This is a genomic window from Arthrobacter sp. P1_D4 (assembly GCF_056406115.1).
Genome location: NZ_JBFUAU010000022.1, coordinates 1 through 54,271, shown reverse-complemented (window position 1 = coordinate 54,271; position 54,271 = coordinate 1). Strand labels below are relative to the sequence as shown.

The window sequence follows — 54,271 nt, the reverse complement described above, 5'->3', positions numbered from 1 at the left end:
CTGGTCTCCCTCGCGGCGACTTAGAAAACAATACACCCACCACGCCCCCACCGCAACTCCACCCCCCACACCCACCCCACCACCCAAAAACCCCGCCACCACAACCCAAAACCACCCAACCAGGCTCGCCGGCGTCGTAAGCCAGCACTGTGTGGTGCGTCACCGCGGCGCGGAACAGTGGGGGCGTGAAACTGCCAAGGCCTTAAACGTAAGAAGGGCCGGCMACCAAATGGTTGCCGGCCCTTCTTCAAGCCACTGGCTTCAGGAGTACTGAATTACCAGGAAGACTTCGTGATGCCCGGGAGCTCACCGCGGTGAGCCATGTCGCGGAAGCGAACACGGGAGATGCCGAACTTCTGGAAGGTACCGCGCGGACGGCCATCGATGATGTCGCGGTTACGCAGACGTACCGGTGAGGCGTTGCGGGGCAGCTTCTGCAGGCCGAGGCGGGCAGCTTCGCGTACTTCATCGGTTGAGTTGGGATCAACCAGAGCCTTCTTCAGTTCGAGGCGCTTTGCAGCGTAACGCTCGACGATGACTTTACGCTGTTCGTTCTTAGCGATCATTGACTTCTTAGCCATGTGTTTAGCGCTCCTCTCGGAATTCGACGTGCTGGCGGATTTTGGGGTCGTACTTCTTCAGGACCAGACGGTCCGGGTCGTTACGACGGTTCTTGCGCGTCACGTAGGTGTAGCCCGTGCCCGCGGTCGACTTCAGCTTGATGATCGGACGTACGTCCTTATCCTTTGCCATTAGAGCTTCACTCCTCGTGCCAGGATGGCGGCGACGACTACGTCAATGCCGCGTACGTCGATGGTCTTGATGCCACGTGCAGAGACCTGCAGGGTGACATTGCGGCGCAGGGACGGAACCCAGTAGCGCTTCTTCTGGATGTTCGGGTCGAACCGGCGCTTGTTGCGACGGTGCGAGTGCGAAATGCTGTGTCCAAAGCCCGGCTCGGCTCCGGTCACCTGGCAGTGTGCTGCCATGACGACTCTCCTCAAAAAATAAATGAAACGGCTAACGGAGTTCCCGTTGACCGTGCGTTGGGCGGCGTCCGCATCCGGCTCCCTCCCCCAACCGTCGTTGTCCGCGGGATTCAGGCAGACGGCACAAACCGTCTGGTTCCTCACTGCGGCGAAGATTGTGGGCCACGGGCACCTGGCGCCAGCGGTCTGTTGGACCGTCATTGCGAAGTGCCGGGATGCTGGGCGAATACAGGAATGCGCGCAACTTGAGCCCCTAACTACCGGCCTCCAGGCCGTCGATTTTTCAGACGGGTCCTGCCAACCGGAGCAATTGCGCACGCTCCGCGCCACCTAGCGCCTACCAAGTCTACGAGTTCGGCGATTTAAAGACCAATCCGTCGCTGAATGGTGTATAGGGCGGTGGCCCCCAGCCAGTGCAGGCGTGGGGGCGGTGCCGTCCCAGGTCATATGCCCGACGAAGGCTTTTCACAGCGAAATGATAGGCAGCGGGGCAATTCTGGATCCATGAACACACAACTTCTGACGAACCGTCCCGGGATTCGCCGCAGCTCCGGCGGCGCTGTGAACCCCTTCAGGGCGCAGTACCGCCGGCGGTTGCTAAGAGCGGATCTGCTGACGGTCCTTTTCTGGGCGTCGCTGGCCGGCGCGGTCGCCTTGTGGCTGGCCGACGGCGGAATGGCCGGCTTCGCGACTCCAGCCGGTTCCTTCACCGCGCTGGGGATTGTGGCCGGCCTCGCCGGCATGGACCTGGTGCTTCTCATGCTGCTGCTGGCGGCCCGAATCCCACTCATCGACCAGACAGTCGGCCACGACCGCGCCCTTGAGTTTCACCGCAAGCTGGGCAAACCGGCCCTGTACCTGCTGCTGGCGCACGGAGTCCTCATTGCTATCGGCTACGGCATGGCGGAAGGACTGGACCCCGTCAGCGAGTCGGTTGCCCTCTGGGTCCTTGTGCCTGACATGTGGCTGGCCTACATTTCCATGCTCTTGTTCATCGCCGTCGTCGTCACCTCCCTGGTAGCCGTCCGACGTCGGTTCCCTTACGAATTCTGGTACGCCGTCCACCTCCTGACGTACGCGGCCGTCCTGACCTCGCTCCCCCACCAGTTCAGTGTGGGCGCTCTCTTTGCCGAGGGAACCTGGCAGCGCTGGTACTGGCTGGCCCTCTGCATCGCGACCGGCGCCGCACTTCTCTACTACCGGGTGGTCCAGCCTGTGGTGGCAACATTCAGGCACCAGTTGACCGTCAAGCGTGTGGTGCGGGTGGCCCCCGGAGTGGTCAGCATTGAAATGTCCGGCCTTCGACTGGACGAGCTGGCGGGCAGTGGCGGCCGGTTCTTTATCTGGCGGTTCCTGGCTCCCGGCCTGTGGTGGCATCCGCATCCGTTCAGCCTGTCCGCCGAACCCGTCCATTTCGACGCCGCCGGCCAGGGCACGCTGAGGATCACTGTCCGCAACCTGGGCAAGGGGTCATCCCAGCTGGCGTCGCTGAAGCCCGGCACCAAAGTGGCAGTGGAGGGACCGTACGGGCTGTTCAGCACGTCCGCGCGGAGCCGCAACCATGTGGTCATGGTGGGAGCCGGAATTGGCATCACGCCGGTTCGTGCCCTGCTGGAGAGCACGCCGTTCCAGCCCGGCAACGCCACTGTCATCCTCCGCGGCCACAGCGAATCCGAGCTCTACCTTGGCGAGGAGATCCTCGATCTCTGCCGGCGCCGCGGCGCCACGCTCTTCCACTTGACCGGCTCCCGCCCGGCCGGCGTCCAGACCTGGCTTCCGGAGCACGCCGCCCGTGCCGGCCACCGGCTTGCCAGTTATGACCCGAAGATCGCCGACGCCGACGTGTACGTCTGCGGCCCCTCCGTCTGGGCACACAACGTGCTTGAAGACGCCCGCGCAGCCGGCGTCAGAGAAGACCAAATCCACTACGAAAGGTTCGACTGGTGAGAACCCGCGCAGCAGTTTCAGCCGCTCTGGCCTCCGCCGGCATCCTCATCGCCGGCTGGCAGTCCGGCGTCCATGTAGCCGATACCGGCAGCTCCGTCGCAAGCGCGGCGGCCGGGACCACCGGGGCCACGGGTTCGTCCGGCTCAAGCGGAACGTCCAGCTCCAGCGGGACGTCCGACTCAACAGCTTCGTCCGGCGCGTCGGGGGCGGGCACCACAGGGGCCTCGGCCAAGGCCGTAGGGACGTACCCTGGCTCGGTCGTCCAGACCCGCTTCGGCTCCGTCCAGGTGCAGATCACCGTGCAGGCCGGGAAGATCACCGACGTCACGGCGCTCCAGCTGACCGATGCTGAACGCAAGTCCGTGCAGATCAGCAACCGGGCGGCCCCGCTCCTGCGCGACGAGGTGCTCCAGGCCCAGTCCGCGGACGTGCAGACCATCAGTGGTGCCACGGTGACTTCCGATGCGTACTTGAACTCCCTGCAAGCGGCCCTCGATGCAGCCAACCTCTGAGCTGGGCGGCTCTGCCCTGCTGGCCAGGACGTTTGGCTCTATGGGCACCGTCATCAGCCTGACCGTTCCAGCGGGGGCCGTCCCGGGAACTGCGGGCGGGGAGGGCGGGCTCGACGCCGCAAGCGCCGCCGTCGAGCGCGTCTTTGACGGGTTGGACGAAACGTTCAGCCTGTACCGTCCCGACTCCGAGGCGAGCCGGCTGGCGCGCGGGGAGCTTTCCCTGCGGGACTCATCCGCCGCGATGCGGGACCGCTACGCGGAGGCGCTCAGCTGGCGGCTCAGGACGGAGGGCGCGTTCTCCCCGGAACGGCCCGACGGCGTGCTGGACCTTTCGGGGCTTATCAAGGGCTACGCCATCGGACAGGCCGGTGAGGCATTGCGGAGCCGCGGGATCACCGACTGGTGCCTGAATGCCGGCGGCGACATACTGGTGATGGGCTCGCCCGTGCCGGGCAGCGGAACCGCGTGGGCGGCCGGCGTCGTTGACCCGATGGACCGCTCGGCGTTGCTTGCCGCCTACGAGCTGGGCGGACCTGGCACCCGGTGCGCCCTTGCGACGTCGGGCTCAGCGGAGCGGGGTGACCATATCTGGGCAGCGGGAGCCGGAAGCCGGACCGCGGGCTTCTCCGGCGCCGGGTTCGCCCAGGTCTCCGTGGCCGCGGCAGACATTGTCACCGCCGATGTGCTCGCGACGGCCATCGTGGCCGGCGGGACCGCGATGCTGCACCGGGCCACGGACGGTTGGGAGATCGATGTCCTCGCCGTCCGCCGCAACGGGGAACTGCTCGCGACGCCGGGGTTCCGCGCCTAGGGTGCCGTTCTAGAGGTGGGTCAGCTGGCCGTACTTCGGCTCCAGGCCGTCGCCGGACGACTTGCCGGTGACGCGCCGGACAACCCACGGGCCAGCGAATTCGCGGACCCACCGGGCATTCGCGCGGAGGGCGTCCACCCGGCTCAGCTCAGGAACCGGCGTCATGGGCGGGACGTCAATCGAGTGCTCGTGTGCCAGCACCGTGAGGACGCGCTTGGCCATGTTCGCGTGGCCGGCGGCAGACATGTGCATCCGGTCCGTGGCCCACATGCCCCAGTCGTAGTACTCGCTGAAACGCCAGTAGTCGACCAGCAGGGCCCCGTGGTCCCCGGCGATGCCGCGAACCAGTTCGTTGTAGATGGCCGTACGGCCGCGCATGGTGCCGAAAATCTTGGAGCCCCGCGCGTCGAAGCCGGTGAACATCACCACGGTGGCGCCGGTGGCCGTGAGCTTGCGGATCCCGGCATCGTATTCGGCCAGCAGGTCATCGATGTCGACCTTGGGCCGGAGGATGTCGTTGGCGCCAGCGTAGATGCTGACCAGGGTGGGATGGAGGGCGACGGCGGCATCGACCTGTTCGGCCAGGATCTGGCGGAGTTTCCGGCCGCGGATGGCAAGATTCGCGTACCCGAAGCCGGGATCGGCGGCGCCAAGCCCCTCTGCCACCCGGTCCGCCCAGCCCCGGACGCCGTTGGGCCGGGTAGGGTCGTCGTCGCCGACGCCTTCCGTAAAGGAGTCTCCAAGAGCTACGTAGCGGGACGTGAAATCCATGGATCCAGTCTGCCAGCAGTTGCCGTGAGCAACAAAGACGGGGATGCCCGACGTCGGACTGCGGCGCCTTCGGCTGTCGCGCTTAGATGCCGCGCAGGATCCAGTGGTCGTCGTCGAGTCGGGCCACGATCTTTTCGCCGATCCGGGCCAGGTCCGCGACGTCCTCGGGGCTCAGGGCGTCGAGGAACAGTGAGCGGACCGCCTCGACATGGCCCGGGGCGAGTTTCACAATCGTCTGCATCCCGGCATCGGTCAGGTGGGCCGTGGTCACGCGGGCGTCGCCGGGGTGCGGCCTGCGCTCCAGCCAGCCGCGGTTCTGCAGCTTGGTGACCACATGCGAGAGCCGGGACAGGGAGGCGCTGGTGCGCGCGGCGAGCTCACTCATGGGCAGGAAGCGCCCTTCGGCCTCGGAAAGCATCGCCAGCACGTTGTAGTCGAACAGGGAAAGCTTGCCCGCGGCGTGGAGCTGGGTGTCCAGGGCGGCCGGCAGCATGGTGTTGATGCTGAGCTGGGCCAGCCAGGCCCGGCGTTCGTCTGCGTTGAGCCAGCGGGGTTCGGTCATGGCTACATTCTAGGAGACTAGAAGCTTGACGATTCAACTTCAGCCGGGCATTTCCGGAAAACTTCCCGCCTGTCCGTGGCCAGCTACCGGTAGGCTGGCCGCATGTACGTAGTCTCCCTGACATACAAAGTCCCCGAGGACATTGTGGAGTTCCATCTTCCGGCGCACGTTACGTGGCTGCAGGCAGCCTTCGACGACGGCGTCTTCATGGTCGCGGGGCGCAAAATCCCCCGCACCGGCGGTCTGTTGCTCTCGAACGCGGACCGGGCCAGCCTTGACGCCGCACTGGCCAAGGACCCCTTCTACGTCAACGGTGTGGCTGAATTCGAGGTCATGGAATTCCACGCCAACCGGGTGGCTCCGGGCTACGAAAACCTGCTGGACAGCTGAGTCCCGGCGGCTACCTGGCGCCGGGCTGGCCGATGGCACGCTGGTCGTGCAGCAGTTTCTTCAAGCCGCCCTTGCGCGGGACCCGCACGGGTTCGGGCCAGCGCGGCCGGAGCTGATCGCCGAGGGTTACGCCGCGGAGCTTCCGCCCGAACAACGGCAATACCCAGTCGCGGACCCAGCGGCGCTGCCGGCGTTCCCACTCCCGCAGGCCCGGTTTCACGGGCGGTTCCCAATCCCTGGGTTTGATCTTGTGCGGCACGCCGAGGTGGTCCAGAACCTGTGAGGCGAGGTATTTGTGGCCTGCCTTGGACATATGCAGCCGGTCCGAATCCCACATCCGCGGGTCATGGAAGGCGTCGAAGCACCAGTAGTCCACCAGCACCGCGCCGTAGCGGCCGGCGATCTCGCGGACGCGCCGGTTATAGACGGCGTTGCGTTTCTTCAGCGGCTCCAGCAGCGCGGAGACCTTGACGTCGAAGCCGGTGAAGAGCACCAGGGTTGCCCCCGTGCCGGCGAGCGCAGCCACCAGGGACTCGTAGTCCCGCATGAGGGCCCCGATGTCCGTGCCGAAATCCAGGATGTCGTTGCCGCCCGCGTAGAGCGTGACGAGGGTCGGCTCCATGGCCACGGCGGGACCGAGCTGTTCGCCGGCGATGTGGCGCAGCCGTTTGCTGCGGATGGCCAAATTGGCGTACTCCCACCCCGGCTGCGCCTTGGCCAGCTTCTCCGCAACCCGGTCCGCCCAGCCCCGCACGCCATTGGGGAAGCGGGAATCGTAGTCCCCCACACCCTCGGTGAAGGAATCCCCCAAGGCAACAAAGACCCGCCGCCCGCCACGATCCGGAAGCAAAGGAATTGAATCCACCCGTCCAAACTAACCCCCGCAAAAAGCGGCCAGGGAAAGGGAGAGTTAACCCAAGGTGAGAACGGCACCGCGTGCAGCAGCGGCCGGCTTGCGTAGGAGCGCACCGAACGTGAGCCGAGCGCAAGGCCCTGCCGCCTCTTTGCAGGGAACGCACCGAACGTGAGCCACCCCCAAGACCGCCAGGCCGACGCCGGTGCTTTGCGAAGGAGCGCATCGCCGACCAGAGCCGAGAGAGGCCGCCCGCGGCGGCGGGAGGAAGGGCGGACCCGAGGGCCCCGAACTGAGCTTGCGAAGTTTGGGAAGGGTCCAACCGCTAAGCGACGGCAAAGCAGCGGTGGCGGGTGAAGCCCGGAAGAACTTGCGGAAGCGTCGCAGCAGGAACCGCAGGACCTGCAGGAGCGTCGGGGTGAGAACCGCAGGACCTGAGGGAGCGTCGGTTAGAGCTCGGCTTTCCCCTGCCGCCAGTACCCCATGAACGCGACCTGTTTCCGGTCAATCCCCACGTCCCGCACCAAGTACCGCCGCAACTCCTTGACGGTGCCCGCTTCGCCGGCGATCCAGGCGTAGAACGGCAGTGCCCCGGCGGGCTTGTCAGGGTTCTTGCCGGCTCCGATCGTCGCGGCGTCCATCCGGGCGGGGGTCTCCCAGAGGATGTCCTGGTCCACGTTCACGTCATCGGGTTCGGGCCCTGCCCCGCCGGCGGCGGCCTTGATGCCCACCCAGCCGGGTTCGGGAACGGCGGTGCGGACGGCTTCCTGCAGGAGTTCGCCGTGCGGACGTGAGCGGCCGATCAAGGAGCCGCGTGCCAGCCAGGTGATTTCGACGTCGGCGTCGGACCTCAGGTCCAGGAAGTCGCCGGGCTCGGGGACCTCCAGGAACGCATGTCCGCTGATGTACGACGGGAGGCTTTCCAGGATGGCGCTGATGGCCGGGACAGCGGTCTCGTCGCCGGCAAGCAGTACGCGCTGGGCCAGGCCCGGCCGCCATTCGATGCCGGAGTAGGTCTCCGCCGTGACACAGTGCGCGGCCCGGTTGTTGGGTCCAATGAGGGTGAGGGCGTCGCCGGGCCTGGCGTTCAGGGCCCAGTTCGCGGCGGGTCCGCCGTTTCCGGCGGCGTCGAAGTGCATGACAAAGTCGACGTCGATCTCCGGATACACGGAGTCGAGGCGTTCCTGCCGCACGGTGTAGGTGCGCATGGAGCCACGGATCGCGGGATCCATGGCCAGCCATTCCTGGTACCAGCCGGACTGCTCCGTGTGGAACACCGGCAGTGGCAGCTGGGTGCCGTCCCCGGCAAGGGACGGGATCATCAGCTTCACGCGCAGGTCCAGGGTTTCGCCGTGGACGCCGAAGCCACGCAGGGAGTACCCGCCGAAGGTGACCCGGCGGAAGTTGGGGCTGAGCTCCTGCACCGCGGCGACCGTCACGTCGAACGCCAGGGTCATTGGTTGGGTGGGCGGCTGGTTGCTTTCGCCAGAGGGCGTATGGCGTACCCGCGACTGGCTGATGTCTGCTGCCGTGCCGCCCGTTGCACTGCTGGCTGTTGCACTGCTGTTAACTGCCCTCATGGGACCAACTCCAGGGTTGCTGTTTCTGATTTTGGGAACTCGGCGTGGTGCCGGCCGAGCGGGATGATCAACGGCGTGCCGGAAATGGGGTCGGGCAGCACCCGCGAGTCCAGGCCGAAGACGTCTCGGACCAGGTCCTCGGTGACGACGTCGGCGGAGGTGCCCTCGGCCACGATCCGTCCGCCTTTCATGGCGATGATGTGGTCCGCATACCGGGCCGCCAGGTTCAGGTCGTGCAGGACGATTGCCACGGTGGTGCCGCGGCGCCGGTTCAGGTCCGTGATCAGGTCCAGGACCTCTACCTGGTGGGCCAGGTCCAGGTAGGTGGTTGGCTCGTCGAGCAGCAGAATGTCGGTCTCCTGGGCAAGCGCCATCGCGATCCAGACGCGCTGACGCTGCCCGCCCGAGAGTTCGTCGACATTGCGTTCGGCGAGCTCCAGGGTTTCGGTGGCTTCCAGCGCACTCTGCACAGCGAGATCGTCACCCGTGCTCCAGCTGCGGAAGAACCCCTGGTGCGGGTAGCGTCCGCGGCCCACGAGATCCCGGACCAGAATGCCGTCGGGGGCGGTGGGGTGCTGCGGGAGCAGGCCGAGGATGCGGGCGAGTTCCTTGGCCGGGCGGGAATGGATGTCCTTGCCGTCGAGGGTCACGGTGCCGCCGGCCGGCTTCAGCAGCCTGGACAGGCCGCGGAGGAGCGTGGATTTGCCGCAGGCGTTGGCGCCCACGATCATTGTCACCTTCCCCTCGGGAATCTCCGCCGTGAGGCCTTCCACCACCCGGCGCTGGTCGTACTGCAGCGTCAGGTCCTTGGCGTTGAGAACTGCCATGTCAGGCGTCCTTTCGGTTGGCCGTGACCAGGAGCCACAGCAGGAACGGTGCTCCCAGCGCGCCGGTGACCACACCGACGGGAAGGACGGTGCCGTCCAGCAGCAGGGGGGCGATGTTGGCGGCGAAGTAGTCGGCGGCCAGGACAATCAGGGCGCCGACGAACGCGCCGGCCGGAAGACTGGCCTTGCCCGTGAAGCGGCGCGCGATGGGGCCGGCCAGGAAGGCGACGAAGGCCACGGGCCCGGCAGCTGCAGTGGCGACGGCGGCGAGGGCGACGGCAACGGCCACCACGCCCAGCCGGGTGATGCTCACCCGGATGCCGAGCCCGGCGGCGGCGTCGTCTCCGAGTTCCAGGATGCGCAGCGGGCCGGCGAGGACGGCGGCGGCGGGCACCAGGACCAGCAGCGCCAGGGCCAGCACTCCGGCACGGTCCCAGCTGGCGGAATTCAGGGATCCGTTCAGCCAGATCAGGGCCTCGGCCGCGGTGCGGATATCGGCCCGCGTCATGAGGAAGTTGACCACGGCGTTAAGTGCCGCGGCAATGCCGATGCCGGCCAGGATGAGCCGGCTTCCGGCTGCGTTGGCGTGATTGCCGCCGCCTGATCCGGGGGAACCGTTCCGCGAGATTGTGTAAATCAGGACGGCTACCGCCATGGCCCCGCACAGTGCCGCGCCGGACACCGCCGCTCCGGAGGCGCCGAAAACGACGATGGCGGTGACGGCGGCCGCGCTGGCCCCGTAACTGATACCGATCACGTCGGGACTGGCCAGTGGATTGCGCAGCATCGTCTGGAACAGGGTGCCCGAGAGCCCGAAGGCAATGCCGATCATGGTGCCGATGACTGCCCGCGGCAGCTTGGTTTCCATCACGATGAAGCTGGCGCCGGGGATCCGCTCGCCACCGGTGAGGCGGGCCGTGAGGATCCTGACGAAGTCCGGGACGGTGACGGGGTAGCTGCCCAGCAGGATGCTGACGGCGAAGAGCACAATGACGGCGAAGGCCAGCAGAGCCGTCCGGCCCATCAACGCACTGCCTATTAACACACTGCGCGGCGGCCCCACATTGGCGCGGACCGGGCCGGCGGGATCGGCCAGTTCGCACTCCGCGGGGGCGTTCTCCCCCAGCTCGCGCCTGACGTTGGCGAGGTCTGCCTTGCTCACAGCCCTGCCCCCTTCCCGCGGCGGACCAGCCACACAAAGACAGGCGCACCCACCAGCGCCGTCATGATGCCCGCCGGGACTTCGCCGGGCAGCAGGATGACACGGCCCACCACGTCCGACAGCAGGAGCAGCACCGGTGCCAGGACCAGCGAGAACGGCAGGATCCAGCGGTAGTCCGGGCCGGTCAGGAAGCGGACGGCGTGCGGAACCACCAGGCCGACGAATCCGATCGGGCCGGCCAGCGCCGTGGCCGAGCCGCAGAGCAGCACAATGCCCAGCGCGGTGATGGCGCGGACCAGTCCGACGCGCTGGCCCAGGCCGCGGGCGATGTCATCCCCGAGGGCCAGGCTGTTAAGGATCCGTCCGGTGAACAGGACAATCAGCGCCCCGGCGGCCAGGAACGGCAGCCCGGGCAGCACGACCGACCAGTCCCGGCCGGCGATCCCGCCGACCTGCCAGAAACGGAACCGGTCCAGGGTGTCCTGGCTGGAGACCAGGACGACGTTCATCAGCGAATACAGCCCCGCGCTCAGGGCCGCGCCTGCCAGTGCCAGTTTGACCGGCGTCGCGCCTTCCCTGCCAAGTGACGCGATCAGGTAGACGACGACGGCGGCTGCCGCGGAGCCGATGAACGCGAACCAGATGTAGCCGGTCAGGGACGAGACGCCGAAGACGTAGATCCCGGTGACGACGGCGAGGGCCGCGCCGGCGTTGACACCGATGATGCCCGGGTCGGCGAGCGGGTTACGGGCCACCCCCTGCATGGCCGCGCCGGCCAGTCCGAGGGCGCCGCCGGCGAGCAGGCCCAGCACGGTGCGGGGGATGCGGGCGTGGATGACGGCGTGGTCGCCGTCAGCGGGGTCGAACTGCGTCAGGGCCTGCCAGACGGTGCCGAGCGGGATTCCGCGGGCACCGACAGCCAGGGACGCCGCGCAGACCAGGACAAGTACGACGACGGCGGCCAGCAGCCAGGCCGCCTGTTTGGCGGGGGCTTTCTTCCCGGGGGCGACAGGTGCGCCGGGCACACTGCCGGCGGGCGCCGTCGCCGTCCTGATTGTCATGGATGCGTGCTATTTCGCTGCAGTGGCGACTTTGTCCGCGGCGCCGGCCAGCTGCGGGAGGAACGTGTCCAGGGACCACGGCAGGCTCAGCGGCGACGAAGCGGAGATGGACAGGGTCAGCGTGTTGTTCGAGTCCGCAACCAGCGCGCCGGTCTTGATGGCCGGGATCTGGCCCAGCAGCGGGTCAGCCGTGATGGAGTCGGTGGTGGCGGCATCCGGCACCCAGGTCACGAAGATGTCCGAAGTGAGTTCGTTGGCTTTTTCGGCGGACCACGGGATGAAGAATTCCTTGGAGCCCTTGGAGTTGTCCTCAACAACGGATGCGAGCTTCATGCCGATTTCGTTGAGGAAGCGGGGACGGTTGTCGTTGGCGGTGTAGACGTTGACGCCGTCGCTCTTGTCCGGTTCCAGGTTGCCGTAGATGAAGGTCTTTCCGGCGATCTGGGGGTACTTGGAGACCTTGTCCTTGATCGTGGCCTCGGTGTCGGAGACCAGCTTGGACGCTTCGGCTTCCTTGCCAAGGGCCTTGCCGATGATGGTGGTGGAGTCCTGCCACGGCGTGCCGTAGGCCAGCTCCGGGTGCGCCACGACGGGGGCGATTTCGCTGAGCTTCTTGTAGTCCTCCTCCGTCAGGCCGGAGTAGGCGCCGAGGATGACGTCCGGGTTCAGCTTGGCGATCTCGGTGAAGTTGATGCCGTCAGCCTCGGAGAACTGGACGGGGGCCTTCGCGGAACCGAAACCGGCGCCGAGCTCTTCCAGTGCGGCGTCCTTCCACGGCGTGGAGCCCTTGTCATTACCGCCCCATTCGTTCTTGGGCACGCCCACGGGAACCACGCCGAGGGCGATCGCGACGTCGTCGTTGACCCAGGAAACGGTGACCACGCGCTTGGGCTGTTCCTTGATGGTGGTCTCGCCGAAGACGTGCTTGATGGTCACCGGGAAGGCTGTGCTGACCGGCTGGGAGGGAGCGTCCGCCGCCGTCGAGCCGGCAGGTCCGGTAGAGCAGGCAGTCAGGGTCAGCGCGACGGCGGCCAGAAGGGCTGCGGCCCGCACTGCGCTCTTGCGGCGGCGGCCGGCGGGGCGGCCGCCTGAACGGGTGAAAAGGGCGGAAGCCACGGAACTCCTTAGGTAAGTGATGCAAACCTAAGTAAGGCTAGCCTACCCTTTGTGCAATTAAGAAAGGTTTGAGTAACTTAATTATCTCAATTGCCCTGTGAAGTGCACCGGAGCATCGATGCGCCCCGCGTTGCACCATTAAAGACGTTGCACCACTCAAGGCGTTGCACCACTCAAGGCACAGCCACCCGGTGCGGGATGCGAACTGGACACGAATCCCGGGCTTTGCAAGGATGGCCTCGCCGGATAATCGGAACCGGCGATGTGTTGGGACGGGGGAAGTGAGCATGGACATCGCGACGATGACTGCTGCCACGGTTAGCGGGGTGGCCGCTGTGGCCTGCTCCGCGCCCTCGCTCCTGCCAGCCCGGCCCGCGCAGGCTTTTCCCGCGGAGTCCCGAACCAACACGGACTAGTCCCGCGAGACGCCTTGCCCCACACCGGAGTCGCAGGCTGGCAGTCTTCTGCCCACAATCCGCCAGGCGCGCCGTGCGCCCGTCTGGCCGGAGCCATCCGATTTTCGAAAGTGTCCGTCATGCAAAAAATCACGGCGCAGCAGATCCGCTCGTCCTTCATCAACACGAGCCGCTCAGAAGCCGCCAAACTCAATCTGCCCAAGAGCTTCGACACCCTGGATTGGGAAGCATTGGACTTCCTGGCCTGGCGGGACGCGAAGATGCCCCTCCGCGGCTATCTCGTGGTGCAGGGACCGAAGGGTCCCACCGGCATCATGCTCCGGGCCCCAGAAGGCGGGGCCAAGAAGAACCGTTCCGTGCTCTGCGAGCTGTGCCGGGACGTGTTCTCCAAGGACGACGTCCTGCTGTGGGTGGCCAAGCGCGCCGGGCAGTCCGGCCGCAACGGCAACACGCTGGGCACCCTGATCTGCGCCGATTTCCTGTGCTGCCGCAATGTCAGGGTGGAGCCTGCGGCCAACGAGATCAACCCGGACCCGGCCGCGGTCGTGCTGCGGCAGATCGAAGGGCTGGTGGCCCGCACAGCCCAGTTCGTGGAGCGCGTCCAAGGCAACTAGCCCCGACACAAGCAACGAGGGGTGAGGTCAGCGCAGGACGATGTCCACGGGGTTTGCCTCGGAGCGCCAAGTGCCCTCCGTGCCCGGACGTGCGGCAATCACCGGAGCCGTCAGGACGCCGGAACGGTTGGTGCGCTTGTCCCGGAGGATCTCCGTCACCGAGCCGAGGTGCCGGGAGAGGTCGATGACGTTCTCCGGCGCGGCCAGCAGGAGCTGGAAGCCGAACTCATGCAGCGCCTTGATGCCCGCGCCGGCGAATTCCTCCGAGGCGAGCACGAACGCCTCGTCCATCATGACCGTGCCGTACGTGGTGAAGCCCTGCTCGGCGATGCCCAGCTGGTAGCTCAGCGCCGCCGCCATGATGAACGCGGTGAAGCGCTGCCGCTCGCCACCGGACATGGAGCCGGTGTCCGCGTGCATGTAGACCTCGGTCTTCTTCGCGCCCTTCGCCGCCCCCTTGGCACCGGCGCCCTTGGAACCGGCACCCTGGACTTCGCGGTGTTCCTTGCACTGGATGAACAGGTGGCCGCGGACGTCCAGCACTTCGGCCCGCCAACGGCGGTCCTCCGGGGTCTGCGAGCCGAGCCGCTTCACGAGCGTTTCGAGCGACTTGTAGCGGGTGGTGAGCTCGGCGTCGTCGTCCCCCTCCGCCCCGGACGCAGCGGCGGACGCTGCAGTAACCGCCTTGCCGGGCCGGGTGTGCCGGACCTTGAGCGCGTTCTGGATGGCGTCCTTGAACTGCTTCGCCGTCGCCGGCAGCGTCTGCTTGATGTCGAGTTCCAGGAAGCTGCCCTCGTGGAAGTTGACCTCGGACAGGATCCCGTTCAGCGGCAGGATGCGGCTCGTGATGGCGCGGCGCTCCTCGTCGAGCAGGTGCAGCAGGGTGGAAAAGGATTCGTGCGTCCGCTGGTTGAAGAACTGCCGGAACTCGGCCTCCTGGGCGGGCAGCCCGTCGCTGACAATCGCGTGGTAGCGGGATTCGAACTCCCCCGCGGCGCCGATCGAGGTGCCGTGGTCCGCGGAAATCGCCGTGCCCCACTCCCGGACGAAGCCCTCGAAAATGCGGGTGAGGCGCTCCGAGGTGGCCTGACCGCGGGACTCGGCGACGTGCAGTTCGGCCAGGAGCCTGGTGCGGACCTGGTTGGCGAGGTTGTCGAGTTCGTGCATCTCCAGGACGTCACCGAAGCCGGTGAAGTACGGTTCCAGCGCGGCGACGCCGGCGTCCGACGGCGGTGCCTGCGCCAGCCGGGTGCGTGCGGCATCGAGCAGCGCACCAGCGGCGGTCATGCGCGCGTCGAGGGCCTTGTACTCGCTTTGCAGCACGGCGGCGGATTCGGTGCTGGACTGGTGCTTGTGCCGCGCGGCTTCGATGCTGGCGCGGAGCGGTTCGAGGTCGGCCTGTGCGGCGAGGGCGTCCTTGAGGCGCTGCTCGATCCGGACGAGCTCCTCGCCGGCCACGGCGGCCGAGACCTGTTCCCAGGGCCGGTGGTCCTCGGCCACCCGGCGCAAGGCTTCAAGCTGCCGGGTCATGCTCTGGTGCGACTCTTCCCGGCTTTGCGCCAGCTCGGCGGCCTTGGCCAGCTCCTGCTGCAGGTCCTCAACCTGGGCCGCCACGAGTTCGAGCTTGGCGGCATTGTCGAACCCGAGGACGTAGTCCTGGCGGGACGTGAAGCGGTCATCCTTTTCCACCGTGTGGCGGTTGCGCTTGACCACACCGCCCAGGCTCAGGCCCTTGTCCAGGCCGGCGAGCTCGTCCGGGTTTTCCACACACGGGTAGGCGAAGTCGAGGGCAATCCGTTCGCGGAGCCAGGCGCTGGACTGCGCAAGCGCCTGGGCGTGTGGCCCGGCGGGCAGCCCGGCATCGGTGAGGAAACTGAGCTTGGTCAGCAAGTCGCGATCGGCCACGTCCTCGACGGCCAGCGCACCGCCGGCCAGGGGCCGGGAGACGTCCACGGCACGCAGCGCTCCGCGCACGGAATGGTCGTTGAGGTAACGGGTGACTGAAGCAAAGTGCTCGCCCGGGACCAGCAGCGTGGTGGCCAGGCTCCGCAGCGCGCGCTCGGCAGCCGGGCGCCACTGTTCCTGGCCCTCGGCAAGGTCGATCAGCTCGCCGCCGAAGGGCATCTGCTCCTCGGGCACGCCCGTGGCAGCGGCAATGGCGCTCCGGTTTTCAATGCTCGACGGCGGCAGCAACGATTTGCGCGTCTTCAGCGAGACGAGCTCCTGCTGGGCCGCGGCGAGTTCGCGCTTCCGGGTGGCGTGGCCATCAAAGGCCTCGAAGCGCAGTTCCTTGAGCGCTTCGGAATCGTCCTGGAGCTCAGCCGAGCGTGCCGCGGCGTGCTCGTGGGCCTGATCCCAGCCGGCGGCCGACCACTGCAGTTCCAGCCCGGCGTCGGTCAGCGCCTTGCGGGTCGATGCCTCGACTTCCTGCCGGAGCTTGAGCCCCACCCGGGCGTTCTCCAGAGACTGCTCGATCGCGGAAATCGCGTTGCCGCCCTGGTTGTTGTACTCGCCCTCCAGCTGGCGCAGTTCCTTGGCGAAGCCGTCACGGACAGCGCGTTCGGCGGCCAGGTCCGTGGCCTTCGCCTGGGCCAGCTCCTTCAGCCGCGCCAGGGTCTTCTCGTGCACTGTGACCGCGAGCTGCTGCTTGTAGGCCTCGAATTCCTCACCTGTTAGGTCCCGCAGCCGGTTCGCGTCCAGGAGCGCCTGCGCGTATTCCTTGTTCAGCCCGGGGACGGGGGCGAGCTGGTCGCGCTGCTGCCGGACGTCCTCGAGGCGCTGCCGGATGGACATGAGGTTGCTGAATTCCTCGACGACGTCGTCCGCCGCGGCCAGCGTGGCAGGGGCATCGAGGACCTGGTCGCGGAAGAAGGTGTTGACGCTGCCGCCGAGTCCCTTGCCGGCCTGGATGACGCGAAGCAGCGGAAGGGCCTGATCCGAATTGATGCCGAGGAGGCGGCGGAATCGTTCGGCGAAGGCCTTGTGGACGTCGAAGATCTGGGCGTCCGGGAAGATCGCGTCCAGCGCCGACTTGGTGAACCGCTTCTCCGCGATGCCCTCGATCGCCGCGAGGTCCAGCGGCTTGTTATCGATCACGTAGTACCGGCCGACGCTGGATTCCGTGCCGTTCTTGGGCAGGTCGAAAAGCGCCGAAACCGTCACCCGCGTGCCGGCGGCGTTGTCGAACGTCAGCGCGACGGCGGACCAGGTCGCGCCGGGGCGCTGGAACGCACTCGCCGAGCCCTCCCCCACGGCCTTGTCGCCTACCTTGCCGCGCATGTACGTGAACGTGGTGCGCTTGTCCTCGACGGCGCCGCCTGCCCGCTGTGCCGCAGCTTCGTTGGAGCGGGGACGGGCGTCGAAGACCCGAAGCATGGCATCGAACAGCGTGGACTTTCCGACGCCCGAATTGCCGGTCAGCAGTGTGCCGTTGCGGTCCACGTGCATCGTGTGGGCGCCATGGAATGTGCCCCAGTTGACCACCTGGACCAGGGCCAGGCGCATCTGGCCGGGGTTGGTAAGCTCGCCCATCGGGAGCATGGTTGCGATGCTCACTTGGTCTCCTCGGCTTCTTCAGTGTGGCTGGGTGACGACGACGGCGATGCCGCCCCCGCCCCTGCGCCGCGCAGCTGATCTTCGATCAGCTCAGCGCGCGGCTCCGACAGGCCCGATGCCACTCCCGGGGCGGCATCGCCGTCGTCGTTGGTCGGGTCACTTTCGGTGGCGGCGTCGTCGTCGTCGTCCGGGTCTTCCTCCGCGTTTGCCGAGGTGTCTGTGTCGAGCTCCAGGAGCGGCTCCGTTCCCGACTGGTCTGTGCTGGCTGCCACCAGGGCTTCGATTTGGGCCGGGATGTCGCCGATGTTTTCGAACGGCAGGGCCAGCGGGAGGGCGTTGGAGATGGTGTAGACCTCGTCCAGGCCCGTGGCGAGCAGGAGCTGACGGGCCAGGAGCTTGGTGATAGCGCGATTGACGACGTCGGCATCGCGCAGGGCGTCCTGCTGGCCGGTGGGCTGGTAGTGGGCGACGAGTTCGGCGATTTCCTCGCGCGTGATCGTCGGGTCCGTCTGGGCGGTGACGTGCCGGTCCAGGAGCAGGCGCAGGCGGAGCAGGACGATGGTCTCGACCCGGCTCAGGGCACGCTGCTGGCGCAGGATACTGGACCGCGTACTGCCGCCGATCGCCTCGGGGTCAACCGGGCGCAGGACGGCGACCTTGCGCTCGTGGTCCAGTTGCAGCGTCAGGAAGAGTTCGGAGAGGCGGCTGCGCAGGATCAGCTGGTTGTCCAGGAGCGTGGTCCACAGTTTTTCGTCGCGGCCGCCGTCGATGTAGGGGCCTTTGAGCAGCTTCACGAGCGCCTGCCGCACCTTCATGGGCAGCACGCCGGTGTCGCCCGGGAAGAGCGCGGCGCCGTCGACGAAGGTGTCCCGGGGGGTGACGGTGAAGGGGTCGCTCCGGACGTGGGCGCCGTCGCTGTCCGCGGGCGCAGACTCGGGCGCGGACTGCGGGTCCGCCGCCGCGGTCTCTGTCTGGGTCTCGGTCAGGGTCTCGGTCACAGTCTCTTCAGTCATAGTCAATCCTTCGCGAGCGTGACGACGGGCAGGTAAGCGGTGCGGGTGGTGCCGTCGATTTGTTCGAATTCGATGGGTCCCCAGGTCCCCCGGTCGAAGCCGGCGCCTTCGTGGAGGGTCTGCGACAACAGGGCCCGGATGGAGTTGATGTGGCGTTCCTCTGCCGGCAGCTGCGCCCAGGCCTCGGTGAGGGTTGAGGCCCCCGCGAGCGCGGCGCGGATGGCCTCCGGCTTGGCCTTGGCGGTCCGGGGCGAGCGCGCCCGGTCCGAGTCGGAGAACGCGATGGGGTCGGCCAGCTTGGGTGGAGCCGCGAATTCGTCAGGGTCGAAGAGCTTGACCATGGCCAGGGACTCGAAACCGGCGCTGAACAGCACCGGGCCGCGGACAAGGCCGGGCCGTTCGCGCTCGTACGGCAGGGTGCGGATCGCCTGCTCAGCCTCGCGCAGGACCTTCCGGAGCCGGACCGACTGCCGGAAGTCGTCACTTTGGACGTAGGTGTTGAGGCTCTCGCTGAGCTTGCCGTAGATCCGCTGGATCTGGCTGTGCTGGGTGCGGAGTTCGGCCACAAGGTTCTTAAGCGTCTCGCGTTCATCGTGGCTGAGCTCGTCCGCGAACTGCCGGCTCAGGACTTCGCCGATCGCCGACCGGAAGCGCAGCTGCTGTTGCGGGTCCTCCAGGAACGCGGTGAAGGAGCGGAACGTCCGGCCTTCGGGGCTCTGCCGCAGCCGCTTGTCGGCCTCGAGCACCTGGGCCATGGTGGCGCCCTTGCTGAGCGATTCCTCGATGATCTGGTTGCGCAGCTCCCCCACGAGCTCTTCGATCCGGTCACGCATCTTCTTGTAGTCCGCGGGCAGGCTGGCCGCGAGATCGAGGATGTTGCCTGCCGCCTCCACGGCCTCGTCGTCGTCGAGCAGCCCGTCGAAATCGCCGGAGCTGATGTCTTCCATCAGCTGGCGGCGCTCGTCGATCTCCTCCTCGAGGGATTCAATGCGAGCGCTCTGGTCCGGGTTGGTCTCGTTGGCGAGCTTCTCGACGTCGCCCAGCAGTGTGCCGAGCCGGGAGCCGTTCAGCGTGGACCGCTCACTGGAGAGGCTGTCCAGGAAAGCCAGGACGCGGGCAGCAGGCTCCGTGACTTCGTAAACGATCTGGCCCGACTGGTTCCGGCGGGTCAGGAAGTTCTTGCGGGTCCATTCGTCCGCGTATTTCTTTCCGGAAAGTGTGCCGTTGGCCGAGCCACTGTGCTGCTCTCCCGTGCCGGGGGCCTGCCGGCGGAGCTGCTCGAGGAAGGCGTCGACGTCGGCGTGGAACTGTTCCAGCGGCAGCTGCGCGCGCGTGCGGGTGAAGGAGGCCTGGAGCACGGCGATCACCCAAGGCGCCGAACGCGTCAGCGCCCAGGCAGGTCCCTTGGTAAGGAGCTCAAGGTCCCGGAGCCGGGTGCTGATGGCGTCGGCTGATGACACGGCGGAACGGGACACGCGCTCTCCTTCGGCTGCCAGGGGATGGTTTGGGGTGGCGTTGCGGGGCAGCGGATTCGAAAAACTGCCAGCTACAAGGTTAACGCAGGGCCCCGTCCGCATTTATCGTTGTCTGCTCCCCTATGTCGGCGCACACTGGAATGACCAGCCGAAGGGAGACGGTCATGCGCAAGAGAACGATCTGGATCACGGGGGCGGCCTCTGCAGCGGTGGTGCTGGGGGGAGCGTCAATTGCGGTCGGGGCCACCCAGGCCAGGGATGTCTGGTCCGGAAGTGCGGGCGCCCTCACCGCCAGGATCGGGAACTTTGAGATCGGTGACGATTCCGATGGACCGGCGCTCAGTGACGCCGACCGTGCCATGGCAACACAGGCTGCGTTGGCGAAGGTGGGCCAGGGCAGCGTCACCGAAGTGGAGCGGGATGACGACTCCGGCGCGGCCTACGAGGTCGAGGTACGCCTAAACGACGGGTCCCAGGTCGAAGTCGCCCTCGGCGCGGACTTCCAGGTCATGAGCCAGAGCGCCCCTGAACACGATGAAGACTGACACCGGGCAGCCTCCCGGCACTGGCAAGCGGTGCGACCCCCGCGATCGGCGAGGGTGCCGCAACACCGCCGTGACCTACGCCCCGGTAGCATTTCGATCCCGTATCAAGAGGCCGCCAATGTCCAAAGGACCCTAGTTCAGCACGCCCACGGCACCCTACGCTCGGGCTACTGGTTCAACCGGAGCAATGGTGCAGGGGGAAGAATGCAGTTCGACCTAAGCGCAGTGGAAACCGGCACGATGGTGGTCATTGGAACCCTCGTGTTTGCCGTGATGATCGGCGCCTTCATGATGGTGTCCGCGTTCGCGGCCATGGTATTGGTCGGTGTCGGCCGGCTCGCCTGGTACCTCGTGGCCGGCGCGCTGGTGGGCCTGGTCCAGGGCATCAACCACAGTTGGGACCGGCTGGTCCACCACGCCTCAACGGTGGAGATGCCCGCCGATTTCCAGGTCGACTTCGGCACGGACTTCCGGTCCGACTTTCCGGGCCAGGCCTCCCCTAGCACAGGCACTTACCCGCGAGTAGTATTGCGGGACAGCTGAAGGGTCCTCCACCCGCGGCGGATCCAGGGCTCAAGCCGGTCACCCGGTTAGAGGAGATGCCCCGTGAGCTCCGCCATCGAAGACCCCGCCACCACACCCGGTACTCCAGCGTCAGATTCTCCAACATCAGGCATTCCGATTCCGGCGGCCGCCGGGGCCCCTGAGCACGTCGGCCCCGACGCGACGGCCGCCGACGCCCGCGCCATTGCCGAGGCCGCCCGCGAAACCAGCTGGACCCAGCCCAGCTTCGCGAAGGGCCTTTACCTCGGCAGCTTCGATTTGTCGCTGATTCACCCGTGGCCCGAGGCTCCCGCCGACGACGTCGAACGCGGCGAGGCGTTCATGGCCCGGCTGGCCGCCTACTGCCGCACGATGTCCGGGCGCACCATCGAACGCGACGACCGGATCCCGGACGACTATCTCAAGGGGCTCGCGGAGCTCGGTGTATTCGGAATGAAGATTCCCCGCGAATACGGCGGTCTGGGCCTCACGCTCGTGTATTACGGCCGCGCCCTGGCCCTGCTGGGCTCGGTGCACCCAAGCCTCGGCGCCCTGCTCTCCGCGCACCAGTCGATCGGCGTCCCGGAGCCCGTCAAGGTCTTTGGCACTCCGGCCCAGAAGCGTGAATACCTGCCCCGCTGCGCCGCCGGCGCCGTCACCGCTTTCCTGCTCACCGAGCCCGACGTCGGCAGCGACCCCGCCCGGATGGGCAGCACGGCCGTCCTCTCCGACGACGGCGACTCGTACCTCCTGGACGGCGTCAAGCTCTGGACCACCAACGGTGTTATCGCCGAGCTCGTCGTGGTCATGGCCCTCGTGCCGCCGCACACCGATGCGGACGGGACCGCCAATAAAGGCGGCATCAGCGCGTTCGTGGTCGAAATGGACACCCCCGGCATTACCGTGGAAAACCGCAACACCTTCATGGGGCTCCGCGGGATCGAAAACGGCGTCACCCGCTTCCACCAGGTCAGGGTCCCGGCCGCCAACCGGCTGGGCCGGGAAGGCCAGGGCCTGAAGATCGCCCTCACCACGCTGAACACGGGCCGGCTCTCCATCCCCGCGCTGTGCGTCGCCACCGGCCGGTGGAGCCTGAAGATCGCCCGCGAATGGTCCGACGCCCGCACCCAGTGGGGCCGGCCGATCGGCCAGCATGAGGCAGTGGGCAAGAAAATCGCCTTCATCGCCGCCAGCGCCTTCGCCCTGGACGCCGTGTTCGAACTCTCCGCGGAAATGGCCGACGCCGGGCAGAAAGACATCCGGATCGAGGCGGCCCTGGCCAAGCTGTGGTCCACGGAGATCAGCTGCCTCATCGCGGACGAGCTCGTGCAGATCCGCGGCGGCCGGGGCTTTGAAACGGCGGACTCCCTCGAAGCCCGCGGCGAGCGCGCCGTCGCCGCGGAACAGCAGCTCCGCGACATGAGAATCAACCGGATCTTCGAGGGATCCTCAGAAATCATGAGGCTGCTGATCGCCCGTGAAGCCGTGGACGCGCACCTGGCGGCCGCGGGAGACCTCGCCTCGGAGGACGCCCGCCTCTCCGACAAGGCGAAGGCCGCCGTCGGAGCCTCCGGCTTCTACGCGAAGTGGCTGCCCAAACTCGTGGCCGGCGCCGGCATGGACCCGCGCTCCTACAGCGACTTCGGCCGGCTCGCGAAACAGCTGCGCTACGTGGAGCGTTCCTCCCGGCGCCTGGCCCGGCAGACCTTCTACGGGATGGGCCGGTGGCAGGCCAAACTTGAGCACAAGCAGGCGTTCCTGGGCCGGATCGTGGACATCGGTGCGGAGCTGTTTGCCATGGCCGCCTGCTGTTCGCGCGCCGAGATGCTGCTGCGGACGCAGCCGGAACGCGGCGCCTCCGCGTACGAACTCGCCGAGGCGTACTGCGAACAGGCCCGCGTTCGCGTTGACGAATATTTCGACCGGCTGTGGCGGAACACCGATGACGCCGACCATGCCCTGGCCCGCAAGACACTGGCCGGGGACTACACCTGGCTGGAGGCCGGGATCCTCGACCAGTCCGAAGGGACCGGTCCGTGGATCGCGGACGCCAGCCGGCGTGCCTCCGTCCGGGAGGACCTGCACCGCAAGTACCGCTGACGGGCCGCCGCCACGGATAGTAAGCATCCTTGCTAACCGGATTCCGCCGTGGTTAGGTTGACGCCAGACCGGCACCTCCAGGGTGCCCGGTCATTCAGCGAAAGTGAGCAGCCCTCATGAGCAGCACCGCAGGCCCCGACGACAAGACACCACGCCACGCCGCGCAGGACGACGCCACAACCCGTCCCGTGACAGCAGTCCGCCACGACGACCCCGTCCGCGACGCACCGGTCCGCGACGTCGACCCCGTCCGCGACGCACCGGTCCGCGACGTCGACCCCGTCCGCGACGCACCGGTCCGCGAGACTGTCCACGACACTGTCGTGGAAGAGATCCCCACGCGCGAGACGGTAGTGGCCCGCGAGAAGGAACAGTTCGGCGGCATCAAGGTCGGCTCGGCATTCTTCGGCTGGCTGACGGCCACGGGTACGGCCGTGCTGCTCACCGCGCTGGTCGCTGCCGGCGGTACCGCCGTCGGACTGGCCACCAACACCGATGTGAACGACGCCGTCGACCAGGCCTCCAGCAACCAGACGGTCGGGCTGACCGGCATCATCGTGCTGCTCGTGATCCTCCTGGTCGCCTACTACTGCGGCGGATACGTCGCCGGGCGGATGGCCCGCTTCAACGGCGCCAAGCAGGGCTTCATGGTCTGGATCTGGGCCCTGATCGCCGCGATCGTCGTCGCCGTGCTGGGCCTGGTCGCCGGGCAGCGCTTCAACATCCTGGCCAACCTGAACAGCTTCCCGCGGATCCCGATCAACGAGGGCGAATTGAACACCCTGAGCATCATCGCGGCGATCGTCGTGGCCGCGGTGGCTTTGGTGGGCGCAGTGCTGGGCGGCCTCGCGGGAATGCGTTTCCACCGCAGGGTGGACCGGGCCGGCTTCAGCCCGGCAGCAACGGTTGAGAACCAGACCGTCAGGGACAACTCAGCCGGAGAGAACTCAGCACGGGACAACTCAGCCGGGCGCCCCTAGCCGCGACGGCGTCAGCTCCGGAGGCCTCAGCCGGCAACGACGCCATCTACGTAGTACCAGCGCCGGTCCACCCGCACAAAGCGGCTGCTTTCGCGGTGCAGGCCCCGTTCGCCCTCGTGCCGGTAGTGGGCCACGAATTCCACAGTGCCTTCGCTGTCCAGCGGGCCGCCGCGGCTGGTGGAGAGGATGTCCAGTCGTCGCCACTGCATGCCGGAGTCAAACTCCAGCTCAGCGGGCCGAGTGTCCGGGTGCCAGGTCCGGAGCAGGTACCCCGCGTCCCGGACCACGAAGGCGCTGTACCGGGTGCGCATGAGCTGCTCCGCCGTAGGCGCCTCGGCGTCCCCGCGATGGAACCGGCCGCAGCAGTGCACATACGCCTCGCCCGACAGGCACGGGCAGTTCCCCTCATACGACGCGGAATATGCCGCTTCCGGAATACTCACGGACCGGTCCGTGCCGGATGCTCCGGCGGGCTCGGAATCGGCTGCTGCGGCGTGCGTCATAAGATGTCCTTCCGGCGGGCCGGACGACGCCGGCGAGGCTGTCTCCGACTATAGACGCCCGGCCGGCGGGGCCCGTGCCCCGCCCCGCGGATAACGGCTTTGACACATATTCGCCACGACTGCCGCGGGCGGCACGGGGCCAGCGAAAAGTACGTATTGTTAAGGGGGCTCCTGCCCGCTGCGTGCTTGCGGCAGGGACCACGCTGAAGCAGGCCGGCAAGGAGAGGTGACATGGAAGATCCAACGACCATTGCGCTGAACCTGACTTTTTTCGGGACCCTCGGCGTGGCGTTCTTCATGTTCCTCGGCCTCTTCCTGGTCTTCGCCGCCACCCTCGTGCTCGCAGGGATCGGCCGGCTGGCGGCAGTCGTTGTCCTGGCCGTCGCCGGGCTCGTCCGCGGAACCCCGGTATCACGGGAAAATGGGGCTGCGGAAGAGCCGGCGCCGCACCGGCCGGCCAAGGCCGTGAAGCCCGCACGCCCCGCCCGGAATGCAGCCAAAAAGGAACCCGCGCTGTCCCCGGAGTGGGCGGCCGCCGTGGCCCGGGCAGATGCCCGCGCCGCCGCGAGGGCCAGGGCCGAGGCCGGACCCGCCGTCCGGGTCACCGTCCGGGACCTGCCCGACCCCCTGGCACCGGCACAGGACATCACGGAAGTCTCTGCCCTCGTGCAGTCGGCCACAGACACCAATGGAACACTTGGCGCCGTCCCGCGGGCGTTCAAAAAGCCGCCCATGCCCGCAGCGAAGTCCCTGCTGGACACCGGATCGCTCGTGGCGCTGCGTGGCACTCCGCCGGCCGGGAAGGCCAAACAGCCGCTCCAGGAACGCAAGGCCGGCTGAGCCCTTACCCCGGGCAGGCAAGTCCGCTACGTTGGAACCCATGGAATTCAGATACCTCGGGAACAGCGGCTTCAAGATTTCAGAAATCACGTTTGGCAACTGGCTGACCCATGGCTCCCAAGTGGAGAACGACGTCGCCACCCAGTGCGTCCGGGCCGCGCTCGACGCCGGTATCAGCACCTTCGACACGGCCGACGTGTACGCCAACACAGCGGCGGAGACGGTCCTCGGAGCAGCCTTGAAGGACGAGCGCCGCGCATCGCTGGAAATCTTCACGAAGGTCTTCGGCCCCACCGGGCCCAAGGGCCACAACGATCTTGGCCTGTCCCGCAAGCACATCATAGAATCCATCAACGGCTCCCTCACCCGGCTGCAGACCGACTACGTGGACCTCTACCAGGCACACCGCTACGACTACGAGACGCCGCTGGAAGAGACCATGCAGGCCTTCGCGGACATCGTGCGGCAGGGCAAGGCCCTGTACATCGGGGTCAGCGAGTGGACGGCCAACCAGATCCGCGACGGCCATGCCCTCGCCAAGGAACTGGGCTTCCAACTGATCTCCAACCAGCCTCAGTACTCCATGCTGTGGAGGGTGATTGAGGCCGAGGTGATTCCGGCGTCGGTAGAACTGGGCCTGTCCCAGATTGTCTGGTCCCCGATTGCCCAGGGCGTGCTGAGCGGCAAGTACCACCCCGGCAAGCCTGCCCCTGAGGGCAGCCGCGCCACGGACTCCAAGGGCGGCTCGCGGATGATCGAGCGCTGGATGTCCGACGAGGTCCTCACCGGCGTCCAGCAGCTCAAGCCGATCGCGGAGGAGGCTGGGCTGACCATGGCACAGCTCAGCATCGCCTGGGTGCTGCAGAACAAGAACGTGGCCTCCGCGATCATGGGCGCGTCCCGGCCGGAGCAGATCGAGAAGAACGTCGCGGCAGCCGGCGTGAAGCTGGACCCGGTGATCATGGACAAGATCGACGCCGTCATCGGCTCACTGGCCGAACGCGACCCCGCGCAGACCAAGTCCCCCGCCTCCCGCGAGGCCTAGGCCATGACCAACGCTCCCGAGCTTGCCGTCACCGGGTCCACCGGCCAGCTGGGCGCCCTGGTGGCCAGGCAGCTGTCCCAGGCCGGCAGCCAGCAACGGCTCCTGGTGCGGGACGCCGCCCGGGCACCTGAGCTCGAAGGCGCCGTCCCCTTCGTCACCACCTACGCCGAGCCGGAGCGGACGAAGACGGCGCTTTCCGGGGCGAAAACGTTGTTCATGGTCTCCGCAGCCGAGGCCGAGGACCGGCTGCAGCAGCACTATGCCTTCGTCGATGCCGCGGCCGCAGCGGGCGTCCAGCACATCGTGTACACCTCGTTCTTCGGCGCGGCGCCGGACTCCACGTTCACGCTGGGCCGGGACCACTTCGCGACGGAGGAGCGCATCAAGGCCTCCGGCATGGACTACACGTTCCTGCGGGACAACTTCTACCTGGACTTCCTGCCGCTGCTGGCCGGCGAGGACGGCGTGATCCGCGGCCCCGCCGGAGACGGCGTCATGGCTGCCGTGGCGCGGTCAGACATTGCCCGATCGGCCGTCACCGTGCTGCGGGACCCGTCCCTGCATGTGGGACGGACCTATGACCTGACCGGCCCGGAAGACATCTCGCTGGCCCGCGCCGCCGAACTCCTGACCGCCGGAACCGACCGGGCCATCACCTTCCACAACGAGACCCTGGCAGAGGCCTACGGGTCCCGCGCCTCCTACGGCGCCCCGCCATGGCAGGTGGACGCCTGGGTAAGCACCTACACGGCCATCGCCGCCGGCGAACTCGCCGGTCCGACGTCGGCGGTGCATGAGCTGACGGGCCGGGAACCGCTGAGCCTGGCGCAGTTCCTGGCCGAGGCGCACACGCTGTAGCCCCTGGACCGGAAGGGGCGGGACCGGTGCGTCCCGGTGTTGACGGTTTCCGGGCTGCGGCGTAGACCTGAGACCAGGTGATACCTACTAAACCGGCGGGTCCTTCACAGGACCGGGACCGGGCTGGTCCGGAAAGAATCGCGGCATGCCATGCCAAAGCAAATGTCCAGACACTCTTCTGTCCTGAAGAGTCCGCGCCGGCAGGCCGGACAACCCCGGGCGCATCCCGGCGAACCGAGCCACGGCCCGCTGACGACGGAGGAACTCCAGCTCGCCGTGCGGAACCATTCCATGCCGCTCGAGGCCCTGCGGAGCGACACCACACCGCCCGGACTGCACTACGTACTGACGCACTTCGACATCCCGTTCATCGACGCCGAGCACTGGCATCTGTGGATCGGCGGCGCCGTGCAGCGGTCCTTCGAATTGAGCCTGCGTGCCTTGCTCCGGGCACCGAGCATCACCCTCCCGGTCACCCTGGAGTGCGCCGGCAACGGCCGGTCCCTCCTGCGGCCCCGTCCGCTGAGCCAGCCGTGGGTACTCGAGGGTGTGGGGACCGCTGTGTGGACCGGTGTCCCGCTCGCCTACCTGCTGACGCGGGCCGGAGTGGAGGACGACGCCGTGGAGGTGGTCTTCACCGGGGCCGACGCCGGCAGCCAGGGCGGCGTCGCCCAGCAGTACGCGCGCAGCCTGCCGATCGAGGAGGCCCTGCGTCCCGACGTCGTCCTCGCCTACCGGATGAACGGCGCGGACCTGCCGCCGCAGCACGGCTATCCGCTCCGGCTTGTGGTGCCCGGCTGGTACGGCATGGCAAGCGTGAAGTGGCTGACCTCGATCAAGGTTCTGACCAAACCCTATGACGGTTTCCAGCAGGCGGTGGCGTACCGCTACCAGCAGGATGCCGAGGATCCCGGAATCCCGGTCACCTGGATCAAGGTCCGCTCGCTCATGGTGCCCCCGGGTGTCCCGGATTTCTTCACCCGGAGCCGGATCCTGCCCCCGGGACCGGTGATGCTCACCGGCCGGGCCTGGTCCGGGCAGGGCGCCGTGCAGCGCGTCGACGTCGGAATCGACGGAAAGTGGGCCGCGGCCCATCTGGAGCACCCGGCAGCGCCGTTCGCGTGGTGTGCGTGGTCGATGCCGTGGGTGGCCGATCCGGGCGAACACGAGCTCTCCTGCCGTGCCACGGATGCCAGCGGCGCGGTCCAGCCGCTGGAACCGGAATGGAACTACCAGGGCATGGGCAACAACGTGGTGCAGCGGATCAAGGTCAGCGTGGCATAGCGCCCCACCCGGGGCGCGGGGAGTTAGCGGCCGCGCCGCAGGTGCTCCGCATTCAGTTCATCGAGCTGGGAATCCGTGAGCTCGTCAAAGCCGCGGGCCTCGCGTTTGTCGCTGCGGGAGAAGCGGATGAACATCAGGATGATCAGGGGCAAGTCGACAATTTCGCAGATGAACCACAGGACGTCCCCCGCCAGCTGCTGGTCACGCAGGGCGTTGGGGAACCAGCCCAGCGCAGACGGCGTCGATGCGACGTGATCCAGCACCTGGCCGTTGAGGCGCAGCAGGATCCCGGGCACGGCATCGACCAGCAACTCGATGAAAACAAACACGAACTCCATGATGAAGAACGCGCTGGAGCGGCGGAAGTCCGCGTCCTCGATGATCGGCAGGGCCATCATCATGCCAAGCAGCGGGACCCCGACCGTCCAGGAGCGCCTCGGCTGAGGGGGCTGTGCGGAGGGTGTAGAACGCCGGAGTCAGGAAGGTGGAGAAGAGGGCAAGGCCCAGGAGCGGGGCGGCCATGGAGTTGCCGGCCAACCGCACCGCACTGTGGGCGAGCGCCCTGTTCAGCCGGCCGACGCCGCGCGGCGGCAGGGCCGTACGGGCGAGGGAGATGGGTTTTCCCAGGCCGATCAGCAGCGGCACCACGAAGAGCAGCAGGGAAATCTTGAGCGTGAAGGCCCACCGGAGCTGCGCGCTGTAGACGCCAGGGAACCCGCACGTCAGCACTGTCAGGGACCCAAGGCCCAGAAGATAGAACGCCAGCGTCCGCCACACGGGATGGCGGTGCCCGCGCGCCGCCGCGGCCCTCAGGCCCAGCGCATACAGCAACGCCGAGCCGCCGATCAGGGCGGCGGCGGCCCAGTCGATCTGCCAGGCGGTGAGGACTACATCAAGGGGCGGCACGGGCTCATGATAGATACCATTTCTTGGAAGACGCCGGGCCCGTGCCTGGCCGGGCGGCCCGGGGCAGGCCTCAGCATCCCTCGTAGCCGGTCAGCACCTTGACCTTGTCCGCCGAGGCGGACGAGGGATCGAAGGTGTAGCCGATCCACTCCCGCGCGAGCCGCCGTGCCAGTTCCAGTCCCACCACGCGCTGGCCCATCGTGAGGACCTGGCAGTCGTTGGAGAGTACGGACCGCTCCACGCTGAAGCAGTCATGGGCGGTCGCGGCCCGGATGCCGTCCACCTTGTTGGCGGCAATGGCGACCGATCCCCGTGCCGCAGAACAGGATGGCCCGGTCCGCCTGCCCGTCCCGGATCAATTCGCCCGCGGCGATGCCCACGTACGGGTAAGGCTTGGCGAACTCCTCCGGGGCGTCGCCGCGGTTGACGCCGATATCGATGACCTCGGCCACCCGCGGGTCCGTCCGGAGGTCCGCCAGGATCTGGTCCTTGTAGTCCACTCCGGCTTCGTCCGCACCCACAATGAGCCGGATCCCTGCTCCCGGGCTCACGGGCGCGCCCCTGCAGCCTGCCGCACACCGGCAAGGTGCGGACCGAACACAGTGAACACCATCGCCAGGGGACGTGGCTCCGGGGTCGGGTGTGCCCACGCTCTTTTCCGCCAGGGGCCGCGCCCGGCCCTTCAGCGGGCGCAGGGCCGCGGTAGCCTGGGCCGCGGAGGCAGCCTCCCGCGCAGCTTCCGCCCACCCGGCATCCGCCCCGGCCCCTGCGCTGGTGAGCCGGCTGAAGGTCCCGGCAAACGGGACCAGCGCGTCCACCATGGTCTTGTCGCCGAAGACCGTAAAATCACCGGCAATGCCGCGTCATTTTTCCGACTCCGACGGCGGCGCCGTCGGCCAGTCCGGTGCCGATCAGCCCGGCGAAGGCCGGGTAGTGCCCCGAGCCGCCGCCGGCCAGCACGGCCACCTTCGGTTGGCGGGGCCGGTACCGGCGGACGGCGCCGCCTCGCATGGACGTCGCAGAAGCCGGCGAGGGCTTCTTCGGCGAAATCGGACGGGTTGTTAAACATTCTGGTCATCGTGGGCTCTTTCCGCTGCTCGCGGTCTTCTCAACGGCGGGACTGCTAGTGGATGTGGCTTCCGCCGTTGATATCGATGGTGGTCCCGGTGAGGTAGGCGGACTCCTCGGAGGACAGGAAGGTGATGACGGCCGCGATTTCCTCGGTGCTGGCGTTGCGCCCCAGCGGAATTCCGGCGTTGATGGCCGCTTCCTGCTCTTCGGTGCTGCCCACGCGGATATTCGTGTCCACGGCGCCGGGGGTGATGGCGTTGACGGTCACGCCGGTGCTGCCGATTTCGCGGGCCAGGGCCTTGGTGAAGCCCAGGATGGCCGCCTTGGCCGCGGAATAGGGCACCTTGCCGAAGACGCCGCCGCCGCGCTGGGCAGAGACGGAGGACATGTTCACGATCCGGCCCCAGCCGCTGGCGATCATGTCCGGCAGGAAGGCGCGGGTGACAAGGTAGGTTCCCGTCGCGTTCACGGCCATGACCTTGTTCCAGAGCTCCAGGGTGGTCTCGAGGAACGGCACCGGGGAGGTGATGCCGGCGATGTTGGCGAGGGCCCCGACGGCGGGAAGGCTGCCGGAGCGGACTTCGGCGGCCACGGCGTTGTACGCGGCTGTCACGGAGTCCTCGCTGGCGACGTCGACCTCGTAGCCAAAGGCGGGAACGGTGAACTCGTTTCCGATCTCCGCTGCGACCTTGGCGGACTTCTCGCCATCGAGGTCCAGGATCACCACGGCCCAACCCTGGCTGGCGTAGCGGCGTGCGGTGGTGATGCCGATGCCCCGGTCCGAGGTTGCCCCGGTGAGGACGGCGGTGCGCTGGATGGTGCTCATGATGCTCCTTGGGTTGTTCGTTGGTGTGGCAAGTCAGATGAGGTCTGTGATGAAGCTCGCGGCCTTGGCGGCCGCCGCGGGGCGCTCCCCGTGGGTCACGTCCCGGGTCTCCAGCTCCAGGGAGAAGTGGCCGGTGTAGCCGTCGGCCGCGAGGGCCTCCAGGCCGGCGGCGAAATCGGCCTGGCCGTTGCCGATGCTGAGGTTGATGTTTCCCGGCACGGCATCGCGCAAGTGAACATGGGCGATGCGGCCCTGATGGCGCCTGAGGTAGTCCAACGGATCCTCGCCGGCGGCCACGATATGGCTGAAGTCCATGACGATCCCGACCCCGGAACCGGCCAGCCGCCCGGCCAGCAATTCCGCGCGCTCGAGGTTCCAGCAGAACCGCAGGAAGTGCAGGGACTCGGTCCAGAGCTCGACGCCGAACACGTCGGCCCGCCGCTTGGCGGCGGTGAGTTGCGCGGCAATGGTGTCCAGGTCCTCGTCGAGGCTGCGGACCGGGTCGCGGCCGAGGGCGCCGCAGGGCAGGACCAGCGCCTTGGCGCCCGTGCCGGCTGCCAAGCTGAGCAGCGCGTCAAGGTGCCGGTTTCGTGCTGCGTGTGCGTCGGCGTCGAGCAAGGCGTTCAGGTCCCCGATGTCCCCGTTGACCGACCGGACCCGCAGCCCGGAGGCAACGGCCTCGGCCGTGACGGCGGCGACGGCATCGGCGTCGAGGTCGTAGGGAACGTGGTCGCACACTCCGGGTAGCGCACCGAGATCTAGTTCCTCGAAGCCGAGGCCTTCGATGGTGCGCAGGGCCTCTGGCAGGCTCTGGTGGCGGAAGCTGATGGACGAGCAGCCGAGTCGGGAATTGAACATCGTCGTTAATCCTCTGGTTGCGCCCGGGGGCGGTGGTGATATGGACCACACTATAGAATTCGACTGTCAACAGTCAACCTTTGAAGTTGACTGTTGACATTGCCTTATGGCGCGGGTCACACTGGCGTATCATCTGTTAACAGTCGACAGTGTCGGTGCGGAAGCGTCGGCAGCTCTCTTCGAAAGGGATTGACATGAGCAACGAAGCTCTCACCATGCGGGGCCCGGTGCACGGCACCAGGGAAGCGAAACGGGTCGCGATCGGCTCCAGCGTCGGCGCCGTCATCGAAACCTATGACTTCATCGGCTTCGGCACAGCGGCTGCCCTGTACTTCGGTACGGCCTTCTTCCCCACCGGCGATCCTGTGACCGGAACCCTGGCTGCCTTCGCCACCCTGGGTGTCGGCTTCGCGGCGCGCCCGATCGGCGGCATCATCGGCGGGCACCTTGGGGACAAGGTCGGCCGCAAGCCGGTCCTGGTGGCCTCCCTGATCCTCATGGGCATCGCCACTTTCGTCATAGGCCTGCTCCCCACCTACGCCCAGGTGGGTCTGCTGGCTCCGGCTCTGCTGGTGTTTGTCCGCATCGTCCAGGGCCTGGCCTTCGGCGCGGAGTGGGGCGGCGCCATCCTCATGAGCTACGAACACGCACCCTGGAAATCGAAGGGAAAGTACACAGGCATGGTCCAGGCCGGCTTCCCGGTCGGGCTGCTGCTGGCCAACCTCGTGTTCCTCTTCAGCGTCCAGCTCGGCGGCGAACTCGCCTGGCGCATTCCCTTCCTGGCCAGCATCGTGCTGGTCGTCGTCGGACTGATCATCCGCTCCAAGGTCCCCGAATCCCCCGTCTTCGACGAGGTCAAGGACAGCGGCGACATCGTCAAGTCGCCCATCAAGGAGGTCCTGAAGACCGACTGGCGCAACATCGTCAAGGGCATCGGCCTGCGCATCGCCGAGACCGCCGGCTACGCCGTGTCCATCACTTATATGATTTCCTACCTGAACAGCCAGCACCTGGCCGACAAGTCGCAGACGCTCGTGGCCTTGTGCATCGCCTCCGCAATCGGCATCTTCGCCACCCAGGCCTGGGCACGGCTGACGGACAGGATCGGCCGGCGCCCGCTGTATATCTGGTCCTGCGCCTTCGCCGTTGCCTTCGCGGTGCCGATGTTCCTGCTGGTCAACACCGGACTGTTCATCTTCATCATCGCCACCCTCGTGATCTCCTACGCCGTCTGCCAGAACTCCCTGGCCGGCGCCCAGGGCCCGTGGTTCCCGGAGCTGTTCCAGGCCAAGACCCGCGCCTCCGGCGCCTCGCTGGCCTACCAGATCTCGGCCATGGTCTCAGGGTTCACCCCGTTCATCACCACATTGCTCTTCGTCAGCTTCGGCTGGATGGGACCGGCACTGCTCTTCGGCACCTACGCCGCCATCGGCCTGTGGGCCGCCGTCGCCACCCGTGAAACCTGGGGCAAGCGCGAACGGGATTTCGCCGATCAGGCTACCAAAAGCACCCCCACCCACGTGAGCGCGTAGATACGCACCGCCCGGAAGCCGTCGAAGGCCTCCCGCAGCAGCTCGCCACGTCATATCTGAAAGGAAGAATCGTGGTTTCAACACAGGAAATAACCACCCGAGGCAACGCCTCCGACGCCGAGGCAGAACGCCTGGCACGGGTCGAAGGGGCCGCCTACCGGATCCGCCACCATGCCCTGAACATGGGCGAAGTCCAAGGCCAAGGCTACGTTGGCCAGGCCCTCGGCGCGGCCGACATGCTCGCCGCGGTCTACGCGGACCAGCTCCGGTTCCGCGCCGACGACCCTGAGTGGGAGGACCGCGACCGGTTCCTGCTCTCCACCGGCCACTACGCGATCGGCCACTACGCGGCCCTCGCCGAGGCCGGAATCATCCCCGTCAAGGAACTGGAGACCTACGGCTCGGACGACTCCCGGCTGCCGATGTCCGGGATGTCCACATACACCCCCGGCATGGAGATTTCCGGCGGCTCCCTCGGCCACGGACTCTCCATCGCCGTCGGCGCCGCCCTGGGCCTGCGCTACCAGGGTTCGGGTTCCCGGGTCTATAACTTCCTCTCTGACGGCGAACTTGACGAGGGATCCACGTGGGAGGCCGCGATGGGCGCCCACCACCACCACCTCGGCAACCTCACCGCCATGGTGGACATCAACGCCCTGCAGGCCGACGGCAAGACCGACACCGTGCTGCGCACCGAGCCCGTCACCGAAAAGTGGCAGGCGTTTGGCTGGTACGCCCAGCGCGTGAACGGGAACGACGTCGGCGCGCTGCTGGCCGCGTTCGACAACGCGGCAGCCCAGGCGGCCGCCGTCGGACGTCCCTCCGTGATCCTGTGCGACACGAAGGTGGGCCGCGGCGTGCCGCTGCTCGAGGACCGCGAAAAAGCCCACTTCATGCGCATCGAAGAACACGAATGGCAGCTCTGCCGCGAGCAGCTGACCGCAGGTTTCGAAGGAAAGGCCGCACGATGAGTACCGCAACAACACCGAAGCTGAAAACCTCTGCCATGATCGCCTCCTTCGCGGGCCCGGGCCAGAAGACCGCGTCCGCGCCGTTCGGGCACGCCCTGGTCAAGGCCGCGCAGGTGAACGACAAGATCGTGGGACTGACCGCGGACCTGGGCAAGTACACGGACATGCACATTTTCGCCCAGGCATTCCCGGAACGCTTCTTCCAGATGGGCATGGCCGAACAGCTGCTCTTCGGCGCCGCGGCGGGCCTGGCTGAGACCGGCCTGGTCCCGTTCGCCTCGACGTACTCGGTGTTCGCTGCCCGGCGCGCCTACGATTTCCTGTGCCTGGATGCCGCCGAGCCAAACCTCAACGTCAATATCGTCGGCGGGCTCCCGGGGCTGACCACCGGCTACGGTCCAAGCCACCAGGCGACCGAGGACATGGCGATCTTCCGCGGCATGCCCAATCTGACCATCGTGGACCCGTGCGACTCGCTGGACATCGAGCAGGCCGTCCCCCAACTGGCCGCCAGCGAGGGCCCCACGTACCTACGACTGCTGCGCGGCAACGTCCCCACCGTGCTGGACGAGTACGACTACACGTTCGAACTCGGCAAGGCGAAAGTCCTGCGTGGCGGCCGTGACGTCGTCTTCATCTCCAGCGGGCTGATGACCATGCGGGCACTCCAGGCGGCCGAGGCGCTGGCTGCCCACCACGTGGATGTCGCCGTCGTCCACGCCCCCACCATCAAGCCGTTCGACGCCGCGACGGTCCTCGCCGAGCTGAACACCGACCGCCTCGCGGTCACGCTGGAGAACCACAGTGTGGTGGGCGGGTTGTTCGAGACCGTGGCCTCGGCCGTGGTCACCGCGGGGCTGGGTAAACGGGTGGTGCCGGTAGCGCTGCCGGACGAATTCCTGGACGCGGGCGCGCTGCCCACCCTGCACGAACGCTACGGCCTCTCGGTGCAGAGGGTCGTTGCCAAGGTGCTCGCCGAACTCGGCTGAGCCGGAGGGAACAGCCTACGGGCGGGGGCCGGCAGCTGCCGGACCCGCCCGTGCCGTACCATCAACTGTTAACACACGAACTGTAAACAGTTGACCACTGACAAACAGTTGACCGCTGAGCGTGAGGACTAACAATGGCCGGAGCAACAGCCCCGCTTCTCGGACTGGAAAAGAAGAGCCTCCGCGAGCAGGCGCTATCTGCCCTGCGCACGGCCATCACGAGCGGAGAGCTGGAGCCAGGACGGCATCTGGTGGAGACCGAACTCTCCGACATGCTCCAGATCAGCCGCGGAACACTGCGCGAGGCCCTGCGCCAGCTGGAGCAAGAAGGACTGCTGTCGGCCGGACCGCGCGGCAGGCTGTCCGTGCGGCACCTGGACGGCAAGGAAATCCGGGACATCTTCGCTGTCCGGGCCGCGCTCGAATCGCTTGCGGTCCGGACACTGTGTGAGCTGCCGGACCGGGCCTCCGTGATTACATCCCTGTGCTCGGCCGTCGATGCCATGGCCGCGGCCGCCGAGGCCAGCCTGGAGGAACGGATTGAATCCGATCTGGAGTTCCACCGGACACTGTGCCGGCTCACCGGAAACGAGACCCTGCTGCACTCCTGGGAGTCGCTTGAGGGCTCCATTCGGATGTCCATCATGTTTGCCGGGATCGAGAGGGCCGTCAAGAACATGAGCGTGGACCGGCACCACGACATCGTCGCCGCGATCGAGACCGGCAACGCGACACTGGCCCGCACGACGGTCCTCGAACACATGGACGTCGCCGCAGCCAACCTGGTGGCCTGACCGGCGTCAGTAGTCCACGATCGCGCCGGCGGAGATGTTGACGGTAGCGTCCGTGATGGCCGCCGCCTTGTCCGAGACGATGAAGGAGGCCACGTTACCGACGTCCGCCAGCGTGGCCGTCCGGTTCAAATGCGCGGCCCTGGCAATCTCCACCACGATCTCATCGCGGCCCTCGGCCTGCCACGGGATGGTTTCGATAATGCCGCCGGTGACCATGGTGACCACCCTGATGCCGTGTTTTCCCAGTTCCAGGGCCCATTGCCGGCGTAGTCCTTCCATCGCGTCGAGCGCCACCTTGAAACCGCCCAGACCGGGGATCGTCTGCGGGCCCGAGCCGCCGAACATGAGCACGACGCCGGAGCGTTGCTTGACCATGTGGGCGGCGGCCGCGCGGGTGGTCAGGAAGTGCGTCCGCGCGGCCAGGGTGATGGGCTGGGTGAAGTCATCCACATCAATCTCCATGAGTGGCTGCTGGACGTCGCCGAATGAGATCACGTTGAAGGAGATGTCGATCCTCTTGCTCTTCTTCGCCACCCGGCTTACGAAGGCATCCACCTGCTCTTCGTCCAGGGCGTCGACGACGGCGGTTTCGGCTGTGCCGCCTGCCTCGCGAATGTCATTGGCTACTTTTTCCAGCCGCGATTCCGTCCTTCCGGCAATGTGCACCGTGGCGCCGTCGGCCGCGAAAGCCCTTGCCACCGCCCCGCCGACCGCCCCGCCGCCGCCGTAGATCAGGGCGGTCTTGCCGTGAAGCACGCCGTTTTCCGGAATCCCGATGTTCACCATGGTCGCCTGCCTAGTGCCGCGGAGTACGTGAATTCCCTCAACTATGTTCTTGCGGAGGGCGGGTGGCAAGAGGACCGGGCGCAGCGCCGCATTAGCTTCTGGGCAGCCCTCCGGGTCCGGTGGCTGGTCCTCCGGTTCCGGGCGCGGGCCCGGGTTCGGGCGCGGGCCCGGGTCMTGGTCCGGCGGAGGGTCCGGGTCCGGGTCCGACCGSGGGTCCGGTGGCTGGTCCAGGACCGACGGGCCCGGGTCCGGGTCCTCCGGTTCCGAGCGCAGGTCCGGCGTATGCAGGCACCGGCAGCTCGCCAGGATCGACCGGACCCATATCAAGGTGGAATGGCGGATATTCGTCCCGCATGAGGGCAACGTAGGCGATAACGCGGTAGATCCAGCGGTTCAGGCCAAGCAGGAGGTCGAAGAGCCCCCGCCGGTATTGGCCCGTGAACAACAGGATCACGCCGGCGATCAGGACCAGCAGCCCCAGGAAGGAGATGCCCACACCTTGCTGCACCCACTCGCCGTCCCGGTACTCCCACGTCCTCGCGGTCCCCGTCAGCAGGCTGATAAGCAGCAGATGTGGAATGGCCAGCAGCCAGGATTTCACCAGCACCAGGCCGCGGGACAGCCGTTCGGGATAGTCGACGTCGAAGTCCGCCGGGTAATCGGTGCGGGCCAGGGTGAAGGGGGGATACACATCCGTGCCGATCGCGCTGAAGGCGTAGAAGGCCACACGCCAGTTCCAGCGGATCACGCCGACACTGAAATTGAACAGCGAGCGCGGGTAGCGCGCCGTGAACAGGATCGCGAACCACGCCACAATCGTGACCACTCCGAAGGCGAACCAGAGGATAAACAGGACGATGAAGTGCGGGATGGCCAGGAACCACTTCACGAGCCACATCCACCGTGACAGGTTCGGGTCGAGGTAGCCGTGGAGGCGGGCGGGGTACACATATGCGGTCGTAGCACCCGGCGACACCGGATACGGAGTCCCCGGCGGGGCAGCGTAGGTCGCCACGGCACCCGGCGGGGCCGCACTGTTCTGCTGGCCGGGGGTGACCCTGGGCGGGTAGGGACCCGCGGGATACGGCTGGCCGGGGTGGGCCGGCAAGCGGCCGGGAGGGACACCGCTGCCCGTCCCGCCTTGGCCCGGGCCGCCGCGGCCGAGTCCAACGGCGCCCAGCACTATCAGCGGCACGCCGATCAGCAGCATCACGAGTCCGCCGATCAGCAGGCCGATGAACACCGGCAGGAGCAGGTCTGTGCGTGCCCCTGCCTGCAGATTCACGCTCACCGGAGACGTCGCGTCGGCATTCATGACCACCACTGCCCAGGATCCGGAGCGGAGGTCCCAGGTCAGTTCCTGTTCCCCCGGGCCTGTGGCAGTCGCGGCCCAGAAGGTCTGCTGCGCCGGGGTGGACGGGATTTGGGAGCCGGCCACTTCGCGGTACCGCGCGCGGAAGGGGTTGAACCTGACGTCGACGATTTCGGTGCGCCGGACACCGGCCAGGTACGTCGCGACGTCGGCCCGCGGGGCAATTCCGATGAAGATTTCCTTGCCGGGGTCGGTGGAGGAACCGCGGAGCAGCACGCTGCCCGCAATGTCCACCGGAACGCCGTCGTCCACGCCGCCGCCGGTCATGAGGTCCAGCCGGGGGGTCGTCAGCGCGTAGGAATTGCCTGAGAAAGGCGCCGACGGCGTGATGAAGTACCTGCCGTCACGTTGCTGGTAGTTGACCCAGCCCGCAAAACCGGCGCCCGCCAACAGTCCCAAACCGACCAGCGCGCACAGCGAGCCGATCACCAGCATGACAATCCGGCCTGCTTTCATGACCGCCGTCCTTTCAGATGGTCCGTTTGCCACGCCCGGCCGGGCGTGGCTTCCGGAAGCTGGCGGCCCGGGCCGCTACCGCCCGAGCGAGATCACGAACGGCTTGGCTTCGTCGATCGCGCCGGCACTGCCGGAGTGGAGGACGACGAGCGCTTTCATGCCGTGATCACGACTTTGAGGGCCTTCGTCTCCGCGGCGCGGGCAAAAGTGTCGTACGCCTCCATGAACTCGTCAAAGGTGAAGTGGTGGGTGGCGAAACTGTCCGCGGGGATCTTTTGCTGTGCCACGAGCTTGAGCAGCATGGGGGTGGTGTTGGTGTTCACCAGGCCCATGCTGATGTTGATGTTCCGGATCCAGAGGTCTTCGACGTGAAGTTCCACGGCTTTGCCGTGCACGCCCACGTTGGCCACGGTGCCGCCAGGACGCACGATGTCGGTGCACATCGTGAAGGTCGCCGGGACGCCCACGGCCTCGATCGCCACGTCCACGCCCTGCCCGTCGGTCAGGAGCATGAGCTGCTCCTTCCAGTCGGCATCGGATGAGAGGACCACATCGGTGGCTCCGAATTCGCGGGATTTCTCGAGCCGGTTCGCGTCGAGGTCGACGGCGATGATCGTGGCGGCGCCGTAGAGGCCGGCGGTGGAGATCGCGGCAAGTCCCACGGGGCCCGCGCCGATGACGGCGACCGTGTCGCCGGGCTTGACCCGGCCGTACTGCACGCCGATCTCAAAGCCGGTGGGGAGGATGTCGGAGAGCATGACGGCCTGCTGGTCGCTGACTCCCTCAGGCAGGAGGTGCAGGGAGTTCTCTGCGTAGGGGACGCGGACGAACTCGGCCTGCGTGCCGTCGATCAGATGTCCGAAAACCCAGCCGATGCCGGAGGTTCCCTCCTCCCCCAGGCAATGGGAGTACAGGCCGGTCTTGCAGTTGGCGCAGTGCCCGCAGGACTTGATGCATGAAATGATGACGCGGTCCCCGACCTTGAGGCTGGTCACGGAGGCGCCGATCTCCGTGATGGTGCCGACCCCTTCGTGGCCCAGGATGCGGCCCTTGGCCACCGCGGGGACGTCGCCTTTGAGGATGTGCAGATCGGTCCCACAGATGGTGGTGGTGTCCACTTTGACGATCACATCGCTGGGATTCTGGATGGTGGGGTCGGGGACCTCGGTCCACGATTTCTCCCCGGGACCGCCATAGACGAGGGCTTTCATACGTGCTCCTTGGTTTTGAGGATGACCAGCGGGTCCACGAGGCGCAGACGGCACGGAGTCTCCGTGCCATCGATCCCCGAATACAGCAACGAGGCGCGGGCACGCTCACGGAGTTCCTCGATCGCGGCGGCCGACACCCGGGCATGGGCGAGGTCGAGCACGAGTTCAAACCCGGGAAGCTTGCTTGTGACGCGGCGGCAAACGACGTACAGCGCCCGCACGTTGGCCACGGTCACCACACCATGCACGTCGATCCGCGCTGTTTCGGCGTCGGCGTTCAGGCGGATGAGCACCTTGAGTTTAGGGTCCCCCGAATGGTGGTGGATACTCATGTGGCCGTGGTCTCCTGCCTTTTCCTGCTGAAGCCGGAAAGTGCAAACGCCATTTCCTTCCCCAATTCGCGGTGAGACCCGTGCCGTATTACGTGAAGTGGTTCTTCGCTCGACACGTCCCCCAACTGGCCGTGCAGCAACCTCCCCACACATTCAGCTTGGGGGGCGCTCGTGGCAGAGGTAAGGGGCGAAAGTCCCGTGTGCGCCTGTTGGGTCCTGCGGCGTCGCACGCCTAGCCTGTTCCTATGTCTGATCCGCTCGATCCCCGCCGACCCCCGGATCTCGTGCTGGCCTCCGTGCGGCACCCCGGGGAGGAAATATGCTTCGACGTTCATCTTCGCGCCGGGGCCGTGTCGGCGATCATCCCGTCGCGCCCGGGCTCGGGTGCGCTCCCCGCTGCAACCCGGGTGGTGGATCTGGAGGGCCGCTACGCCGTTCCTGGGCTGTGGGATGAGCACGTTCATATGACGCAGTGGGCGCTGGCCTCCAACCGGCTTGACCTCTCCGGTGCCGGTTCGGCGCGCGAGGCGGCCGCCGTCGTCGGGGCCCATATCGCCGGGGACAATATCGCGGAGGCCCATATCGCCGGGGCCGGAAGCGGCGCCGGAGCTCCGGGTCCCGTCCAGACGCTGGTGGGCGTCGGTTTCCGCGATGCCATCTGGCATGACCTGCCCAGTCTGGACCTCCTGGACGGCGTGACGCGCGGCCGGCCTACGGCGCTGATCAGCCACGACCTCCACTGTGTCTGGCTCAACTCCGCAGCGGCCCAACAGTACGGAATGCCGGTGGATGCGGGCGGGCTGCTCCGGGAAGAACCGGCGTTCGCCCTGACCCGGGAGCTTGGCCAGCTGCCGGACGCGGTGGTGGATCCGTGGGTGCGGCAGGCAGGGCAGGCTGCGGCCGCGCGGGGCGTGGTCGGGATTGTGGACTTCGAGATGACGTGGAACCGCGACGCCTGGCTGCGGAGGATCTCCAGCGGCTTCGCTGCCCTGCGCGTTGAAGCGGGCGTCTATCCGCAGGACCTGGACCGGGCCGTGGCAGAGGGGCTGCGGACAGGTTTGGCAGTGGCCGGCAGTGGCGGGCTGCTGAGCGTGGGCCCCTTGAAGGTGCTGATCGACGGCTCGCTCAATACCCGCACAGCGTATTGCGTTGACCCGTATCCGAACGGCGGCCACGGGCTGCTGACCGTGAGCGAGTCGGAGCTGCTCGCCCTGTTGGTCCGGGCGCGGCAGGCGGGTTTTGTGCCGGCGGTCCACGCAATCGGCGACGCGGCCAACCAAGTCGCCTTGGATGCGTTTGAGGCGGCGGGCATCGCCGGACGGGTGGAGCATGCCCAGTTTGTCCGGAGCGAGGATTTCGCCCGCTTCGGCCGGTTGGGCGTGACCGCGAGTGTCCAGCCTGCGCATGCCCTCGATGACCGGGACGCCGCCGAGGCGAACTGGCCGGGGCGAACGGACCGGTCCTTCCCGCTCCGTTCATTGCTGGCCGCCGGGGCGACTCTCGCCCTGGGCTCGGACGCTCCGGTGGCCCCGCTGGATCCGTGGATTGCCATGTCCGCTGCCACGGCGCGGGCCCGGCTGGATGGCCGCGGGCCGTGGCATGCCGAGCAGGCCCTCACGCGGCAGGAGGCCCTCACGGCCTCGACCCGCGGTCGCGGCCGTCTCCGGGTCGGGGACCCCGCCGATATTGCAGTGCTCGACGGCGACCCTCTGACCGTGTCGGATGCGGAGTTTGCGGCCATGCCGGTGGCCGCCACGTTAGTGGCGGGACGGTTCACGTACGGCGGCTAAGCACCTTTGACGCGCGCCTGGACTAAGTTGGCGTACGGCAGGCGGCCGTATTCTTCGATGAATGCGGCATGGCACCGGGCTTCGGCCGCGTTGAGTTGCTCAACGGGCAACTCTTTCCACGCGATGATCAGGGACCCTGCCGCTGCGAGCTGCCAGATGAGCCGGCCGTCCCAGTGGCCCGGCGGCCTGCCTTCGCCGAAGTCGACGAATTCCTGGATTTGCCGGCGCAGTCCGCGGTTGCCCTTGCTTCCGGGGCCGGCTTTGCCCACGAAGAGGACATCGGCGCCGTCCACCCATTCGGCATCGAGAGCGTCCGTCTTGAGGGTGGGGTTCTTCTTCTTGAAGATGCCGGCGGTGCTCCTGGTCAGGAACTGGGGCCGGAAGCCCTCCGGCCGCAGTACCGCGAAGATCCCGGGCTTCTGCGGGATCCGGTTGATGTCAAGGTCCTGGAGCGGCCGGAAACCGGTGAAGCCGTCCTGTTTCAGCGATTGTGTGTTGATGGGCATGGGTTCCTTGGATCGGGGCTCGTGGCGTTCCTTTGAAGCTTACGGAAGAAGCTCACTCACTGAAGTCCGGGCTCAGCCGCGGGTGAAGGTGCCCAGCCCGGTCTGATCGTAGAAATCGAGCCTGACGCTCGACGCCGTGCCGCCTCCGGCTGCGGCGTCCGCGCCGGGGGCTGCGTCCGCGCCGGGGGCGAAGATTGCCCCGGCAAGACCGTTGGCGTTCTCGCCGATTGATTCAAAGCTGAAGGTGTCGCCGTCAAAATGAGTGAGCGGGAACTTGGTGGTCCTGCCGGCCGGGCCCAGCTCAAGGGTCAGCACGCCGTTCTCCACCGCGACGGTGAGCGGGCCGTAGTAGGAGTTCGCGTAACTGCCGATGTAGAAATCGTTGCCCTGCGCCGGTTTGGCCTGGGCCGGTGCCTTGGAATAGTCAACTTTTGGCTTCTCCGCCTCATCGATCTTCTGGAAGACGCCCGAGGTGAATCCGATCCAGTCCACTGTCGGGGCGCCGTTCTGGGCCGTGTCCAGGAATGCGGCGCAGATGGCTTCGGGGATGCCCTGCGGCCGGCCATTGGTCAGGGCAACAATGCCCAGCTGCTCGCCGGGGAGCAGTGAGACTGCGGTCGCGGCACCAAGGTTGAAGGCTCCCGAGTGCCCGAGCATCAGCCGGGCGTGGTCGTCGTAGGAGACGTTCCAGCCCAAGCCGTAGAAGCGGGTGCGGGCGCCCGGCGTCGGCGGTGGGCCCGAGACAGCGTGCGGGACATGCGTGACACTAAGCGCGTCCGGATCGATAACCTCGCTTCCCTCAAAGCTGCCGTTGGCGAGCTGCAGGCGGATCCAGCGGGCCAGGTCGCGCACGGAGGAACTGGCCCCGCCGGCGGGTGCTTCGGCGTCGGCATCCCGGGAGTATTTGGCCACCCAGGTCTTGTTACCGGCTGGGACGTGGATCAGTGCCTTGTTCGTCGCCTTTTGGTAGTCCGCGTGGCGATAGCTCGTGGATGACATGCCCAGGGGCTTGAACAAGACTTCTTCGGCGAGGTCTGCCCAGGGCTTGTTCATGGCATCGGCGACAGCCTGTGCACCAGCCGTGTAGCCGAAGTTGCTGTAGTTGTAGCTCGACCGAAATGAGTCCAGCGGCTGCTGGTTGAGGTGGCTGAGAATATAGGACTGGTCGAATCCGAGGTCTTCCAACAGATCGCCCGCCCCCGTACTGAGGCCGCCTTGATGTGACAACAGGTCCGCCGTCGTGGCGTTCCGCGTGACGTAGGGGTCTTTCAGGGCGAAGCCGGGGGTGTGGTTGATCACCGGTTCCGTCCAGGAGATGGCCTTGCGGCCCACGGCCACGGCCGCCACCGTGGAGGCCAAGGGTTTGGACACCGAGGCCAATTGAAAAACGGTATCCGCGTCCACTGTCTCGGGCCGGCCCGATTCCCGCACGCCGAACCCCTTGGCGTAGACCATTTGGTCCTGGTAGACCACGGCCACGGCGACTCCGGGAACACCGGTACTCTCCATCACGCCCTGGACCATCCCGTCCAGCTTTGCCAAGGCGGCGTTGACCTTCTGTTGGTCCAGGAACGGTTTGACCTGCGGTTCCGGCGCCGGAAGCAGAGGCGCCGACGGCGTACCGGAGGCGCCAGAGGCACTGCTTCCGGTACCGGCGGGGGCACTTTGGGACGTGCAGGCGGCCAGCAGCGGCATGCTCGCTATCCCCGCGGCGCCGACGCCGACCGCTTTAAGTAACGAGCGGCGGTCCGAAGGCAGCGAGCTGATCCTCGTCGCGATAGATTCCCTCTGGTTCATGGACAATCCTCCGCCCGGTTCCGCCTGGGGCGCAGAGCTAACGCCCCCTCCCATGATGGACCCGTGCCCGTGTTTGAGACAGGGGCGATGCGCTCGGGTGGGGGTCCTCGGACGCCGGGAACTCGCGGCCGGACCTCCACAACCGCCAACGAATCCCACCAATCCCGCTAACCTCGCGGCCTCCTTCTGGTTGCCCTATTAATGTCGGATCCCCGGAGGAGACTGGATTCATGGACGGCAATCAGGGGCCCGAAGTGGTTCCGGCGGGAGACGGCGACGGCGGCCTCGGCCGCGCCGGGAGCGGTGACGACGGCGTCCAGGATTTGCTCGCATTCTGCTCCAGCGCGCTCCGGGACGTGCGTCAGGCCGAGGATCCCGCCGGGATGATCGAACAGTACCGACGGCTTGACGAGTTGCACTCCGCGCTCGACGGCTTGCGGACGCGTCTTCAGCTCGACATTTTCTTGGGCAGCGTCTCGGGAGTGACTTTGGGACCTGGAAGGTCGCCGATGGCTTCCGAAGCGGTGGAACGGCTGCGGAGGGCCATAAATGTCATAGCCCGCAGGGACACTTAATTCATGGACGGCAATCAAGGGCCCGAAGTGGCTCCGGCAGGACACGGCGACGCCGGCTTCGGCCGCGCCGCGGGCGATGCCGCCGCCATTCCGGGCACCGCCGAGGCGGCCTTGGCGGGCCGGCTGGCCGCCGGACCTCTGGGCTTAGGCTGTCCGCCCACGGACAGTGCCGGGATCATTGACCGGATCCGGGAACTGGAGGACTGGAAGTCCGCCGCGTCCGCGGAACAGGCCCGGCTCGCCGTGGCCTTCGGCCTGCTCCAACGCCGCGAACAGGCCGCCGCCGGAGTCCCGGCCGAGAAGCTCGGCGCCGGTGTCGGCGCGCAGATCGCCCTSGCCCGSCGCGAATCACCCGYCAGGGGCGGCCGGCTCCTSGGCCTGGCCAAAGCCCTCGTGACYGAAATGCCSCACACSCTCRCCGCCCTGSARACCGGRCAGCTGAAYGAATGGCGCGCCACCCTGCTCGTGCGCGAAACCGCSTSCCTGASCGCCGCSGACCGGGCCGCCGTCGACGMSGAACTCGCRCCCGACRCCGGGACGTTCGCCGGGGCCGGTGACCGGTCCCTGGTGGCCGCGGCCCGGGCCGCCGCGTACCGGTGTGACCCCCGCTCGGTGACCGAACGCGCCGCGCACGCCGCATCCGAGCGGCACGTCAGCCTGCGCCCGGTCCCCGACACCATGTGCCACCTCACCGCTCTGCTGCCCGTGACCGCCGGCGTCGCCGTCTACAAGGCGCTGAACGGGCACGCCGACACCCTCCGCGCCGCCGGGGACCCGAGGGGCCGCGGGCAGCTCATGGCTGATGCCCTGGTCGAACGCACCACCGGGACCCCGGGCGGGATCAGCGGGGTCGAGATCCAGCTCGTCATCACCGACCGCGCCCTCTTCCAGGCCGGCGCCGAACCCGCCCGGCTCCCCGGCTACGGCACCGTCCCCGCCGGCTGGGCCCGGGAACGCATCGGCGCCGGGACTAACGCCAAGGACCGGGACTTCAAGACCTTGCTCCGGCGGCTCTACACCCACCCCGGCACCGGCGAGCTTGTGGGGATGGACTCCCGCGCCCGGCTCTTCCCGCCCGGGCACCGCCGCTTCATCCAGGCCAGAGACGACACCTGCCGCACTCCCTACTGCGACGCGCCCATCCGCCACCTGGACCACATCATTCCCTGGCACACCGGCGGCCCGACCACCACGGACAACGCCGCCGGCCTCTGCGAAGCCTGCAACCACACCAAAGAAACCCCCGGCTGGAAAGCACGCCCCGCACCCGGCACCCGCCACACCCTGGAAATCACCACCCCCACTGGCCACAGCTACTACTCCACCGCGCCGCCCCTGCCGGGAACACTGTTTCGCCCAGCGGCCACATCGCTCCACAGGCGCAAACTCCGGTACGTCGCCATGGCGCCCAAGCGCGCAAGGCTTGGCGCAAGGCTGGGCGCAGCGGCAGCGGCAGCGGCAGCGGCCTGAAACAACCACCTGAAGCTGGCCTGGCTTAGTGCGCTGTCATGCGGGCCTGAGCAAGGTTGGCGAACGGCAGCCGGCCGTGGAACGCACGAAAATCCTGCTGATAACGTGCTTCCGCTGCGTTCACTAGTTCTGGGGGCAGTTCCTTCCAAGCAACCATCAAGGCCTGCGAATCTGCGAGTTGCCACAGAAGCCTGCCACCCCAGTGGCCCACCGGGACACCGCGTCCGAAGTCCGACATTTCCCGGATCCTCTTACGAAGGCCGCGCTTACCCGTCTTCCCCGCGCCTGCCTTGCCGATATAGAGGACCTCAGCCCCGGCAACCCATTCGGCAGACAAGGCGGCCTGAGGAAGAGAAGGATCCTTGCCCTTGAAGTGACCTCCAGCGCTTCCCGCCAGAAACCGGGGCGTAAAGCCCTCCGGCATCAGCACGACGTAGATACCCGGGGCCTGCGGGATCTCATTCAGCTCGAGTTCGGCGAACGACCGGAAACCGGTAAAGCCAGCGGCGGTGAGCGTCTGCATATCGAAGTCCATGACGCTACTTTCGCAGAAACTCCTCGGCGCACGGCTCACTAACCACGGAATGCGATAAACGGGCCTTCTTGGCTTCGGTTTCCGCTGCCCGTTGCAAACGACCGGTCCCATTCGCGGCTCTTGCCCTCGGCTCCGCCCCGCTTCATCGCATCCGGCAGGCCGGCGGCAAAGAAAAGCGCCCGACCACCTGAGCGGCGGCGGACGTCAGGCCTGCAGGTACCTTCGCGATCTCGCTAAGAGACGGCTCGGACACTTCAATGTCCCGAACAACCCGGAGTCATCAGATGGTTACCTGCAGGCGCTTTAAGCCTACGCCCGCCTCACTGCCGTCACCAGAGGGCCGTTGACTCGGGGCAAACCCCGCGCAGCCCCGGCCGAATAGGTCCCGGCCGAAACACCCACTGCCGCGAAAGCGTAGAGTGGAGGAAGCCGCCTGATTCTGGACGCCAAGTGCTGAGGGAGAAATCGTGACGATTGACTGGGACGAAAAGAAGACCCTGCTGCAGGAGCCGAACATCGCCGCGGTGACGCAGCTGTGCGACGAACTCATGGAAAAGAAGCCTGGATCCGTGGTCCCGTACATCGACCCCATCCATGACGAGGACGAATGCCGGATCGTCAGCCTGCATATCAGCCCGGGCAAGGGCACCGAATCGGGCTTTGTCTCGCACTTCAACGACGATGAAGCCGCCCGCCGCGCCACTTCCATCTACGAGGCCGCAGAGCTGGACCCCCGCTATGTGATGCCGTGGAACGCCTACCCGTGGATCCGCGATCCGGAGGCATCCTCGGCCCTGAACGTCCAGGAGAAGACGGACGGCCTCCGGCCCTTCCGCCAGTTCCTCAAGATCAACAAGCGCGTCTCGGCCGTTATTGCGCACGGCGCGGACGCCCACTCCTTCCTGACGCTTTTCGAGAAGACCTACCATTCCTCGCTGAAGAATCATGGTGTCAAGATCTACAAGGCCACCGCACTTGGCGGCCGCGCCTTCGCGGTATCTCCGGCCAAGCAGGAAGAGCTCCTCGCCAAGAACGTTGAGGTCTACAAAGACGCCATGCAGCGGGCGGGCATCCAGCACCTCTGAGGCTCCACGCAACGGCATCCGTCAGCGGCACCCGGCGCAAGCCGAGCCGGCGCCGGCGGCATCACCCGGCCAGCAGCCTGCGCCGGTGCTTGAGTTCCTTGACCCAGTCGCGGGTGACCATCGCTGAAAACGGCGAGGCGCCGTCGTCGGTCATGGAGCGGAACGCCGTGCCCGCCTGAAGGTCCGCCAGCAGCGGTTCCGAGGCCTTCAGCGCCAGTTCCAGCACCTGGACGGCGGCACGTTCAGTCAGCCCCATCCCTGCGGCCCAGCCCAGGAAGTGCTTCCGGGATATCCCTGTGCGTTTGCCGTCCAGGGTCAGGGCGAGTGTCTTGTCCCCGTAGACGACCGTGGACGGGATGTCGTATACCGGCGCGATGGACCATTCCCCGGCCGGCTGCTGCACCATGGAAACGTTCTTCGCGTGCAGGTCGCCGTTGCCCGTCAGCCACGCAAATGCCGCCTGGAGGGCCAAATTCCGCACCGCGGGCAGCGGAGCCGCGCAATAAGCCGCAAGCGCACGGCACACCTGCCCGTATCCCACGTTGTACTTGTCCGCAGGGTAGAGGCCCAGCACCTGCGCGCCGTCCTCGACGGCGAGCCGCTGCACCGCCCGCGGCGACCTGGCCGCCGCCTTGGGCCCCGACACGCCGGCGACAGGCCCACCGGATACAGGCCCACCGGATACAGTGCCACTGGCTACAGGCACCCGGTCGAAGCGTTCCACGAGCAACCCGGGCCGCCCGGCGACGTCGCGGATCAGCTGGACCCGGCTCAAAGGGATCCGCAGCCGCGCCGCGTACCGGAACATCGCGTACTCGTTTTCGACGACGTGCGGGAACTCGGGCGCGTTGAGTTTAAGGATGTAGCGCCGGCCGGCGCTGGCCACCGGCATGGAGATCATTCCAGCGGACAGCTTGTCCTGCACCCCCGCCAGGGCCACCGGGTCGATCAGCCCGGAGTCGCCCAGCAGGGCCTCGAAATCCACGGGCGTTGCGGGGTCAAGCTCGACGGCGTGCTCGTCCGGGTCCAGCTTCTCGCCATGGCCAACGATCTGCACATCACCCACCGGGTTGGCACCGGCCGCGATGAGCAAGGACAGCTCATCATCCACACTGGTCTTGATGGAACGGCGCAACGCATTCAGCCGCCGGCCCTCCGGCAGAAGCCCCGTGAAATACGGCGGGGCCGCTCCCGCCGCGGACAGCACGGGTTCCGGAGTTAGCGGCAGGGAGCTCGCGACGGCGGGGCCCCCGGACGCCAGATAGGCCGGCAGGTAGCTGAACCTGGTGCCGCCGTCGTGCCGTTCCAGCCGGGCCGCCAGCACGCCGGCCTTATAGATATCCGCGATGCGGTGCCTCATGGCCGGGCTTCCGGCCCGTCCCGCAGTTCACCGTCGGCCCGCAGGCCGGCCACCGGACTGGCCACCGGGCCGGTGAGGGCACGGGCTGCGGCGCTGGTCCGGGTCTGGACCCGGAGTTCCAGCCCCAGTGTGTCCAGGAGCGCCAGCAGGGAGTCCAGCTGCACCGTGCGTTTTCCCTGTTCGACGAACCGGACGAAGCGCTCTGAGACTCCGGCCAGTTCGGCCAGCTCACGCTGGCTCAGGCGGAGCGACCCGCGCCGGGCCCGGGCCTCGGCAGCGAGTTCGCCCGGAAATGCGTTCCCCATGGCAGCCTCCCGTTAATCAACACACGTCCGAGGTCCGGCGTTCGTGCGTACGAACCCTGTGGGTTCGAACCCTGTGTGCGTACCAACCCGTGGGATCGAACTCTGTGGGTTCGTACCCTGGCGGTACGAACGTGCCGCTTTGCAGGCATTTCCAGTATAGGACGGGCCAGGATGCCTGCACAGAGCTATAACGGCACGTACGTACCGGCGCACTGGGTAGGCAGGGGCAACCGCCGGCGATCGAAGGCACCCGCCGTCATAGCCGGCTGGCGCAGCCCTGCCGGCACAGATTGGGCGGTTCAGCCGCGCGCGGGCGTGGCGGTTCACAATGGCCCGTAGGATTTAAGGGACTTAAGCGACAACCAGACCCCACGGAATCCGGAAAGGACTGCACACGATGACGCGCGCTTCCTTCCGGCTGTTCCGCACAGGCCTGATCGGATCCATCATCGTGGCGCTGGCAGCCGGCGGCCACCTGGCCGGCGGCGGACGGCTGCCCGAGCCGGCGATCGTGACGGCGTTGTGTGCCGTGGCGATGGTTCCCGTGGCCGTACTGACCCGCGTCCGCCTGTCCTTTCCGGCCCTGGCCGGCCTGCTCGGCGTAGGGCAACTGTGGCTGCACTGGTCCTTCGGCGCCTTGTCCTCAGGGGCGCCCGCGGCCCTCCAGGGCCGGATGGCTGCGGGTCATCCGGGCCATCCGGGCCATTCGGCGGCTGCCATTGCCCCGGCGATGCCCGACCCTTCCATGGCGGTTTCGGCGGCCGACATGGGCGGAGCCATGTTCGCCGCCCACGCGATGGCGACGCTCGGCACGGCACTTTTGCTCGCCCGCAGCGAGCGGGCCCTGTCCGCACTTGTTTCCTGGCTGCGCCCGCTCGTGCAGCTGCCCCAGCCCTCCGCCGCCACGCCCCTGCGCGTCCCCGGCCCCTGCGCGGTCAACCTGGTCCTCCCCAAAGCCCGGGCTGGCCTCCGCCTGCCGACCAGGCGCGGACCTCCGGAGTTGTCGCCCGCCGCCTGACATCAATCCCTTTCACATACGGACGGGGACAGCAGGCGGCCACCCCACTGCTACCGCCGGACGGACAACGCACCGGACGGCTCCCCACCTGATATCCGTTAGTGAAAGGCACCTTTGCCATGAAGTCCCCCCTTCGCCGTACCCTCAAAACCGCCGCTGCCGCCACGTTGACCGCGGGCCTGCTCGCCGCCGGCGCAGCAGCCGCCTCCGCCCACGTCCACGTCGACACCGATGATCCCGCCGCTGGCGGCTACAGCCACCTGACGTTCAACGTCCCCAGCGAGTCGGAATCGGCCAAGACCAGCAAACTCGAAGTCACGCTGCCCACGGACACCCCGTTCACTTCGGTGTCGGTGAAGCCTGTCGAGGGCTGGAAGGCCGTCATCACCACGAGCGAGCTGCCGAAGCCGATCACGGTCGCCGGCGCCACGGTCACCAAGGCCCCGAGTTCCGTGGTCTGGACCGCTGACGAGGCCCACCAGATCGGACCGGACGAGTACCAGGCCTTCTCACTGTCCGTCGGCGTCCTGCCGGACGCGGGAACCACGGTGACGCTGCCGACGGCCCAGACCTACACCGATGGAACCGTCGTGAAGTGGGACGAGAAGACGGTCGAGGGCCAGGCTGAACCCGGGCACCCGGCACCCTCCTTCGTGACCACGGCCAAGGACGCCGACGCCCACGGCGCAGCCGTCCCCGCCGCAGCCACGACGACCGCACCCTCGGCGGCCCCGGCAGCGGCAGCGGGCACGTCCAGTGACGGCGGATCCGCCGCCGGCTGGATCGGGCTGGCTGCAGGGCTGATCGGACTGGCCGCGGGCGTCACCGCGCTGGTCCGCACCCGCCCGTCCAAGGTCCAGTAGTCCCGGCCAGCAGCCACACAAACCCAGGCAGGTAGGCCGCCGCCGGAACTCCGGCGCGAGCGGCGACGGCGGCCCCGGACCCCCGGGGCCGCCGTCATACTTGACACCCCGGTGTGATCTCTGCCATGTTTTAAAGCGTGAACCTGTCAGACAGCCGGACAGCAGGACAGCCCTTGGCTCGCCTCAGTGCCGCCGAAGCCGTTTTCAACGTCCTCCGCACCGAGATCGAATCCGGCAAGCTCGGCGTCGGCGCCAAGCTGAGCTCCGAGGCCACTCTTGCCCAGCAGTACGGCGTGAGCCGCTCCGTGGTCCGCGAGGCCTTGCGCTCCTGCACCGCCCTGGGCTTGACGGTCACCAAGACCGGGCGGGGCACGTTCGTCGTCGCCAACCGCGTGGCAAAGGACCTGGTCCTGGGCCAATACTCGGCCCGCGACCTCACGGAGGCGCGTCCCCATATCGAGGTTCCTGCCGCCGGACTGGCTGCAGAACGCCGTTCGGCCGAGGAGCTGTCAACGCTGCGCGACATCGTTGCCGCGATGAGCGGCGAGGACGACCCCGAAGTGTGGGTGAGCCTGGACTCCAGCTTCCACGCCTTGATCGCGCGGGCCAGCCGGAACAAGGTCTTCGAGAACGTCGTCGCGGACATCCGGGACGCCCTCGCCCACCAGTCCGAGACCCTGAACATGGTGGCGGACCGCCAGCACGCGTCCGACGAGGAGCACCGGCGCATCCTGGCCGCGATCGAATCCGGGGATGCGGCGACGGCGCGCATCGCCATGAGCCAGCATCTGCACGCCGTTGGCATTGCCCTCGACTCGATCCTCAACGCCTGACGTGAAGCGCCTGGCGCCTGGTGCCGTCAACGATGCCGTAAGCAATCTGGTCAGCACCGGCAAAACCAGCACCAGCACAGTGACCAGCCACCACAACCGCATCAACCGCCACCGCCAAAGGACGCAATGACTTCCCCTGCTCTCGCCAACACCCCGACCCCGCTCGCCCCGGAGTGGCTGCCGCAGCACGTCCCGCTTGCGGTCCAGACCCGGGACGGGCTGGTCGAGAGTGTGCACTACGGCTCGGTCATCGCCACCGCAGCGGACGGCCAGATCCTCCTCACTGCCGGGGAGCCCCTCGCCCCGTTCTACCCGCGGTCCGCCCTGAAGCCCCTGCAGGCCGTCGCCATGGTCCGCGCCGGGCTGGACCTCCCGGACAAACTCCTCGCCCTCGCCGCCGCCAGCCATTCCGGCGCAGCCAGCCACCGTGACGGCGCCGGGCGCATCCTGGAGCTGCACGGCCTGACGCCCGCGGACCTCGAGAACAGCACCGACCTCCCCTACGGCGCCCGCGAACGCGAAGACTGGCTCGGCGGCGGCGGCCAGGCCACCCAACTGACGCAGAACTGTTCTGGAAAGCATGCCGCCATGGCGGCCACCTGCGTCATCAACGGCTGGCCGGTCCAGGGCTACCTGGACCCGGCGCACCCGCTGCAGCAGCTGGTGGCCCGGACCGTGGCGGACCTGAGCGGTGAAGACCCCCAGCGCACCACCACTGACGGCTGCGGCACCCCGCTCTTCGCGCTCACGCTGCGCGGCATGGCCCGCGCCTTCGGCCGCCTGGCCGCGGCCGCCGCGTCCGGATCCAGATCCGGCGAAACAGAAGCCGGCGAAGCGGAAGCCGCCGTCGGCCGCGCCATGCGCCGCCACCCCGAGATGGTTGCGGGCGAGGACCGGGACGTCACCGCGCTGATGCGCCTGGTCCCCGGCCTGCTCGCCAAGGACGGCTTCGAGGGCGTCCAGCTGGTGGGCCTCCCGGACGGCCGCGCCCTTGCCGTGAAGGTTTCCGACGGCGGAGACCGCGCCCGGATGCCCGTCACCGTCCGGGTCCTGGCCGCGCTCGACGTCGACACCTCCCCCCTGGCGCGCCTCGCCGCTACCCCTGTGCTGGGCGGCGGCCGGCCCGTCGGGCTGCTGCAGGCCACCGATTTCCTCGCTGACCCCAAGATCTCCCACGCCCCCAAAGACCTGTAAGGGACCGCCATGACCTCGCACGACGAACGCGCAGAATTCCGCTCCGAACACGATCTCCTGGGTGACCGGGATGTTCCCGCCGGCGCCTACTGGGGCGTCCACACCCTCCGGGCCGTGGAGAACTTCCCCATCACGGGCCAGCCGCTGTCCTCGAACATGCACCTGGTCCGCGGGCTGGCCGCCGTGAAGCTCGCCGCCGCCCGCACCAACCACGAGCTCGGACTCCTCGACGCCGGGCGTGCCGCCGCCATCGGGGAAGCCTGCACCGAGGTCATGAACGGCAAACTCAGCGAACAGTTCGTCGTCGACGTCATCCAGGGCGGCGCCGGGACCTCCTCGAACATGAACGCCAACGAGGTCATCGCCAACCGGGCCCTGGAAATCCTCGGACACCCGAAGGGCGACTACGCCCGGCTGCACCCCAACGACCACGTCAACCTCAGCCAGTCCACCCCAACGACCACGTCAACCTCAGCCAGTCCAC

Annotated in this window: 54 protein-coding genes and 3 pseudogenes; 26 read left to right on the top strand and 31 right to left on the bottom strand. The window is 67.5% G+C overall.

Translation table 11 applies throughout. The features are described from left to right. Window positions 1-275 precede the first annotated feature (275 nt). The 3 genes from rpsN to rpmB are packed head-to-tail and all read right to left on the bottom strand — an operon-like array spanning window position 276 to window position 989. Entirely contained in the window at window positions 276-581 is a 306-nt protein-coding gene (rpsN, locus tag AC1D0A_RS19530; protein ID WP_026266887.1) for a 30S ribosomal protein S14, read from the bottom strand. Window positions 582-585: 4 nt separating this feature from the next. After that, window positions 586-753 carry a 50S ribosomal protein L33 gene (gene rpmG, locus AC1D0A_RS19525; RefSeq protein ID WP_003798558.1) on the bottom strand — a complete coding sequence of 56 codons (168 nt, stop codon included), beginning with the start codon at window positions 751-753 and terminating at the stop codon, window positions 586-588. Further along, window positions 753-989, bottom strand: a complete 237-nt coding sequence (gene rpmB / locus AC1D0A_RS19520) for a 50S ribosomal protein L28 (protein WP_011693744.1) — start codon at window positions 987-989, stop codon at window positions 753-755. Before rpmB ends, rpmG begins: the two co-directional genes overlap by 1 nt. A gap of 504 nt (window positions 990-1,493) precedes the next feature. On the opposite strand from rpmB, the gene AC1D0A_RS19515 reads away from it, so the two are divergent. The 3 genes from AC1D0A_RS19515 to AC1D0A_RS19505 are packed head-to-tail and all read left to right on the top strand — an operon-like array spanning window position 1,494 to window position 4,259. Continuing rightward, complete coding sequence (locus AC1D0A_RS19515) at window positions 1,494-2,936, top strand: ferredoxin reductase family protein (protein ID WP_476943559.1); 1,443 nt, start codon at window positions 1,494-1,496, stop codon at window positions 2,934-2,936. Next, a complete protein-coding gene (locus AC1D0A_RS19510) occupies window positions 2,933-3,448 on the top strand; it encodes an FMN-binding protein (RefSeq protein ID WP_028276860.1) in 516 nt (171 codons plus the stop codon). The genes AC1D0A_RS19515 and AC1D0A_RS19510 overlap by 4 nt, the downstream gene beginning before the upstream one ends. Window positions 3,449-3,488: 40 nt before the next feature. Further along, window positions 3,489-4,259, top strand: a complete 771-nt coding sequence (locus AC1D0A_RS19505) for an FAD:protein FMN transferase (protein WP_243178372.1) — start codon at window positions 3,489-3,491, stop codon at window positions 4,257-4,259. Between the two features lie 9 nt (window positions 4,260-4,268). On the opposite strand, the gene AC1D0A_RS19500 is transcribed toward AC1D0A_RS19505, so the two are convergent. Both AC1D0A_RS19500 and AC1D0A_RS19495 read right to left on the bottom strand, forming a co-directional pair. Beyond that, window positions 4,269-5,030 (bottom strand): SGNH/GDSL hydrolase family protein, encoded by a 762-nt coding sequence (locus AC1D0A_RS19500; protein ID WP_028276862.1) that lies wholly within the window; start codon window positions 5,028-5,030, stop codon window positions 4,269-4,271. An 82-nt stretch (window positions 5,031-5,112) separates the two neighbouring features. After that, on the bottom strand, window positions 5,113-5,592 hold the full coding sequence (locus AC1D0A_RS19495) for a MarR family winged helix-turn-helix transcriptional regulator (RefSeq protein WP_243178008.1): 480 nt from the start codon (window positions 5,590-5,592) through the stop codon (window positions 5,113-5,115). A 102-nt stretch (window positions 5,593-5,694) separates the two neighbouring features. Between AC1D0A_RS19495 and AC1D0A_RS19490 the strand changes: the two genes are divergently transcribed. Beyond that, the gene (locus AC1D0A_RS19490) at window positions 5,695-5,982 is read left to right on the top strand and encodes a YciI family protein (RefSeq protein WP_018776102.1); all 288 of its coding nucleotides are present in this window, start codon (window positions 5,695-5,697) and stop codon (window positions 5,980-5,982) included. 10 nt (window positions 5,983-5,992) lie between these two features. Here the strand turns inward: AC1D0A_RS19490 and AC1D0A_RS19485 are convergent, their stop codons facing one another. The 6 genes from AC1D0A_RS19485 to AC1D0A_RS19460 form a co-directional block, all read right to left on the bottom strand. Then, entirely contained in the window at window positions 5,993-6,847 is an 855-nt protein-coding gene (locus AC1D0A_RS19485) for an SGNH/GDSL hydrolase family protein (RefSeq protein ID WP_243178009.1), read from the bottom strand. Between the two features lie 437 nt (window positions 6,848-7,284). Continuing rightward, window positions 7,285-8,292, bottom strand: coding sequence for a siderophore-interacting protein (locus tag AC1D0A_RS19480; RefSeq protein WP_476943561.1), 1,008 nt, complete (start codon window positions 8,290-8,292; stop codon window positions 7,285-7,287). Between the two features lie 119 nt (window positions 8,293-8,411). Further along, on the bottom strand, window positions 8,412-9,242 hold the full coding sequence (locus AC1D0A_RS19475; protein ID WP_476943562.1) for an ABC transporter ATP-binding protein: 831 nt from the start codon (window positions 9,240-9,242) through the stop codon (window positions 8,412-8,414). A 1-nt stretch (window position 9,243) separates the two neighbouring features. After that, entirely contained in the window at window positions 9,244-10,266 is a 1,023-nt protein-coding gene (locus AC1D0A_RS19470) for a FecCD family ABC transporter permease (protein WP_476943577.1), read from the bottom strand. A gap of 134 nt (window positions 10,267-10,400) precedes the next feature. After that, window positions 10,401-11,465, bottom strand: coding sequence for a FecCD family ABC transporter permease (locus tag AC1D0A_RS19465; protein ID WP_476943563.1), 1,065 nt, complete (start codon window positions 11,463-11,465; stop codon window positions 10,401-10,403). 9 nt (window positions 11,466-11,474) lie between these two features. Further along, window positions 11,475-12,581 carry an iron-siderophore ABC transporter substrate-binding protein gene (locus tag AC1D0A_RS19460; protein WP_476946577.1) on the bottom strand — a complete coding sequence of 369 codons (1,107 nt, stop codon included), beginning with the start codon at window positions 12,579-12,581 and terminating at the stop codon, window positions 11,475-11,477. A gap of 535 nt (window positions 12,582-13,116) precedes the next feature. Between AC1D0A_RS19460 and AC1D0A_RS19455 the strand changes: the two genes are divergently transcribed. Then, entirely contained in the window at window positions 13,117-13,611 is a 495-nt protein-coding gene (locus AC1D0A_RS19455; protein ID WP_476946576.1) for an FBP domain-containing protein, read from the top strand. Window positions 13,612-13,638: 27 nt separating this feature from the next. Here AC1D0A_RS19455 and AC1D0A_RS19450 read toward each other — a convergent pair whose 3' ends face one another. The 3 genes from AC1D0A_RS19450 to AC1D0A_RS19440 are packed head-to-tail and all read right to left on the bottom strand — an operon-like array spanning window position 13,639 to window position 19,654. Further along, entirely contained in the window at window positions 13,639-17,166 is a 3,528-nt protein-coding gene (locus AC1D0A_RS19450; RefSeq protein WP_476946575.1) for an ATP-binding protein, read from the bottom strand. Beyond that, the gene (locus AC1D0A_RS19445) at window positions 17,163-18,179 is read right to left on the bottom strand and encodes a DUF4194 domain-containing protein (protein ID WP_476946574.1); all 1,017 of its coding nucleotides are present in this window, start codon (window positions 18,177-18,179) and stop codon (window positions 17,163-17,165) included. The genes AC1D0A_RS19450 and AC1D0A_RS19445 overlap by 4 nt, the downstream gene beginning before the upstream one ends. Before the next feature lie 2 nt (window positions 18,180-18,181). Beyond that, window positions 18,182-19,654: a DUF3375 family protein gene (locus AC1D0A_RS19440; protein WP_243178016.1), complete on the bottom strand. Its 1,473-nt coding sequence runs from the start codon at window positions 19,652-19,654 to the stop codon at window positions 18,182-18,184. A gap of 164 nt (window positions 19,655-19,818) precedes the next feature. Between AC1D0A_RS19440 and AC1D0A_RS19435 the strand changes: the two genes are divergently transcribed. The 4 genes from AC1D0A_RS19435 (at window position 19,819) to AC1D0A_RS19420 (ending at window position 23,822) form a co-directional block, all read left to right on the top strand. Continuing rightward, window positions 19,819-20,199 (top strand): PepSY domain-containing protein, encoded by a 381-nt coding sequence (locus tag AC1D0A_RS19435; protein WP_243178017.1) that lies wholly within the window; start codon window positions 19,819-19,821, stop codon window positions 20,197-20,199. Window positions 20,200-20,403: 204 nt separating this feature from the next. Beyond that, window positions 20,404-20,742, top strand: coding sequence for a hypothetical protein (locus tag AC1D0A_RS19430; RefSeq protein WP_243178018.1), 339 nt, complete (start codon window positions 20,404-20,406; stop codon window positions 20,740-20,742). Window positions 20,743-20,805: 63 nt separating this feature from the next. After that, a complete protein-coding gene (locus AC1D0A_RS19425) occupies window positions 20,806-22,842 on the top strand; it encodes an acyl-CoA dehydrogenase family protein (protein ID WP_476943567.1) in 2,037 nt (678 codons plus the stop codon). Window positions 22,843-22,958: 116 nt separating this feature from the next. Further along, on the top strand, window positions 22,959-23,822 hold the full coding sequence (locus AC1D0A_RS19420; RefSeq protein ID WP_476946573.1) for a hypothetical protein: 864 nt from the start codon (window positions 22,959-22,961) through the stop codon (window positions 23,820-23,822). Window positions 23,823-23,848: 26 nt separating this feature from the next. Here AC1D0A_RS19420 and AC1D0A_RS19415 read toward each other — a convergent pair whose 3' ends face one another. Then, the gene (locus AC1D0A_RS19415; RefSeq protein ID WP_476946572.1) at window positions 23,849-24,325 is read right to left on the bottom strand and encodes a YchJ family protein; all 477 of its coding nucleotides are present in this window, start codon (window positions 24,323-24,325) and stop codon (window positions 23,849-23,851) included. 231 nt (window positions 24,326-24,556) lie between these two features. On the opposite strand from AC1D0A_RS19415, the gene AC1D0A_RS19410 reads away from it, so the two are divergent. From AC1D0A_RS19410 to AC1D0A_RS19395, 4 genes are all read left to right on the top strand, one after another. Then, window positions 24,557-25,165: a hypothetical protein gene (locus AC1D0A_RS19410; protein ID WP_243178020.1), complete on the top strand. Its 609-nt coding sequence runs from the start codon at window positions 24,557-24,559 to the stop codon at window positions 25,163-25,165. A gap of 40 nt (window positions 25,166-25,205) precedes the next feature. Next, window positions 25,206-26,210 (top strand): aldo/keto reductase family protein, encoded by a 1,005-nt coding sequence (locus AC1D0A_RS19405; protein ID WP_476946571.1) that lies wholly within the window; start codon window positions 25,206-25,208, stop codon window positions 26,208-26,210. Between the two features lie 3 nt (window positions 26,211-26,213). After that, entirely contained in the window at window positions 26,214-27,068 is an 855-nt protein-coding gene (locus AC1D0A_RS19400) for an SDR family oxidoreductase (RefSeq protein ID WP_243178022.1), read from the top strand. 162 nt (window positions 27,069-27,230) lie between these two features. After that, window positions 27,231-28,352: a sulfite oxidase gene (locus tag AC1D0A_RS19395; RefSeq protein WP_476946570.1), complete on the top strand. Its 1,122-nt coding sequence runs from the start codon at window positions 27,231-27,233 to the stop codon at window positions 28,350-28,352. Window positions 28,353-28,375: 23 nt separating this feature from the next. Here AC1D0A_RS19395 and AC1D0A_RS19390 read toward each other — a convergent pair whose 3' ends face one another. The 7 genes and pseudogenes from AC1D0A_RS19390 to AC1D0A_RS19360 all read right to left on the bottom strand — a co-directional run bounded on the left by AC1D0A_RS19390 (window position 28,376) and on the right by AC1D0A_RS19360 (window position 32,013). Continuing rightward, window positions 28,376-28,753 (bottom strand): cytochrome c oxidase assembly protein, encoded by a 378-nt coding sequence (locus AC1D0A_RS19390; protein ID WP_476946569.1) that lies wholly within the window; start codon window positions 28,751-28,753, stop codon window positions 28,376-28,378. Between the two features lie 115 nt (window positions 28,754-28,868). Then, window positions 28,869-29,129, bottom strand: a pseudogene (locus tag AC1D0A_RS19385) (cytochrome c oxidase assembly protein); the annotation flags it as partial. A gap of 199 nt (window positions 29,130-29,328) precedes the next feature. Next, a pseudogene (locus tag AC1D0A_RS19380) lies at window positions 29,329-29,791 on the bottom strand (RpiB/LacA/LacB family sugar-phosphate isomerase). A 147-nt stretch (window positions 29,792-29,938) separates the two neighbouring features. Continuing rightward, window positions 29,939-30,079, bottom strand: a pseudogene (locus AC1D0A_RS19375) (hypothetical protein); the annotation flags it as partial. A 25-nt stretch (window positions 30,080-30,104) separates the two neighbouring features. Then, window positions 30,105-30,269: a dihydroxyacetone kinase subunit DhaK gene (locus AC1D0A_RS19370; protein ID WP_476946568.1), complete on the bottom strand. Its 165-nt coding sequence runs from the start codon at window positions 30,267-30,269 to the stop codon at window positions 30,105-30,107. A gap of 112 nt (window positions 30,270-30,381) precedes the next feature. Beyond that, window positions 30,382-31,155, bottom strand: coding sequence for an SDR family NAD(P)-dependent oxidoreductase (locus tag AC1D0A_RS19365; RefSeq protein ID WP_243178025.1), 774 nt, complete (start codon window positions 31,153-31,155; stop codon window positions 30,382-30,384). A 33-nt stretch (window positions 31,156-31,188) separates the two neighbouring features. Further along, entirely contained in the window at window positions 31,189-32,013 is an 825-nt protein-coding gene (locus tag AC1D0A_RS19360; protein ID WP_476946567.1) for a sugar phosphate isomerase/epimerase family protein, read from the bottom strand. Window positions 32,014-32,207: 194 nt separating this feature from the next. On the opposite strand from AC1D0A_RS19360, the gene AC1D0A_RS19355 reads away from it, so the two are divergent. The 4 genes from AC1D0A_RS19355 to AC1D0A_RS19340 all read left to right on the top strand — a co-directional run bounded on the left by AC1D0A_RS19355 (window position 32,208) and on the right by AC1D0A_RS19340 (window position 36,299). After that, window positions 32,208-33,545, top strand: coding sequence for an MFS transporter (locus AC1D0A_RS19355; protein ID WP_243178027.1), 1,338 nt, complete (start codon window positions 32,208-32,210; stop codon window positions 33,543-33,545). An 89-nt stretch (window positions 33,546-33,634) separates the two neighbouring features. Continuing rightward, on the top strand, window positions 33,635-34,516 hold the full coding sequence (locus AC1D0A_RS19350; RefSeq protein WP_439954096.1) for a transketolase: 882 nt from the start codon (window positions 33,635-33,637) through the stop codon (window positions 34,514-34,516). After that, a complete protein-coding gene (locus tag AC1D0A_RS19345; protein ID WP_476946566.1) occupies window positions 34,513-35,505 on the top strand; it encodes a transketolase family protein in 993 nt (330 codons plus the stop codon). Before AC1D0A_RS19350 ends, AC1D0A_RS19345 begins: the two co-directional genes overlap by 4 nt. A gap of 134 nt (window positions 35,506-35,639) precedes the next feature. Then, the gene (locus tag AC1D0A_RS19340; protein ID WP_243178030.1) at window positions 35,640-36,299 is read left to right on the top strand and encodes a GntR family transcriptional regulator; all 660 of its coding nucleotides are present in this window, start codon (window positions 35,640-35,642) and stop codon (window positions 36,297-36,299) included. A 6-nt stretch (window positions 36,300-36,305) separates the two neighbouring features. Here AC1D0A_RS19340 and AC1D0A_RS19335 read toward each other — a convergent pair whose 3' ends face one another. From AC1D0A_RS19335 to AC1D0A_RS19320, 4 genes are all read right to left on the bottom strand, one after another. Beyond that, window positions 36,306-37,085, bottom strand: coding sequence for an SDR family NAD(P)-dependent oxidoreductase (locus AC1D0A_RS19335; RefSeq protein WP_243178031.1), 780 nt, complete (start codon window positions 37,083-37,085; stop codon window positions 36,306-36,308). Window positions 37,086-37,176: 91 nt separating this feature from the next. After that, complete coding sequence (locus AC1D0A_RS19330) at window positions 37,177-38,913, bottom strand: DUF4389 domain-containing protein (protein ID WP_476946565.1); 1,737 nt, start codon at window positions 38,911-38,913, stop codon at window positions 37,177-37,179. Between the two features lie 155 nt (window positions 38,914-39,068). Next, entirely contained in the window at window positions 39,069-40,124 is a 1,056-nt protein-coding gene (locus AC1D0A_RS19325; protein ID WP_018776072.1) for a zinc-dependent alcohol dehydrogenase family protein, read from the bottom strand. Further along, on the bottom strand, window positions 40,121-40,456 hold the full coding sequence (locus AC1D0A_RS19320) for a hypothetical protein (RefSeq protein ID WP_028276886.1): 336 nt from the start codon (window positions 40,454-40,456) through the stop codon (window positions 40,121-40,123). Before AC1D0A_RS19320 ends, AC1D0A_RS19325 begins: the two co-directional genes overlap by 4 nt. 245 nt (window positions 40,457-40,701) lie before the next feature. Between AC1D0A_RS19320 and AC1D0A_RS19315 the strand changes: the two genes are divergently transcribed. Continuing rightward, window positions 40,702-42,246, top strand: a complete 1,545-nt coding sequence (locus AC1D0A_RS19315; protein WP_476946564.1) for an amidohydrolase — start codon at window positions 40,702-40,704, stop codon at window positions 42,244-42,246. Here the strand turns inward: AC1D0A_RS19315 and AC1D0A_RS19310 are convergent. After that, the gene (locus AC1D0A_RS19310; protein WP_476946563.1) at window positions 42,243-42,752 is read right to left on the bottom strand and encodes a hypothetical protein; all 510 of its coding nucleotides are present in this window, start codon (window positions 42,750-42,752) and stop codon (window positions 42,243-42,245) included. The two genes, AC1D0A_RS19315 and AC1D0A_RS19310, sit on opposite strands and share 4 nt — an antisense overlap. Window positions 42,753-42,824: 72 nt before the next feature. Further along, window positions 42,825-44,549, bottom strand: a complete 1,725-nt coding sequence (locus tag AC1D0A_RS19305; protein ID WP_476946562.1) for a serine hydrolase — start codon at window positions 44,547-44,549, stop codon at window positions 42,825-42,827. A gap of 230 nt (window positions 44,550-44,779) precedes the next feature. Between AC1D0A_RS19305 and AC1D0A_RS19300 the strand changes: the two genes are divergently transcribed. Together AC1D0A_RS19300 and AC1D0A_RS19295 are read left to right on the top strand one after the other, a co-directional pair. Beyond that, window positions 44,780-45,124: a hypothetical protein gene (locus tag AC1D0A_RS19300; protein ID WP_028276889.1), complete on the top strand. Its 345-nt coding sequence runs from the start codon at window positions 44,780-44,782 to the stop codon at window positions 45,122-45,124. Between the two features lie 3 nt (window positions 45,125-45,127). Further along, window positions 45,128-46,594 carry an HNH endonuclease gene (locus AC1D0A_RS19295; RefSeq protein WP_476946561.1) on the top strand — a complete coding sequence of 489 codons (1,467 nt, stop codon included), beginning with the start codon at window positions 45,128-45,130 and terminating at the stop codon, window positions 46,592-46,594. A 25-nt stretch (window positions 46,595-46,619) separates the two neighbouring features. Here the strand turns inward: AC1D0A_RS19295 and AC1D0A_RS19290 are convergent, their stop codons facing one another. Continuing rightward, window positions 46,620-47,129 carry a hypothetical protein gene (locus AC1D0A_RS19290; protein ID WP_476942975.1) on the bottom strand — a complete coding sequence of 170 codons (510 nt, stop codon included), beginning with the start codon at window positions 47,127-47,129 and terminating at the stop codon, window positions 46,620-46,622. 467 nt (window positions 47,130-47,596) lie between these two features. Here AC1D0A_RS19290 and AC1D0A_RS19285 point away from each other — a divergent pair, with 467 nt between their 5' ends. Continuing rightward, on the top strand, window positions 47,597-48,214 hold the full coding sequence (locus tag AC1D0A_RS19285; protein ID WP_028276890.1) for a uracil-DNA glycosylase family protein: 618 nt from the start codon (window positions 47,597-47,599) through the stop codon (window positions 48,212-48,214). 61 nt (window positions 48,215-48,275) lie between these two features. Here AC1D0A_RS19285 and AC1D0A_RS19280 read toward each other — a convergent pair whose 3' ends face one another. Next, window positions 48,276-49,574, bottom strand: coding sequence for a type II toxin-antitoxin system HipA family toxin (locus tag AC1D0A_RS19280; RefSeq protein WP_476946560.1), 1,299 nt, complete (start codon window positions 49,572-49,574; stop codon window positions 48,276-48,278). Then, a complete protein-coding gene (locus AC1D0A_RS19275; protein WP_243178039.1) occupies window positions 49,571-49,879 on the bottom strand; it encodes a type II toxin-antitoxin system Y4mF family antitoxin in 309 nt (102 codons plus the stop codon). The genes AC1D0A_RS19280 and AC1D0A_RS19275 overlap by 4 nt, the downstream gene beginning before the upstream one ends. A 397-nt stretch (window positions 49,880-50,276) precedes the next feature. Here AC1D0A_RS19275 and AC1D0A_RS19270 point away from each other — a divergent pair, with 397 nt between their 5' ends. The 5 genes from AC1D0A_RS19270 to AC1D0A_RS19250 all read left to right on the top strand — a co-directional run. Further along, on the top strand, window positions 50,277-50,897 hold the full coding sequence (locus AC1D0A_RS19270; RefSeq protein ID WP_476946559.1) for a hypothetical protein: 621 nt from the start codon (window positions 50,277-50,279) through the stop codon (window positions 50,895-50,897). 119 nt (window positions 50,898-51,016) lie between these two features. Further along, complete coding sequence (locus tag AC1D0A_RS19265; protein ID WP_476942977.1) at window positions 51,017-51,760, top strand: YcnI family copper-binding membrane protein; 744 nt, start codon at window positions 51,017-51,019, stop codon at window positions 51,758-51,760. A 137-nt stretch (window positions 51,761-51,897) separates the two neighbouring features. Continuing rightward, window positions 51,898-52,593 (top strand): FadR/GntR family transcriptional regulator, encoded by a 696-nt coding sequence (locus AC1D0A_RS19260; RefSeq protein ID WP_476946558.1) that lies wholly within the window; start codon window positions 51,898-51,900, stop codon window positions 52,591-52,593. 126 nt (window positions 52,594-52,719) lie between these two features. Further along, complete coding sequence (locus AC1D0A_RS19255; RefSeq protein WP_476946557.1) at window positions 52,720-53,787, top strand: asparaginase; 1,068 nt, start codon at window positions 52,720-52,722, stop codon at window positions 53,785-53,787. 9 nt (window positions 53,788-53,796) lie between these two features. Beyond that, window positions 53,797-54,271, top strand: a 475-nt coding sequence (locus tag AC1D0A_RS19250; RefSeq protein WP_476946556.1) for a lyase family protein, incomplete at its 3' end; no start/stop codon positions are given.

Coding starts and splice junctions, on each gene's coding strand:
- AC1D0A_RS19410 (WP_243178020.1), top strand. CDS start 24,557: ATGGAAGATCCAACGACCATTGCGCTGAACCTGACTTTTTTCGGGACC.
- AC1D0A_RS19515 (WP_476943559.1), top strand. CDS start 1,494: ATGAACACACAACTTCTGACGAACCGTCCCGGGATTCGCCGCAGCTCC.
- AC1D0A_RS19430 (WP_243178018.1), top strand. CDS start 20,404: ATGCAGTTCGACCTAAGCGCAGTGGAAACCGGCACGATGGTGGTCATT.
- AC1D0A_RS19355 (WP_243178027.1), top strand. CDS start 32,208: ATGAGCAACGAAGCTCTCACCATGCGGGGCCCGGTGCACGGCACCAGG.
- AC1D0A_RS19395 (WP_476946570.1), top strand. CDS start 27,231: ATGTCCAGACACTCTTCTGTCCTGAAGAGTCCGCGCCGGCAGGCCGGA.
- AC1D0A_RS19255 (WP_476946557.1), top strand. CDS start 52,720: ATGACTTCCCCTGCTCTCGCCAACACCCCGACCCCGCTCGCCCCGGAG.
- AC1D0A_RS19305 (WP_476946562.1), bottom strand. CDS start 44,549: ATGAACCAGAGGGAATCTATCGCGACGAGGATCAGCTCGCTGCCTTCG.
- AC1D0A_RS19465 (WP_476943563.1), bottom strand. CDS start 11,465: ATGACAATCAGGACGGCGACGGCGCCCGCCGGCAGTGTGCCCGGCGCA.
- AC1D0A_RS19320 (WP_028276886.1), bottom strand. CDS start 40,456: ATGAGTATCCACCACCATTCGGGGGACCCTAAACTCAAGGTGCTCATC.
- AC1D0A_RS19340 (WP_243178030.1), top strand. CDS start 35,640: ATGGCCGGAGCAACAGCCCCGCTTCTCGGACTGGAAAAGAAGAGCCTC.
- AC1D0A_RS19290 (WP_476942975.1), bottom strand. CDS start 47,129: ATGGACTTCGATATGCAGACGCTCACCGCCGCTGGCTTTACCGGTTTC.
- AC1D0A_RS19360 (WP_476946567.1), bottom strand. CDS start 32,013: ATGTTCAATTCCCGACTCGGCTGCTCGTCCATCAGCTTCCGCCACCAG.
- AC1D0A_RS19475 (WP_476943562.1), bottom strand. CDS start 9,242: ATGGCAGTTCTCAACGCCAAGGACCTGACGCTGCAGTACGACCAGCGC.
- AC1D0A_RS19310 (WP_476946563.1), bottom strand. CDS start 42,752: ATGCCCATCAACACACAATCGCTGAAACAGGACGGCTTCACCGGTTTC.
- AC1D0A_RS19270 (WP_476946559.1), top strand. CDS start 50,277: ATGACGCGCGCTTCCTTCCGGCTGTTCCGCACAGGCCTGATCGGATCC.
- AC1D0A_RS19325 (WP_018776072.1), bottom strand. CDS start 40,124: ATGAAAGCCCTCGTCTATGGCGGTCCCGGGGAGAAATCGTGGACCGAG.
- AC1D0A_RS19480 (WP_476943561.1), bottom strand. CDS start 8,292: ATGACCCTGGCGTTCGACGTGACGGTCGCCGCGGTGCAGGAGCTCAGC.
- AC1D0A_RS19280 (WP_476946560.1), bottom strand. CDS start 49,574: ATGAGGCACCGCATCGCGGATATCTATAAGGCCGGCGTGCTGGCGGCC.
- AC1D0A_RS19275 (WP_243178039.1), bottom strand. CDS start 49,879: ATGGGGAACGCATTTCCGGGCGAACTCGCTGCCGAGGCCCGGGCCCGG.
- AC1D0A_RS19455 (WP_476946576.1), top strand. CDS start 13,117: ATGCAAAAAATCACGGCGCAGCAGATCCGCTCGTCCTTCATCAACACG.
- AC1D0A_RS19345 (WP_476946566.1), top strand. CDS start 34,513: ATGAGTACCGCAACAACACCGAAGCTGAAAACCTCTGCCATGATCGCC.
- AC1D0A_RS19405 (WP_476946571.1), top strand. CDS start 25,206: ATGGAATTCAGATACCTCGGGAACAGCGGCTTCAAGATTTCAGAAATC.
- AC1D0A_RS19435 (WP_243178017.1), top strand. CDS start 19,819: ATGCGCAAGAGAACGATCTGGATCACGGGGGCGGCCTCTGCAGCGGTG.
- AC1D0A_RS19500 (WP_028276862.1), bottom strand. CDS start 5,030: ATGGATTTCACGTCCCGCTACGTAGCTCTTGGAGACTCCTTTACGGAA.
- AC1D0A_RS19420 (WP_476946573.1), top strand. CDS start 22,959: ATGAGCAGCACCGCAGGCCCCGACGACAAGACACCACGCCACGCCGCG.
- AC1D0A_RS19445 (WP_476946574.1), bottom strand. CDS start 18,179: ATGACTGAAGAGACTGTGACCGAGACCCTGACCGAGACCCAGACAGAG.
- AC1D0A_RS19365 (WP_243178025.1), bottom strand. CDS start 31,155: ATGAGCACCATCCAGCGCACCGCCGTCCTCACCGGGGCAACCTCGGAC.
- AC1D0A_RS19370 (WP_476946568.1), bottom strand. CDS start 30,269: ATGCGAGGCGGCGCCGTCCGCCGGTACCGGCCCCGCCAACCGAAGGTG.
- rpsN (WP_026266887.1), bottom strand. CDS start 581: ATGGCTAAGAAGTCAATGATCGCTAAGAACGAACAGCGTAAAGTCATC.
- AC1D0A_RS19400 (WP_243178022.1), top strand. CDS start 26,214: ATGACCAACGCTCCCGAGCTTGCCGTCACCGGGTCCACCGGCCAGCTG.
- rpmG (WP_003798558.1), bottom strand. CDS start 753: ATGGCAAAGGATAAGGACGTACGTCCGATCATCAAGCTGAAGTCGACC.
- AC1D0A_RS19335 (WP_243178031.1), bottom strand. CDS start 37,085: ATGGTGAACATCGGGATTCCGGAAAACGGCGTGCTTCACGGCAAGACC.
- rpmB (WP_011693744.1), bottom strand. CDS start 989: ATGGCAGCACACTGCCAGGTGACCGGAGCCGAGCCGGGCTTTGGACAC.
- AC1D0A_RS19315 (WP_476946564.1), top strand. CDS start 40,702: ATGTCTGATCCGCTCGATCCCCGCCGACCCCCGGATCTCGTGCTGGCC.
- AC1D0A_RS19495 (WP_243178008.1), bottom strand. CDS start 5,592: ATGACCGAACCCCGCTGGCTCAACGCAGACGAACGCCGGGCCTGGCTG.
- AC1D0A_RS19300 (WP_028276889.1), top strand. CDS start 44,780: ATGGACGGCAATCAGGGGCCCGAAGTGGTTCCGGCGGGAGACGGCGAC.
- AC1D0A_RS19470 (WP_476943577.1), bottom strand. CDS start 10,266: ATGGGCCGGACGGCTCTGCTGGCCTTCGCCGTCATTGTGCTCTTCGCC.
- AC1D0A_RS19490 (WP_018776102.1), top strand. CDS start 5,695: ATGTACGTAGTCTCCCTGACATACAAAGTCCCCGAGGACATTGTGGAG.
- AC1D0A_RS19265 (WP_476942977.1), top strand. CDS start 51,017: ATGAAGTCCCCCCTTCGCCGTACCCTCAAAACCGCCGCTGCCGCCACG.
- AC1D0A_RS19505 (WP_243178372.1), top strand. CDS start 3,489: ATGGGCACCGTCATCAGCCTGACCGTTCCAGCGGGGGCCGTCCCGGGA.
- AC1D0A_RS19415 (WP_476946572.1), bottom strand. CDS start 24,325: ATGACGCACGCCGCAGCAGCCGATTCCGAGCCCGCCGGAGCATCCGGC.
- AC1D0A_RS19390 (WP_476946569.1), bottom strand. CDS start 28,753: ATGATGATGGCCCTGCCGATCATCGAGGACGCGGACTTCCGCCGCTCC.